A 57,671-nucleotide genomic window follows, 5' to 3' on the forward strand; every position below is an offset into this window, starting at 1 on the left:
AATGGCTTAATCAGGCAATATATTAAAAAAGGCAGTAATTTAAATGCCTATACAGATGAATATATTGCAGAAATCACTCAACGTTTGAATCATCGCCCAAGAAAAAGACTCGGCTTTAAAAGTCCGAGTCAGGTATTATGGCAACAACATGGTGTTGCACTTCAAATGCTAATCTAAGACATAAAAAAAGCGACCATTAAGGTCGCTTTTTTAAAGGATCAGATTAGTTATCGGTTGCAAAAGCAATATCGCTGAGCCCGGCTTCGCTCGCACGAGACATCACTTGAGCAACAGTATCATAACGTGATTCTTTATCTGCTTTCAGTACAATGGTTGGTTGGCGTTCTTCTTGACCAGCTTCGTTAAATTTCGTCTGTAACTCATCAAGCGTGAGCACCTTGCCATTCCAGGCAACCTCCCCACCTGCATTAATACTGATGGTGACGTTTTTAGGTGGCAAATCCATAATATCTGCCGTGGTTTTAGGTAAGGTTAATGGAATTGATGGATTAGCAACGGTTGCTGTCACCAGGAAGATGATCATCAATACCAACATAATATCGATCAGTGGAATGAGATTCATCTCATTCATACCTACATCGTTGTCTTCACCCAATTGAAAGCCCATTAAGCTTGACCTCCAACCAGATTGTTTGTTGTTGCTTGAGTCGCTACCTGAGCTGTACTGTCCTGTTGCAACATGGTGTCAATCAACAGACTGTGTGCCTGATCTTGTAACTCATGTGCCAAACCACGGTTCACACGGGTACAAATGTTATAAGCCAGTACTGCAGGAATCGCGACAGCTAAACCCAGACCGGTCATAATCAGGGCTTCACCCACTGGTGTTGCTACTTGTGCCAGACCTGCCTGACCACTTTTACCGACCGCAACCAGCGCGTGAAAAATACCCCAGACCGTACCAAACAAACCTACAAACGGTGCCAGTGAAGCAATGGTACCCAACACTGCAACACCTTTTTCAGCATTGGCTTTTTCAGCTGAGATTTGACGCAACAAAGCCTGTTCTGCAACAGCTTTACGCTGTTCAAAATTTAAAGGCGCAAATTTTGCCTTTAACTTGCTTAACGCTTGAGAGAGTTGAGCATAAGCTTGTTGCTTCAGTTGGCGAGTCCCCATTATACGTAAAACGAAGATGGTCCATGTCGCAATCGACATTGCCAATAACACGAAATACAGGGTTTTACTCACTGCATCTGCATGTTGCCAATAAACTGAAAAGTTCATACTCGAACTCCTAATAAATGTTAGCCGCGTGGATTCACTGTCAATTCCAATGGTAGGTTAGCCTTGATTGGATAAGCCACGCCATTTTCTTTGTACGGTTTGAATTTGGAACTACGCACTGAGCGTAAAATCTTTTCATCTAAAGCAGGAACACCGGTGGAACGGACCATACGTACTGAAGTAATTACCCCTTTTTCATTCGCTTCAATATACACCATGGCAGTACGCGTTTGGCCTTCCAAGTCGCTGTTGCTATAGGATGGCTTTGGCGAACGGCTCCATTGTACTCCTGAACCACCAATCGAAACATTTTTTGGTGATGGCGGCGCAGGAGGCGCTACCGGAGCTGGTGGTGCAGGGGGTGGAGTCACCGGTGCGGGTTTCACGACTTTGGTTTCAGAAATCGTGGTCGTTACTGTCGGTTTAGGTGGTGCTTCCACCGGTTTGATCACGGGTTTCGGTGTTTCTGCTTTTTTAACTTGTTGAACCTTTTCTACCTTTTTCGGTGGGGGTGGAAGCTGTTTTTTTACAATTTCAACCTGTTTCACTTCTTTCGGTTTTGGTGGTTCTTTTTTGGGTTCCGCTTTAGGCTTCGGTGGTAACGGTTTTGGTGGTTCTTGAATTTTTACAAAACGTACCTTTAACGGTTCTTTTTCAATCGGTTTGAGTTCTGGGGCTTTCATTTGCCCTACCGCCCACAACACACCCATGTGACCCACCACCACCGCAAGCAAGGCAGTGATCACTTTCTTTTTCATTGGATTGGGAGTTTGCATATTTAGAGCGGAAGATTGACTCATTAAAATCAGTTACCTAATTTAAGCGATTGTAGATCTATAAAGATTTTAGCAATCAGGCTCATCGGTTAGTACAATTAAAGCACGCCAATAATAAATGAGAAGTGTTTTCATTTGCAACTATTAAAATGCCCGTTTTGATGAGTTTTTTGAATCAAAAACGAAAAAGGCATGCCTGAAACATGCCTTTTTAATCGGTATAAATGGCAATACTTATTGAAAAACAACCGTTTTGTTACCATCCACAATAATACGGTCTTCCAGATGCCATTTCACTGCACGGGCCAAAACATTTCGTTCCACATCTTGTCCGAGTTCACGCAACTGCTCAACGGTGAAATCATGATTCACACGTTCCACATCCTGTTCAATAATCGGTCCCTGATCGAGGTCAGCAGTTACATAATGCGCTGTTGCACCAATCAGTTTCACCCCTTTGTCATACGCCTGTTGATACGGGTTTGCACCGACAAAGGCTGGCAGGAAGGAATGATGGATGTTGATGATTTTCATTTCCCACTTTTGCACGAATTCTTCGTCCAGAATCTGCATATAACGCGCGAGGATCAGTAAATCGTTGCCCTGCATGATTTCATCAATTTTGGCATAGGCTTCACGTTTATTTTCTTTATTCACCGGTACCACTTCAAATGGAATGCCGAAGTTTTCTACGGCTTCACGCAAAGTTTCATGGTTGGAAACCACTTTGGTAATTTCACACGGTAAGCCGCCACGCGCATGACGCCATAACAGCTCAAGCAATGCATGATCCACTTTAGAAACCAGAATCCCGACTTTTTTCACATCACTGACCAGTGCCAGACGCCAGTGCATGTCATAGCGTTCTGCCACATTGCTGGCAAACGTCTGGGTTAAACTTTCTTTACGGCTTTGCAAGTTGTCCAGTTCAAATTCAACACGCATGAAATAGCGCCCGCCCTGAGCTTCAGTCGCGTATTGATCAAGTGCGGTAATATTTGCTCCCTGATGATACAAAAAGCTCGAAACAGCCTGCACGATACCTGGTTTATCTGCACAAGTAATCAGTAAACGTGCTGTGTTAGCAGTGGACATATTCATGTTGGTTAATATCACTAATCAGTTAAATTGAAAAACAAGCCGAGTATTCTAACGCTTTTTTCAGGCTTTCTAAATAGGCTAGCCCGCATCGTGTTTTTTACTGGACGATAAACTTTCAAAAAGCTCTGAAGGGCCGAGCGTTTCAAGTAAATGTTCATAGGTTTGACGGCTTTCACCACGCAGGTAAGCCCCTTCCAGGAAAACCATCTGGCGCAATGCCTGCCAGACCCATTTTTCTTCCAGATGGTTCGAATCGGTAATATGACCCGACATATACAGGAAGTTAGTCCAGTTGGTCAAAACAATCCACAAGTTAATAATCAGGGCTTCAATTTCTGAATCTGTCATTTCCATTAAGCCTGCATTCACGAAAGCTTTATAGATTTTTTGCCCCTGCTGCATCACCTGTCCGGCAAAACGCGGATACATTTTTCGAAAATCTTCATTATTTTCAACAAGATGATAAACATCACGATGCAAAAAGCGATACGCCCAAAGCTGGCTGCTCAGCACCTGAAAATAACGAATTTTATCGTTAGCATCAAGCGGACGATCATCAGGCAATGCCAGCATCTCCAGAGTTTCGCCTTGATACTGCTCCATCAACTCTTTGATGATTTCGTTCTTATTGCGAAAGTGGTAATACAAATTACCTGGACTCATATTCAGTTCAGCTGCAATATGATTGGTTGTTACAGAACGCTCACCGCGCTCATTAAATAACTGTAAGCTGAGCTGTAAAATACGTTCTTTGGTTTTCACCGTTTTGGAGTGAGACATCCTAAAGTAACCATTCATTCAATAGGTTAGCGAGCTAACACATAAAGTAACTTGACTATTTAGAGCTTTTACTCTAAAAATTAAATTAATCGCTTTTTATTTAATGGTAGCAGGTCATGAACAGTCAAACAAAAACAACTTCAATGACACCACATTCGTTTAATATTCAGCACTTATACGACGTGCTAGAACAGCAAAAGCACGCTTATCTACGTCATTCTTTTCCATCGGCAAAAGAACGTATTGACCGTTTAGCGCGTCTCAAGCGTATCTTAGTTAAATATCAAGATCAATTTGCCGAGGCAATTAATCAAGACTATGGTAACCGTTCTGTGGGTGAAACCAAAATCGGCGAACTGCTCACCTGTCTTGAACAGATTAAATATTATAGCAAGCATTTGACCGGTTGGATGAAACCATCGAAACGCCATGTTGGAATTATCCATCAGCCGGCAAAAGCCTGGGTGCAATGTCAGCCCTTGGGCGTGATCGGGATTATTGCCCCGTGGAACTATCCTTTATTATTGTCGGTGGGTCCGCTGATCTGTGCAATTGCAGCCGGCAACCATGCCATGATCAAAATCTCCAGTGCCTCCAGCCATTTTGGCCGTGCCTTGGAAAAAGCCCTAGGCGAAGCGTTTCCGACCGAACTGGTGGCCGTGATTAATGGCGGTGGACCCGTTTCCGATGCTTTTAGCCATTTAGCCTTTGATAAAATTGTTTTTACAGGTTCAACCGAAATTGGTAAAACCGTGATGGCGGCAGCCGCAGAAAACCTGGTGCCGGTAATTTTGGAGCTGGGGGGAAAATCACCGGTACTGGTTCATCCTTCTATTGATTTGCAAGATGTGGCACAGCGTCTGGCTGCAGGTAAACTCTGGAATTCAGGTCAAACCTGTGTGGCACCGGACTATATGTTCCTGCCTAAAGGTAAAACGGCCGAATTTATTGAACATTTTAAAGCCTGTGTAGAAGAGATGTATCCGAGTATTGAGTACAATCAGGATTACACCTCGATTATTAATGACAAACAATACAACCGCCTGCAGGGCTATCTGGAAGATGCTCGTACCCAAGGTGCTAAAATTATTGAATTAAATCCGGCACATGAAGATTTAATCAAAGTTCGTAAAATTGCGCCAACCATCGTGACCGGTGTCACCACGGAAATGAGGATTATGAAAGAGGAAATTTTCGGTCCGATCCTTCCTATCCTGGAATATGATCAAATTGACGATGTAATTGACTTTATTAATAGCCGTCCTCGTCCACTTGCATTATACTATTTCGACTTTGATCAGGCGCGTGCCGACTATGTCGCACAGCATACTCATTCAGGGCATTTCGGGCAGAATATGGTATTGACCCATGTGGCACAGGATGACTTACCTTTTGGTGGAGTCGGTGCTTCAGGTATGGGCAAATATCATGGTCCAGAAGGTTTCTTCAGTTTGTCGCATGAACGGTCAGTGATGTCTAATCCAAAGCTGTATAGCTTAAAATTCATTCTCCCACCGTTTAACAAGCCGATTCACAAACTGATTTCCAAGACCCTTCTTCGATAACTGATCAAGGCATGATCTATTACACATGATCATGCCGCGTTTTTCTTAAATTCGCTTGTCTTTTAAGCGTATTTTTGGTATAAAACGCCCCTTGAATGATTTCATCCGTTTACTTTTAATGACTAGCCGCACAATCGGTGCTGTCTAGCAATGGAGTTCACCATGTCTAAGGTTTGCCAAGTTACCGGCAAGCGTCCAGTCGTTGGAAACAATGTCTCGCACGCCAATAACAAAACCAAACGCCGGTTCGAGCCGAACCTGCATCACCACCGTTTCTGGTTAGAAAGCGAAAAACGTTTCGTACGTCTTCGTTTAACCACTAAGGGTATGCGTATTATCGACAAATTGGGCATTGAAAAGGTTGTTGCTGATCTTCGTGCTCAAGGTCAAAAGATCTAAGGAGTCAGTACAATGCGTGATAAAATTCGCCTAGTTTCTTCAGCTGGTACAGGTTATTTCTATACTACGACTAAGAACAAACGTACTATGCCGGAAAAAATGGAAATCAAAAAATTTGATCCAAAAATCCGTCAACACGTAATCTTCAAAGAAGCTAAAATTAAATAATTTTGACTTCTTGAAAAAAGCGGCCCTCCGGGTCGTTTTTTTTTGCATTTTTTTTATTCGACTTGCTACACTTCTTGTTATTCTTTTTTTGGCATTTTTTGTGCTTATTCTTTTTTACCCTTAACTTTGGCTCAAGCTTAAGGAGTTTTTAGTGCCTCATGATGTAGATCTGATTATATTACTTGCCGTTGGCTTTGGACTGGCACTCATTTTTGGCTATATTGCTGCGCGTATTCGTCTCCCCCCTCTGATTGGCTACTTGGTTGCCGGTATTGTGATTAGCCCAAATACCCCCGGTATCGTAGGGGATATTCATCTTGCCAACCAGCTGGCTGAACTTGGGGTCATGTTCCTGATGTTTGGTGTCGGGATGCACTTTTCCCTAACCGACCTGATACAGGTCCGCCGCATTGCGTTACCGGGTGCAGTACTGCAAATCGCGGTAGCGACCTTACTGGGCATAGGGGTTTCCATGATCTGGGGCTGGAACTTTGGCTCGGCCCTGGTGTTTGGCCTGAGCCTGTCCTGTGCCAGTACTGTGGTGTTACTCAAAGCTTTGGGTGACCGAGGCTTGATCAACTCCGTAAATGGCAAGATTGCCGTGGGCTGGTTATTGGTTGAAGATCTGGTCATGGTGCTGGTTTTGGTCCTTCTTCCTGCCACTGCTGTTTTACTGGGTGGAACAGCAATTTCCGGCTCAGACCCGAATGCCAATATCTGGATGACCTTAGCCATTACCCTGCTGAAAGTAGCCGGCTTTATTGCCTTTATGCTCATTGTAGGTAAACGTCTGGTTCCCTGGATTATGCAGATCGTTGCCCGTCTGGGATCGCGTGAACTGTTTACCTTGACCGTAGTGGCCGCTGCGGTTTCGATTGCCTTTGGTGCTTATAAGGTTTTTGGCGTGTCGATGGCACTTGGCGCATTTTTCGCCGGAATGGTGGTTAAAGAATCTGATTTCAGCCACCGTGCAGAGGAAGAAACGCTCCCGCTACGCGAAATTTTTTCCATTTTATTCTTTGTCTCGGTGGGCATGCTGTTTGATCCCATGATCTTAGTGCAGCAGCCTTGGCATGTCCTGGCCGTGGTGGCGATTATTATGGTGGGGAAAACCATCGCAGCAATGGCACTGGTACTGTTCTTCCGTTATCCAATTAACACCGCTTTAACCGTGGGTGCCAGCCTTGCACAAATTGGCGAGTTTTCTTTTATTTTGGCGACCTTAGGCGTTTCACTACATCTCTTGTCTTTAGAAGGACAAAACCTGATTTTGGCCGGCGCACTTATCTCGATTACGCTAAATTCATTTGTGTTCTCTGCCATTGAACCGGTACAGAACTGGATTCGTGAACGCTCGCATTTGGCCCGCTTGCTTGAACGTAGCGGTGACCCGCTGTCCATGTTGCCAGATGAAGTTTCACAAGAATATTTGCGTGATCAGGTGGTGATTGTCGGCCATGGTGAAGTCGGTCGTCGCATTACCAAAGCCTTAATGAAGCAGGATATCAAGGTAGTGATTGCCGAAGAAAACCGCGAGATCGTTGAAAGTTTGCGTGACAAAGGCATTGCAGCGGTATCGGGACGTGCAACCGAAGCTGGGGTACTCATTCAGGCCCATATCCAGCATGCCCGCCTGCTGGTGCTGTCTCCGATGGATATTCTGGATATTCATAAAATTGTCGATATTGCCAAAACATTGAATCCACAGATCCAGGTTCTCGTCTGTGCCGAAAGCAAGGAAGAAGCTGAAGTGATTCGCCGTGAAAATATCGGTCAGGTTTATTTTGCCAAAGAAGAAATGGCCATCAACATGACCAATCATATTTTAAACCAGATCCAGATTGCGCATCATCAGGCACCGACACACTAATCTTTATTGCATAAAAAAAGCGCACTTCAGTGCGCTTTTTTAGGTTCAAATAAGCTTAGCTCATATACTTTGGCTGTTCATCCACGATTTCAGCCTGCCATTCATTGACCTGCTTTTCCATCATGGCAAACAGAGCCGCCTGCATCATGTGCTGGGCAATCACCGGCGTTTGATCACCAAGTAACGCTTTGACCTGATCATTAAACTGAATCTTGACCAGCGGTTCTTTTTCAGAGCCTGCATTTCGCAATGCCAACTCACCACCTTCAAGTTGAACAAGTTCTAAAATCGCTTCTTGACTACCAAATAATTCTTTCAAATGTTCTATAGACATATATCCTCCATGTTCAACATGGTGGCAAAGGGCTGTTGCACTTTGCATTACTTAGACTATTTATATAAGGTCAATGACAGAAACTTCAAGAGCACTGGTCGTAAAGTTTAAAATTCAACCATTTCATTGCGAAAACCGTCAATTAACTGGGTCAGGTCACGATGCCATTCACGCAGGATTTTGGTATCCGGCAACCAGGCTTGAGGGGTTTGAGTTACTTTAATAATCAGGTTGGAAGAGGTTTCATCTTCAGGTTCTGGCGCACTTGGTTCTGGTGCATATTGACACATACGGTAGGCACGTTTTAGCTCGGCAATAAAGCCCTGTTTCGCTAACTGCTGCATTACAGTCACTTCAGGCGAGATCTGCCCTTTTTCTGCCATATGTTCTTCAATGGATTTCAGGGTCGGAGCAAAGTCATTTAAACGGTAGTAACGCACCAACTCTTGCAAAAATGCCAATACTGCACCATGCAAATGAAATACAGCCGCTTCACGATGTGCCTGAGCCTGCTGAATGTGATCGGTCTGTTCCGCTTGTTGACATGCAAGACGTGCAAAATACAGTTTTTGATTGGTACGATCGGCATGAAAGCGAGCAACACGAGACATGGTGATTTCCTAAGTTTTGGCGTGATTACACTGTTAAGATTAAACGGTCTTTCAGAAAAATGACAATAAAAATTGTGGAAGATTAATTTCAATAAGTGAGAGATCTGCTGTCACTTCAATGATTGAGGAAGATTTCAACCAGAATAATTTACATCCTTCCAGATCAAGAGATGGGGATTCAATAGACCAATTCAACCTGATTAAAGCCTGGTTATTTTGTCCATAAAAAAAGGAGCCCTGCTCCTTTTAATCTTTAGTTTGCTGCTGGCTTGTCTTCTGCCTGTTTCACACGAATCCCTTGTCCATGCAAACGCAAAGTATTTAAGCCTTTAATCGCTTTCACCGCTTCACGGCCATGTGGCATTTCCACAAAAGCAAAGCCTTTTGATTTACCTGTTGCAGCATCTAAAACCAAAGTGCATGAATCTACCGTGCCATATTGCTTAAACAATTCCAGCAATTCAGCTTCTGTCACTGTACGTTCTAAATTACGAACTAAAATTTTCATCTGATGACCTTTAAATAGGCTAAAAAAACCAAAAAGCACTCGCCTACTTACTTTTTGCACTTCACTATTGAGATAGTTTAATCGAGATCGATACCAAAATCTAAATTAATCGCTTGCCGCTCAATCAAGGCACTTTTTACGGTTTGCTGACGCGGCTTGTAATGGGTCTCGGTCGTGCAGAGGTTACGAGTCAGATCATTCAGGAAATAACTTTCAATTTTTCGTCCCTGTTCATCGACCTGATCGCGCGCCCAGAGATTCAGATTTTGCTTGGTTAAAATCAGTTCATTTTTGGCCCGGGTTAAAGCCACATAGAGCACCCGACGCTCTTCTTCCACTTCGTCAAAATTACCCTGCGCACGTGCATGCGGATACTGTCCCGCAGACACATTCGCGACATAGCAAATTTTCTGTTCTGTCCCTTTGGCAGAATGGATGGTAATCAATGTCACCACATCATCTTCAGACTGGCGTTCAATTTCAGAAATCGAGACCGGATCGAGCACATATTCTTCCAGAAACTCACTCAGCTGATCATGCTTGGTGGCCAGCTGCTTGACCAGGTCAAAATCGCCCAGGCGTTTCGACCAGTCTTTCTTGGCGTAGTTTTCCTCAAGCTGCTCCAGCAGTGCTTCAATGCCCAAAGTCACACAAGCCTGCACCTGATCTTTTAATACCGACATCTGCTTCATGATCAGCAGCGTTTTTTCGGGAATTCGTCCGAATTTTTCCAGTTTCTCGAAAATCAGATCCTGATCTGGCTGTTGCAATAATTGCTGCGCCAGCTTGCTGGCCCCGACATCTCCCACGCCATTCCATAAGGTCAGGAAACGCATCCAGGCAATATCATCCAGCGGATTGGCAATCACCCGCAATAAACTGAGCAGGTCTTTGACATGCGCAGTTTCCAGCAATTTCATACCGCCGATAAAACGGTAAGGCACATTGGCCTGAATAAAGGCCGCTTCGATGTGGCGTGCCGCAAAACTGGAACGCACCAGCACCATATGGTCATGCCACGGTGTGCCTTCCAGAAAATGCCGCTCTTTGATATCAATGGCAATCCATTTGGCTTCATCAAACTCGTTCGGGAAGATATGCAGTTTGGGTTTAATCCCCTCGCCACGATGTGCATCCAGACGCTTGTCATATTTGATTGAGCTTTGACCCAGCAGCCAGTTAGACAAGTCTAGAATTTGCTGGGTAGAACGGTAATTCTGTTCCAGTTTAAAAATCTGTGCATCCGGTACGCGTTCTTTAAAATGATGAATATTTTCAAAGTCCGCACCACGAAAACCGTAAATGGACTGGGCATCATCCCCGACACAGAACAGGCTGACTTTATCCTTTAAAGGTTCCAGCAAAGCCCATTGCAGTGGATTGGTATCCTGCATTTCATCCACCAACATGTGCTGGCAAATCGAGGCCACATAATCAGTAAGCCCTTCCGACTGCGCCAGTGCGGAAGCCACTACCGCCAACATATCGTCATAATCCAGAAAGCTGCGGGCACGTTTTCGTGTTTCGTATTCTTTCATAATGTCCGCGATTTGATCTTTATATTCCAGAAATTCAGGCAGCTGTTTTTCCAGGGCAATACTCAGTTTTTGCCGGGTATTGCGGGCAAAGGAATACAGGTCACAGAGCTGCTGCGGCTTGGGCAGGGCATTGGGATTTTTTTTATCATCCTTGCCGCGAATTAAACGGAACATCATCAGCTGATCATCCCGGTCGATAATCGAAAACTGTTCCAGACCAAAAGCTTTGGGAATTCGGCGCAGCAGATACATGCAAAAGGTATGAAAGGTGGAAGCACGCAAGCCTTTGGCCTGTTCGCCCAGCGCCAATTCGACCCGCGCCACAATTTCACTTGCTGCACGGCGGGTAAAGGTCAGAATCTGGATTTGATTGGCCGGCACACCTTGATCAATCAAGTAAGCTGCACGAGCCACAATGGTTTTTGTTTTGCCACAGCCTGCCCCTGCAAGTACCAGACTATGCTTTGCCTCGGTGGTGGCAGCCTGTTTTTGTTGCGGGTTTAATTCATTAATCAGGGTGGCTAAACTCATGGTGTCTCATCGTGTTCAATAGACGAATAGTTTACCAGAGCTGACCATAAATCTGAGATTGATCTACTTAAAAATTGAATCTATCCCTATATTCTGCCATCCAGAAAGGCGACATGGATGTCGCCTGTTGAACTGTGAAACAGGGATGTTGAATCAGTTCAACACAGAATTTTTGTTACTTTTCATCCCTGAAAAGTAAAATTTGCCTACGCATTAGTATTTACCTATTCACATCCTTTCGGGGCTGTGATGCTCTCCGCTTTTAGAATTTAGCATGATCACTTTTCAAGTTTGTTTAACACTGTAACTACTGTATCTTCCAAATGCCTTTCAGCATTTTTCATCGCAGCTTCTAAATCAATATGAGGGGGATTAATCCCGATAATTTGACTAAAACCCAAGTCATATAATTCCTCAATACCCTCACCAACTACACCCGCAAAAGCAATCACAGGCTTATTCAGTCGCTTCGCGACCTGCGCCACCCCAAACGGTGTTTTGCCAAATTTGGTTTGAAAATCAATTTTGCCTTCACCCGTCAACACATAATCGGCTTGGGCAATTTTTTCAGCCAGATGAGTTTCTTCAATCACCAGTTCAACGCCGGATTGAATGGAAGCATGGGCAAAAGCCATCAGACCAAAACCCAGACCACCTGCCGCACCTGCTCCCGCAATATTTTGTTTACTGATGCTTAATTCTGCTTCAACCACATCGGCAAAATGTGCAAGGTTCTGATCCAATAACCTCACCATTTCAGGGGTAGCGCCTTTCTGCGGGCCAAAAATATATGATGCGCCATTTGCACCACATAAGGGATTATTCACATCAGAAGCAATCAGGACTTCAACCTGTGTTAATCTTGCATCCAAGCCTGAAAGATCAATCTTTTGGATCTGGTCAAGCTGACTACCGCCTACAGCAACATCGCAGCCTGCAGCATCGAGAAATTTCGCACCCAAGGCCTGTGCCATACCGGCACCGCCATCATTGGTCACGCTGCCGCCCAAACCGATCATGATTTTAGACACGCCTAAGTCCAGTGCAGTTTTAATCATCTCCCCAGTACCCAAAGTGCTGGTAAATAAAGGATTACGCTGTGATTTGTCTAATAGATGAATGCCATTGGCTTTGGCCATTTCAATGACCGCCGTTTTACCTTGGTTCACCAGACCGAAATAGGTTTTTATTTTGTGCTCTGCTAAAGGACCACTGACTTCACAATCAACCTTTTGTCCACCTTGTGCAGCAATCAGGGCATCCACGGTACCTTCACCCCCATCTGCCATGGGCACCGAGATACAGACTGCGTCTGGATATACTTTCCGAATGCCACGCTGCATGGCCTGACAGGCCTGCTCGGCAGTCACACTTTCTTTAAAGGAATCTGGGGAAAGAACAAAGGTTTTAGACATAATCTTGAAAAAGTAAAAGCAATAAATCTTTATACAATAAAAAAGAGCGCTCTATGCGCCCTTTTCTCCCAGTTCACTGTTAAACATCTGCCGAACTTTGCGGTACTTCATGTTTGATATAAGACGCCAAGGTCAGATAATTAATTCCCTGGAACAAAATATCTATAGCAAGAAACAGTCCCAATACCCAGAAGGATGCATCCGGTGAGATTAAAATAATGATGCCTGTAATCAGGGTCAGCAAGCCGGAAAATAAGATCCAGCCCCAGCCTTGATAGACTTTAAAAATAATGGCACTAAAAATACGGATGATACCTGCCACAATCAATACAAGGGCCAGCAGATTGGTCAGCACAACCGCGGTTTTTACCGGTGTGCTAAAAGCATAATAACCGGCGACCAGATACAGTACGCCAAACAATGCCCATAACCAGCGAGTGCCCCCTTCAAAAATTTTAAAAGCTGCAACAAAGTGCAGAATACCGCCAATCATCATCAGTATGCCGAACAGGAACACCACAGAAAGCGTGGCAAAAGGCAGCGAAGCAAGCAATACCAGACCAAACAGGGTCAGCACAATGCCCAGACCTAAATACCACTTTCGATTTTCATGCAGCTGATGTCGAACCAAATCATTTCCTACTGTTCTCATGTTTTTTCTCAAGTCTTTTGTTTAGGAATACCTGTAGTTTTAGCTGATTTTCGGTCAAAAGTCTGTTATTTCTCTGCATTTTAATCCACAGCCCCGCGTTCAGCTGTGGATAAAAGCATCGTTATCCCCAAGGATTATTTTTTCCAGCCCAATTCAATTGCGGTCATTTCATTAATTAAAGTCTGCTTCAATGAATCCGGCATTTTGCTTTTTTGTTCCGAAACCGGGATATATCCCGCCATCAGCTCGGCCTTGACTTGCGGAAATAAAGGCTGCTGCTTTGGATAGGCATAACCCAGTGGATAAATGGGCTGACCCGTCGTTAAATCATATTTGTCACTTGCACCAAAAGCATGGAGCAACTCATGCACCAGTACAATCTTGTTTTGTTCAGCCTGCTTTTTCGACGCAAATAAATTCACCGAAGCAATCCGGCCTTTTTGCAAGGCAGTGGAATGTTTCAACTCTTTAATTTTTTCGGGATCATAATAATTTAAATACAGGGTCACACTGGGTGAACCGTCAGCACGTTCATGCTGTTTCCATGCATAAAAACGGAATTTCAGACTCCATAAAATATTATCCAGCATGGTTGCCTGTGGGGGTACTTTCGGGGGCAATCGTTTCAGTTCACGACCCAACTGAAAGTAAATGGCAATTGGCTGTCCGCGATACTGTGCCGACATCTGCTGGAGATATGCTTGTGCTCCATTCAGTTCAGACAAATTCAGCGATTGAATGTAATGTTGAGTCGCAGCTCGCCCATCTGCATTGACAGGATGCAGCATGACAATAATGGGTTTGGACCAGTCCTGGTTCTGGTCACGGTAGGCATTAACTGCAACAATCAACAGAATGATGAGTAAACACAGTATGCGAATATTTTTCCACATTAATTTTTCTCGTTATTAAGCAATCAAATTTTAACAATCCATCCAAACATTGGATACACAAGAAATCATCCGTAACTGTCCAAGACAAACCTTTATAAAATATAGAATATTCCTGCTAAGAATGAAAAAGCTAACGGTAACTGGCGAGTTATGTGGATGACAATGCCTTTCTTGCGAAGCTTTACTTCTCATTTAGGCAAAGCCAAAGTCACAGATGAGCTTCTCCAATTTAATTTATTCACGATAAAGTTCCGTCGTGCTATTAGCATAAAAAATGCCGACTTCCGTCAGCATTTTTTGCATTTCTTAAAACTTAAGCTTCAACCCATTTTCCATCATTGAAAACCAATGACCATTTGGTTTGCTTGCCTTCAGGCGTTTCCGAACCAATATATTGCGCCTGATTCTTACGACTGAATTTCACCAAGGTTGGGTTGCCTTCAGGGTCGACATCCGGTGCTTGCAAAATAAACTGGTATTTTGGATCCAGCTGCTCGGCCACGGTACGGAGTTCAGCCACTTTCGGTGCGCGGGTTTCACGCACTTTCGGGAATTTGCTGGCCGCCAGGAATAAACCTGCCGCACCATCACGAAGGACAAAGAAATCATCATACTTGGTCGAACGCAGGTGTTCCATTTTAATTGGATCTACACGCGGAGGTGCAGGCTGACCATTCTTTAACACTTTACGGGTATTGTCACAGCTGGTGCAGGCAAAATAAGGACCAAAACGACCGGTCTTGAGCTGCATCTCGCCATGACATTTATCACATGGAATGGTTGGACCATCATACCCCTTGATCTTGAACTCGCCTTCTTCCAGTTCAAAACCGGCACAGTCCGGATTGTTCCCGCAGATATGCAGTTTACGGCCGCCATCAATTACATAGCTGTCCATGGCTGTACCACAAATCGGACAGCGTTTTTTCGACATCAAGTCAGCCGTTTCTGCTGCATCATCATCCGAGAGCGCAGCCAGAGATTCAACCGGGGTTAAATTCAGCGTGCCTTTACAACGCTCTTTAGGCGGCAGGTTATAGCCTGAACAGCCTAAAAATACGCCTGTGGTTCCAGTACGAATCTGCATTGGACGCGAACATTCAGGGCAATGTACCGCTTCCACTTCCACAGGCAGGTTACGGCGCATGCCATGTTCACCTTGAGCAGTAGTGAGACGTTTCTTAAAGTCGCCGTAGAAATTATCCAGCAACTCTTTCCAGTTCCGCTGACCATCGGCCACTTTATCCAGCTGACCTTCAAGATCTGCGGTAAAGTCATAGTTCATCAGGTTATTGAAACTTTCATCCAGACGATCGGTCACAATTTCGCCCATCTTTTCGGCAAAAAGACGACGATTATCCAGCTTCACATAGCCACGATCCTGAATGGTAGAAATAATGGCTGCATAAGTCGAAGGACGGCCAATACCTTTTTTCTCTAATTCTTTTACCAGTGAGGCTTCAGTGAAACGAGCAGGTGGTTTGGTAAAGTGCTGTGATGGATCCAGTTTTTCTAGTTTCAGTATTTCACCGACTTTCACGGCAGGCAATAACACATCATCATCCGACTTGTTTTGTCCGCGCACTTTGGTGAAACCATCAAAGACCAGAGTACGGCCTTTGGCTTTCAGTTCCACACCGTTGGCATCGACTAAAATGGTCGAAGACAGATATTCTGCCGGAGTCATCTGACAGGCAACAAACTGGCGCCAGATCAGGTCATATAAACGCTGTGCATCACGTTCTACGCCTGCAAGGCTGTCGCCTTTCAACGCCACATTTGAAGGGCGAATGGCTTCATGGGCTTCTTGTGCACCCGCCTTGTTGCCATAACGGTTTGGCTTGGCAGGCAGATATTTTGCACCAAACTCAGATTCAATATGACCACGCACCATATTGACCGCATCATCGCTCAGGAAAGTGGAGTCGGTACGCATGTAGGTGATAAAACCTGCTTCATACAGACGCTGCGCCAGCATCATGGTTTTCTTTACAGAAAAACCTAAACGTGTGCTTGCAGCCTGTTGCAGGGTTGAGGTGATATATGGTGCGCTTGGGTTGACCTTGGTCGGTTTATCTTCACGACTGGCAACTTTATATTCAGCATCTTTAATCAGATTCAATAAGGCATCGGTTTCAGCCTTATTGTGCAGCTTGAGGGTTTTACCGCCCTGCTTCACCGCTTCAAGACGGATATCATCTTTTTGGGATTTGGTGTCTGCAAAAACCTGCCAGTATTCTTCAGGAATGAAGGCACGAATTTCACGTTCACGTTCCACCACCAGTTTGACCGCAACCGACTGTACACGACCCGCCGACAAACCGCGGGCAATTTTTTCCCAAAGTAATGGCGAAATCATGAAGCCCACAACACGGTCGAGGAATCGACGCGCTTGCTGCGCATTGACCTTATCGATATCCAGGCGTGCCGGCTGTTTAAAAGCTTCCTGAATGGCATTTTTAGTAATTTCGTTAAACACCACGCGCTGATAGCGTGAATCATCTCCGCCAATGACTTCTTTTAAATGCCAGGCAATGGCTTCCCCTTCACGGTCCAAATCCGTTGCGAGGTAGACTTCATCGACTTGCGATGCCAGTTTTTTCAGTTCCGCCACGACATTTTCTTTGCCTGGAAGCACTTCATAGTGCGCTTTCCAGCCATGCTCAGGATCAACCCCCATACGGTTGACCAAAGCCTGTTGTGCTTTTTCCGCTTTTTGTTCATCGGTTAATTTGGTACGGGTTGCCGGTTTTTTTTCTGCCGTTTTAGAACCGCCGGTCGGCAAGTCACGAACATGACCCACCGATGATTTTACGATGTAATTTGGACCCAGATATTTGTTGATTGTTTTCGCTTTTGCAGGCGACTCCACAATCACTAACGCACGTTTGTTCGCAGCACTCGGTGATTTTGCTGGGGTGCTTTTGGATGTGGACCGAGGAGCGTTCGCCATAGTTAACCGTTAATCCTGTTTGATGGAGTTATAAATTAAAGTTCAGCCAAAGACGTTAAATAAGCTTTGATGTCATCTAACTGTGTTGCTCGAAGGTCTGATTCTTCATCCCAATAGAGTCCTACACAGTTTGCCTGCATATCAATAGCATAAATGCCCTTTAATGCAATGGGAAAATCGTTAAACTTTTCATCGCCCTGCACAACTTTGAGCTTCTGATCTTCCACACGTGCACGCATCAATGGCAGTCGGGCATCTGGAATTAAAACACTGTAATAGGCCACCATGCTGGCGCGTTTTTCTGTTGCCATGGGCACTTTAGTCCAATCGGGAGCAGCCACTAAACGCGGATGTAAAGCCATCTTGCGCGCCTTTTCACGCATCAGGCCTAATGCTTTCTCCCTTGGGCTGACACGTAGCCCAAAAATTGAGCCGAGCACAAACAGCACGATGAAGACTGTAATCCAAATTCCAGTATTTTCCATAGTACAACCTTTTTATTCCTTTATTAGAGTTGCATAAGCTGAATATAAAACGCAAGTTACAGCGATGAAATTAATTCAGGAACAGCTCATGACTATACAGGACTTCACTGCCATTCCAGTAAATATATCCCTTTTCAATCAATTCTTTAAGCAATAACCGTACATCCGATTTCGGGAAAAGCTGCTCCAGCAAATCGCGCAAGGCATAAATGTCTTTGGGTTTATCGGATTTTAATTCGCGTAGTTTTTGCGCCACAATCACCTGCACCGGATCAATCTTGGAAAAGTTTTTAAATAACTCTTTTTGCGCCTGATGCAATGTTTTGGCCTGGCCGTCCTGCACTTCTTCTACGTCTTGTCGTGAAGATTCAGTAGATAACTCCGCAAAAGCAGCGGAAATATTTTGAGCTTTTTCTACCGATATTTTCTGCTCAAAGTCCAGTTGCATCCATTGCTTAATGACTTTTTTACGGAAACTGATTTGCTGGTCAAAACGTTTTACAATTTTCAGATTAATCAATAAGCCAGTGAGATGCTGAAGCTGATCATTTTCGACTTGCAAAATATTTGCCAGCGAGTTCTTCAGTTTCTCCAGCGTATTCGGTTTGCCCTTCATTTTCCCCAAAGCATCACAATACTTTTTGACTAAGAGCAAATCAGGTTTTTGCAGAATGGTCTCGACACTGGGAATTTTGTATTTTGAATTTAAAGCCGGTTCTTCAGCCTGAACCTGAATCAGGCTACAGTTCAGGTTGGAAGACTGCAGCATTTCTAGCAGCGTTTCACTGCTTGGCATGGCAGATATGAGTTCAATAGAGGTATCGGCATCTAGCAGCGCAAGCAGTTGTCCAACCACAACTGCGTATTCAAACTCTTTATGCTCGACTTCTGCCGTTTCCAGAATGACCACTTGCCCGCTGCTGACCCAACTTGAAAATTCTGTTAAATCTTCCAGAGAATATTCAAATTTTCCCTGGCAATTAAACAGGTAAATTGCCGCGTAATGCGGAATGATGTTACGTAACAATTGCGCAGTCGGCATATTATTTTCAAGATCAAGAAGAACGACTTTATGACTCATATCTTCGAATAGACAGTTCGGCTAGGCAGATGCGGTGCATTAGAACGGGAACCATGGCAAAGGTCAAATATTTTATGCTTGAGGTTTTCTATTCTGCGCCATGACTTAACCGGAATGCCCTGCGTTTAGAAGGTTATTCAATGGCGCAGGAAAGGATAAGTTAAGTTCTTTTTCAAATAAAAAAGCCCTGATTAATACCAAGGCTTTAATACACGGAGGGGTCCGGCTCAATAATGCGGTGGGCGGTTGGACATCGGATCAAAGGCAGCAATGCCTTCCGATAAATCGGCCGATTCCACACGCTGATAAAGCAGCTGCATTTGCTTCTTTAAATCCATAATTTCAATATGTTGACGTGTCACCTGTTCATTGAGTTGTTCAACTAAATCATCTAAAAATGTAATTCGGACTTGCAAATCTTCCAAGTGTGCGGAAAATGACGCCTGATCATTAAGATTTTTTTGTTTAGTCATTTTAAGTCCTCATTGGGGATTTCAGGAAACAGTATGGCCTATATTACTTTAAGGGATGTCCAACTTGCGTTTGGCGGACCGTCCCTGCTCGACGGCGCGAACTTTAATCTGGAACGCGGTGAACGGGTCTGTTTGATTGGCCGTAATGGTGAAGGTAAGTCTACCTTACTTAAACTCATCGAAGGAAGTTTACTGCCTGATAGCGGTGAAGTTTCGTTGCAAAATGGCATTACCATCTCCATGCTGGCTCAGGATGTCCCGATGGATTCCGGCAAAGTCGCTGATATTGTTGCCGAGGGTGCAGGTGAAGCTGCCGAAGTATTAAAAGCATATCATGAAGCCAGTGATGCCTGTGTACTGGGAGATATGGAAGCCTGCGACCGTATGGGTCATTTGCAACATAAAATGGATCAACTGGATGGCTGGGCTTTAGAGACCAAAGTCAATTCCATTTTAAGCAAGATGGGGCTAGATCCTGAGGCAGATCTGGCTGATTTATCCGGTGGTCGTAAACGTCGTGTACTGCTCGCCCGTGCTTTGTTGATGCAACCCGATGTGTTGCTGCTGGACGAACCGACCAACCATCTGGACGTTGAAAGTATTGAATGGCTGGAAAAATTCCTGCTCGATCAAAATAACCTGACCTTGTTATTTATTTCGCATGACCGTTCATTTGTCGACAACATTGCCACTCGTATTGTAGAGCTGGATCGCGGCATTTTACGCAGCTATGAAGGTAACTATTCACGTTATCTCGACTTAAAAGCGCAGCAAATGGAAGCCGAAGAAAAGCAGAATGCGCTGTTTGATAAAAAACTGGCCGAAGAAGAAGCCTGGATTCGCCAAGGCATTAAAGCACGCCGTACCCGTAACGAAGGCCGTGTCCGTGCCTTAAAAGCCTTACGTGAAGAATCCAAGGCACGTCGCTTCCAGCAAGGCAAAGTCAGCATGGCGACTCAGGAAGCCAACCGTTCAGGCAAAATGGTGTTCGAGATTGAGCATTTACGTGTGGCATTTGGCAATCAGGAACCGATTATCAAGGATTTCTCAGCGCTGGTCTTACGTGGTGACCGCATTGGTTTAGTCGGTGATAACGGGGTCGGCAAAACCACCCTGATTAAAGCCATTTTAGGTGAAATTGAACATGGCGGTTCGGTGAAAACCGGTACCCAGCTTGAGGTTGCCTACTTTGACCAGCTGCGTAATGCACTGGATCTGGAAAAATCCGTGGCGGCAAACGTCTCTGAAGGTTCGGACTTTGTTGATGTCAACGGTGGGCGTCGTCATATCTATAGCTATTTACAGGACTTCCTGTTCTCGCCTGAACGTGCGCGTACCCCGGTCAAAGCGCTTTCCGGTGGTGAACGCAACCGTATTCTGCTCGCCAAACTGTTGCTCAAACCATCCAACCTGATTGTGATGGACGAACCCACCAACGACCTGGATATGGTGACGCTTGAACTGCTGGAAGAAATGCTCGGCGATTATAAAGGTACCCTGTTGCTGATTTCGCATGACCGTGCCTTTATGGACAATGTGGTTACGTCGACCTGGGTATTTGACGGTAAAGGCAATATCGATGAATACATCGGCGGCTATCAGGATTACTTGCAACAACGCCCTGATCAGACTGTGGTGGATCAGAAAAGTGATGTCAAAAAAGCCGTGGCCAAAGCAGAAGCCAAAGCGGCAGAACCTGCTCCAGCAAAGAAAGTGAAACTCAGCTATAAAGATCAGCGTGCTTTAGAGCAACTGCCTGCTGAAATGGAAGCGCTGGAAAAAGAGCAAGCTGAAATTAACGCTCAACTTGCCGATGGTTCCCTGTTTGTGAGCGATGCAGACAAAGCCATGAAACTTTCCAACCGCCTGACTGAAATTGATGACCTGTTACTGGAAAAATTAGAGCGTTGGGAAGAATTGGAAAATCTTGTTAACGGCAATTGATCTGGTTCATCATGCGGGCACCTGTAATTGACTTTACAGGTGCTTTTTTATTTAAAAAATAACTTCATGTTACACTTGCAAAAAACTTTTGTTCAAAATGGTCACTATGAGTAAAAAGCCAGATTACACTCCCGGAGAATTCCAATGGTCTTTCCTGCTGCCTCAATACTGGGGCATCTGGATTGGGATTGTATTTCTGATGATTTTGGCGATTTTACCCTGGGCGATTCAGTACCGTCTGGCCACTTTTCTGGGCAATTTGGCGTTCAACAAGCTGAAATCTCGGCGTAAAACCACAGTCCGTAATCTGGAAGTCTGTTTTCCTGAATGGACGCCTGAACAGGTACAGGAACATGCGCGTCAGGTTTTTATAGACCAGATGACTGGGATCTTTGAAACCTTGAATGCCTGGTACTGTCCGCAATGGTTTAAAGGCCGCGTCACGATTGAAGGTCTGGAACATATTCAAAATGCCCAAGCCGCAGGAAAAGGGGTTTTATTGCTCGGAACGCATTCCACCTTGCTGGATGCCGGTGGCTACCTGTGCGCCCAGTATTTCGAACCGGATGTGGTCTATCGTCCGCAGAACAATCCCCTGCTCGACATGCTGATTTACCGCTGTCGTGCCACCATTTATGCCCATCAAATTGACCATGACGACATGCGTGGCCTGATCCGCAATCTGAAAGAGGGACACGCGATCTGGTATAGTCCGGATCAGGATTTTGGTTTAAAGCAGGGCGTGATGGCACCGTTTTTCGGTACGCCTGCTGCCACAGTCACGGCACATCGCCGTTTACTGAAAATCTCCAAAGCCGTACCCATTCCTTTATATTTTTATCGCACGGGTGATTTAAAGGATCCGCGTTATCACGTGCTGATTGAACCCGTTGTGGATAATCTGCCAAGTGATGATGAAGTGGATGATGCGACCCGGGTCAACCAGATTATTGAACGTCAGCTGCGTATTGCCCCGACCCAATACATGTGGTTCCATCGTCGCTTTAAGACCCGTCCGGAAGGCTTTGAGGAAATCTATTGATATAGATGCAATGATTTTAAATTGGCAGTGAACACAGCCTTGATTTAAGGTGATATACAAATACTTTCGAATAGGCATACCTTACTTTTCAGGGATGAAAAGTAAGCAACAATCCTGTGTTCCGCTGATGTTACATCCTTGCAACACAGCGAAACGGCGACATCCATGTCGCTATCACGATAGTAAATTTCGAATAAAAATTTATTGTTTAAGATGATGATGTACCTGTGAATTATTCATCTTTATGAACATATAAGGCAAAAAACCATGAAAGTGATGCAACTTCTTCCTGAACTGAATAGCGGTGGCGTAGAACGCGGTACTTTAGAAATCGCCCGCGCCCTGGTTGCAGAGGGTCATGAATCTTTAGTGGTGTCGAATGGTGGGCGGCTGGTGGCCCAGCTTGAAGCCGAAGGCTCAAAGCATCTGACCTTGGCCATTCATAAAAAAGCCCTGTCGAGCTTATGGCAAATTCGTCCACTGCGTCAGCTGATCGAGCAGCACCAGCCCGACATCGTGCATGTGCGTTCCCGCGTGCCTGCATGGCTGACCCATTTTGCTTTAAAAGGCATTCCTGCTACGCGTCGTCCACATTTAATCAGTACCGTGCATGGCTTCTATTCGATTAACCGTTATAGCCAAATTATGACCCGGGCTGAAAAAGTCATTGCCGTATCTGACAGTGTGGTCAAATACATCACTGACAATTACAAAAACTGCCCAGCGCAGGATATTGTGCGGATTTACCGTGGCATAGACCCTGCTGCTTTTCCGCATGGTTATCAGCCGTCTGTACAATGGCTGAATCAAACCTTTAAAGATTTTCCCGAGCTGGAAAACAAGTTTCTGCTTTGCCTTCCAGGACGGATTACCCGTTTAAAAGGCCATGAAACCCTGATTGAATTGGTCGAAAAATTACAGCAACACTACCCGAATTTGCATGCAGTGGTGGTGGGCGGCGCTGACCCGAAAAAAGCCGCTTATTTGAAAGAAATGCAGGACACCATTCAAAGCAAGGGCTTAACTGACAAAATCACTTTCGTGGGTCATCGCTCAGATATTCGTGAATGGCTGGCATTTAGCGATGTGGTGCTCTCCCTTTCCAATCAGGCGGAAACCTTTGGTCGTACAGCTTTAGAAGCCCTGTCTGTCGGTACACCGGTGATTGGCTGGAACCGTGGTGGCGTGGCAGAAATTTTATCGCAGGTCTATCCACAAGGTTTAATTGCCGTGGATGATCACACTGCACTGTTCAATGCGGTCAAGCAGCATCTGGATGAACCGCAACAAGTGAAGCCGGTCACAATGTTTAGCCTGAAAGAGATGTGTGATCAGACGCTTAACTTATATAAGCAAGTCTTGAAATAGACTGCATTGATAGGGCATTTTTCAAGGGCGACACGCGGTGAGCAATACCGAAACTAAAAACAAATTTTAGTAACTATTGGATATAGGAGGATGGCAGGCATTGGGATTGCAAAGGTCATCATAGAATTAACCCCTCGATACGCTTAACCCTTCCACAGCCGAAATCGTGCCATGAGCCAAATGAGCAGCGGCCAGAAAATGGTGTTGATGATATCGTGCAGACTGGCACCAATGCGCCACAGCCCATGATTGATTAAATCATCACGGGCATCAAACAGCTCTGCAGCAATTGCAACAATGAGTACAGTCCAAATCGCCCACTTCGACTTCAACTGACGATGGTGGAAAAACGCCACGATAAAGAATAGCGTCAGCCCGGCATAAATATGTAAAGCATCACGTGATAGTTCCGTAAAATTTACGATATAAATTTTAAGTTCTTGAAATTTTGATAAATACATGACTGAAATTTTATTTTTAGGATGTTCTATAAAACCATAAACCCGAGTTCTGCGTCCTGCAAAACTCGGGTACATGAGGTTGTGCTTCCAAGTGTTATTTTTATTTTGTTATTGCTGTCCATTGCTGCATCATATCCATGATGACTTTCTCTCAGCCGCAAATTTCATCTTCCATAATGGGATGTTCCTTTCCCGGCTCCTTGGCTGATGAGTTTAGATTAAATGAGTTTAGAAAAAAGAACTATTCGCAATTGACCTAAATCGGTGTAAGCCATTTCGTACACTTTTCTATTATTTATTCAGTCTGCTTTATCCCATTTTTATAGGCCTGGGCAATTTCATCGGTGACTGGTTTTTCTTCTTTTTCAGCTTTTTCAATACCTTCTTTTATTGTTTCGTGTGCCTCCCGCTCATCGGCATCCGTTTGCTCCAACTCCTCTTGCACCTGTTCAAAAATCCGTCCTGTCTGTAAAACCACATATACCGGAAAATGGTCTGAACCGATATGGGGCAACCTTTTCATGCGCACCAAGGCAAAATCGGTACTGTGAAAAATATGATCCAGTGACCAACGCAATAAGGGATAATCGGCATGGAAGGTGTTCACAAAGTGCCGCCCCACCCGTGGATCGAGCAGGCCACTTATCCGCTGAAACAGTCGGGTTGTTCTCGACCAGGCCACGTCATTCAAATCTCCCATCACAATGCAGCTTTCATCCAGATCCTTGATCTGGTCACCCACAATTAATAGTTCCGCATCCCGTAAGGTTGAATCTTTCGCTTCAGTGGGGCTGGGCGGTTTGGGATGCAGGCAATAAAGCTGTACCGGCTGGCCTGAACGTAAAATGACTGTGGTATGAATGGAAGGGATCTCATCACTTAAGATGAACTTGACTTCGGTATCTTTCAGCTCTAAACAGCTATACAGATGCATACCGTATAAATTATCCAGAGGTACAGGCACCCGGTAGGGATAATCTTTTTCAATCACGGAAAGCGCTTTTTGCCAGACCCGGTCTGATTCCAAAGTTAATACCAAATCAGGTTGGTATTTTTGAATCTGCTCAAGCAGCAACTGGTATTTATTGTTTGTCGTCAGGACATTGGAAATAATCAGGGAAATTTGTCTGTCCGGATTCAGCTGATGTTTGCGAACATGCTTGACCTGCTTTTTCCAGATAAAGGTATAAGGCAGCACCATTTTGAGCTGGTACGCCAGTGCCGCCATCAGACCGATAAAAATAATTTTCCGTGTTAAATTCCAGGGCTGATCCCAGACCAGCAGTAGAATAAAAGCAATCACTCCTAGAAACAGAATTTGCAAACGTGGAAAATCAGCACCTCGAATCCACCATTCATTCCGTGGAATCAGTGACCAGAATGTCAGCCATATCACCAGAACTGCAATTATTTCCACCCAAATCATCAGCTTTACTCTTTTTATCTTGGTAATTTGATCTGCAGTTGAAAAACTTTATCAATTTTGTATGTAACATAAACAAGATATTTCGCTCAATAATATTGATGTTTTCATTATGTAGTACTTGCAGTCACGTCCCTTTTTGATACACTCGAATCCCTTTTGATTTTTTTTTAACGCACCGAGGCGAAGTGGCATGAAAGTAGGTCTGGTCGGTTGGCGCGGGATGGTGGGTTCCGTCCTTATGCAACGTATGGTTGAAGAGAATGATTTCGCTCATTTTGAGCCATTCTATTTTTCTACCAGTAATGCAGGTGGTGAAGCGCCTGCGTTTGGCGGTAAGACTGCCCCAGCACTTATGGATGCATCAGACATTAACAGTCTGAAGCAAATGGATGTCATTATTACCTGCCAGGGTGGTGACTACACCACTGAGGTTTTCCCGAAACTGAAAGCTGAAGGCTGGAATGGTTACTGGATTGATGCGGCATCTACCTTGCGTATGGCGGATGAAGCCATTATCGTGCTTGACCCAGTCAACATGAACGTAATTAAAGATGGTTTGGTGAACGGGACTAAAACTTTCGTTGGCGGTAACTGCACCGTTTCCTTGATGCTGATGGGCTTAGGCGGTCTGTTCCAGAATAATCTGGTGGAATGGGCAACCTCAATGACTTATCAGGCCGCTTCGGGTGCGGGCGCGCAAAACATGCGTGAACTCATCAACGGTATGGGCTATCTGTATAACAACACCAAAGACTTGTTAGACGACCCACGCTCTCCAATTTTGGATATCGATTCTAAAATTGCAGCATTACAACGCGGTGAAGGTTTCCCATCAGCAAACTTTGGCGTGCCTTTAGCAGGTTCCTTGATTCCGTATATCGACAAACAGCTTGAAAGCGGTCAGTCGAAAGAAGAATGGAAAGGCCAGGTTGAAACCAACAAAATCCTGGGTAACTCGCAGATTGTTCCTATTGATGGCCATTGTGTACGTATTGGTGCAATGCGTTGCCATTCTCAAGCACTGACATTGAAACTGAAAAAAGATGTACCGCTTGATGAAATCGAAGATATCATCGCAAGTGCAAACGACTGGTCTAAAGTTGTGCCGAACACCCGTGAAGCATCGATGACTGATCTGACTCCGGTAGCAGTCACAGGTACCCTGTCTGTTCCAGTGGGCCGTTTACGCAAGCTGAACATGGGTAAAGAATACCTGGGTGCATTTACTGTAGGTGACCAATTGCTCTGGGGTGCTGCAGAACCTTTACGCCGTATGTTACGTATCCTGATCGATTACAAAAATGCTTAATAGCTAAATGAAAGAAAAGCCGGTCACAATTGATCGGCTTTTTTTATGTATCCTTTATGTTAAATGTTTTACAATTCTTCAACACCTCGTTAATCTATAACTTTCGCAGTGCGATAAAAAAACCGAGCTAAAGATTAAGATGACCGTATATAACAAATTAAAGATAGCCATTTTAGCCATTATTGCTTCGCAGAATATTCATGCGATTACTATTGATCCTATTCAAGTTCAATCTGCAGCAGGTGAATTACTGTATGCAGAAATGAATTTCCGCAATGCTGATCCGCAGGCACAAATTCAGGCCAGCCTGGCCGATGCGGAAGATATCGCAACTTTAGGTGTTGCCTATCATGCTCCCGGACATCTCAATTTCTTTACCCGTCGCGATAGCTCGGGCAATGGTGTCATTACCATTACCTCGTCACGCCCATTAACGGATGCTGAACTGAACATTATTATAAAAATTCAGGAAGGCAATGCGACACGTTTACAGCATATCAAGACCCCGCTGAAACGCAGCCAGGCAAATGTTCAGGCCCGACTCTCAGACAATGAAAAACCGTTAACCCCAATCACCATTGTTAGTGAAAAGGATATTGCATTACAACTGCCTGAAAGCACGCAATATCGGATTGAAAAACCAAAAACGGCACTCCAGCAATCATTTGAAGCGCCATTAAAGCTCAATAAAGCGGCTCCACCGAGTTTAAATAATACCTCTACTGCACCTGTCGTCATTGCAGCAATGGCGACACCAGCTGCACAGCCGGCAGTACTTTCTAAAAATGCTCCAGCTGAAACCAAGAATGCAATCCCGGCACAAATTGCGACAAAAAAAGAAATAAAAATTCCAAAAAGTTCAAATAGCCCTATCTCGTCAGACCCTTTAGTCAGACAATATGCAGCATCGGCACAACAAACAGTGGCCAAACCGAAGGTGGTAGCAGAACCTGTAGCAGCTGCTGCACCAAAAACCAGACCAGAAACGGCGCCTGCCCCGTCGCCTCAGCCTGCAGTTACAGCACAGGCCAGCAAGCATGTGGTGCAGTCAAATGAGTCACTCTGGGCAATTGCATCACGTGTGGCTACTGAGCAAAATCGTCCGATTGGCGAAGTCATGAAACAAATCAAGGCCAATAATGAGCATGCGTTTATTCAAGGTGATGTGAACCGTTTGCGTCGCGGCGCCGCTTTGAATTTAAATACTGGGACCATCCCAAAAGAAGAGCCAAAAGCAAAAGTTGCCCATTTAGCCAAAGCACCTTCCAAACCGTCCAATCAGTCAGCTAAGGCCAAATATCGCTTGAATCAGGCAGAAATGAGCCTGGTTGCAGAGAAAGAACAAGATTCAGCCAGCGGTTCTGCCAAAAAGAACACAGAAAAAAAGCAAACTTCTAATGAGTTATCATTAAAAGTTATGACATCTCGCGAAAAAACCGTTAGATTACAGAGAAACGTAACTCAATTAGAATTGGCACTAAATCAGAAGGATCACAGAATTCAATTATTAAATGCCCGTCTAGCCCAATTGCAGCAACAATTGAAAGCTCAACAGGCAGATAAGAAGCCAATACACTAACTCAATGTTACATACGATGATTTTTTGAGTAGGCACATCTCTAAAGTCCTACTCTCTAGGGGTTAAAACATGCTGATTTATGTGATTCCATTAGTAATATTAATTATTGTTTTGGTCGTTTTCAAAAAACGTCAAGACAGCCAAGAATCAGGTAAAACAACAACAACAGCTAAGGGCAAAACTCAAAAAGTAAGCTCAACTAAAAAAACAGTGACAAAAACAAAAGAAGTTGCTGATACTGTTGTTGCAAAGAAAAAAATCACCCCTTTAGCTGCCGATGTCCGCAGTAAAATTGAAGCCCTGATTCGCGAAAACAATTTTTTCTCTGCCGAAGCACAAATTAACCAGGCTTTAAATAAAGACAATTCACAGCACGAGTTGTATTTGCTGTTACTGGACATTCACATCCTGCAAAAAGATGAATTTGCCATCAGCCAGCTGATTAATCACCTGCGCTCATTAGAACTGGATGATTTTCTGGAGCAGGCGCTTGCTAAAAAAGCAGCCTATGATCAAGAAAGTGTCGCCCCTACCCCAAATCATGAAAGTGTAAACGCTAAAGATACGATTGATTTTAAGCCATCATCAACTGTTACTAAAGCAGCTGAACCAGCGGTTGCAGAAACAAAAACTACGGCTGCTTTTGATGCTTTAATGAGTGATGCTGCACCCGCTGCAACAAATGATCTTGCCTTTGATCAGTTACAGCAGGAATCACTTTCAGCTCAGCCGGAAGTCGTTAAGGAAATCAAACCTCTTGATTTCAATTCTGCATCTTTAAATACAGCACCAAAAGCAGAAATAGCAGCTACTCCGGTTGAAGAAATCAAACCCCTTGATTTTAATACCCTATCCTTAGATACAGCAACCAAAGTTGAAGCTACCCCTGCTCCTGCTGAAGAAATCAAGCCGCTAGATTTTAACAATCTCAATCTTGATCCTGCACCTGTAGCTGAAAGCCAGCCAGAAGCTGCCCCGGCTCAAGAAATCCAGCCTTTGGATTTCTCATTTAGTTTAGACACTGCAACAACCGAACAACCGGCAACTGAGAAAGCTGCCAGTATTGAACCTGCTGTAGAAGAAAAACCTGAATTTAATTTTGATTTTTCCATTGCAGAAGCGCCAGCAGCTGAAACAAAAGTTGCAGCTGAAGAGACCACGCCAAGCCTGGATCTGGACTTTAATTTAGAGCCTGCAAGCACGATTAAAGAGCCAATTGCAGAAGTAGCGCCAGCAAAAGCTGCAGGCCTAAACTTTGATATTAGCAATATCAGCTCATCTGCAGCCAAAGCAGATAAAAATGATCCATTGGTTCAATCCTTCCCTGAGCTGACTGAAGTGGATGAAATCAACCTGAATCTGGAACTGGCACAGCAATACATCCAGCTGGGTGCGGTGGAATCGGCACGCGAATTACTGTCAGAGCAAGAGGCTGGCTATACGCCTGAACAACGCCAGCAGGCAGATCATTTACGCAATCAAATAGCATCTTAAGCGATTTCGATCTACTATAAAGCAGTCATCCTTGGCTGCTTTTTTTATGATGAAAAAAATAGCATTAATCTATATGGGCGGTACATTTGGCTGTATTGGTGATCCACTCAGCCCGATGCCGGCCGGGCAATTTATTCCGAAACTGCAACATGTTCTCCCTCTCGATCAGCAGATCGAATGTTTTGTTGCACCGGCCATTCAGGACAGTAGTGCCTGTACAGCCCCAGACTGGCTGAAACTGGTTCAATCTATTCAACAGCTTCAGCTACAGCATTTTGAACATTTTGTGATTATTCATGGAACGGATACCCTCAGTTATGCCAGCGCCGTCCTGTCACGCTTTTTGGGCCAATCTGCACATGTGGTCATGACCGGTAGCCAGTATCCCCTGTTAAATACGGCGGGAGACAATACCCGCGAATTTACCGATGCGATTGACAATTTGAACTTTGCATTGGACTGTGTAGTTAAATATCCGGTAGGGGTTTATTTGGCTTTTCATCATCATTTGGTTCATGCCCAGACCGCATTAAAAATTCATACCACAGAACTGGATGCCTTTAGCGGAATCAATGCAGCCGAACCTATTGCCCATAGCCCCAGCTATATCGTCCATGAGGATGATATCAGCAAGGCTGCGACCTTTAACTGTTTAAGCCTGATGATGCAGCCCCTGGATTTGGTCCAGCAGATTGCCAATCTGCAAACCATTTGTCAGGCCCCACCAAACTTCCTGATTCTGCAAGGCTTTGGTACAGGAAATCTGGCAGTGAATGATCAACTGATTACTTGCATTCAAAAACTGCAACAAGCTGGCTGTGCGGTGATTTTAACCACTCAAGTGCCTTTTGGGGGAATTGACCAGCGTTATGCCATTAGCCAATGGACACTGCAAGCTAATATCATCCTGAGTGATTGTCTGGGACATGCAGATCTTTATGCAAAAGCACTAAAAATGTATTTACAATACGACGCTGTAGACCAATGGCAGGCTCATTGGCATGATCACGTGTAATTTGAGGTAAATATGCAACGTTTTGCGGTCGGTATTGAGTTTTGTGGCGTTCGATATAGAGGCTGGCAAACTCAGCAGCCTGGCGTTCCAAGCGTGCAGGAAACCATTGAAAAAGTGCTGAGCAAAATTGCCGATGAACCGATCATTTTGCACGGTGCGGGTCGTACCGATGCCGGAGTGCATGCCACCAATATGGTGGCCCATTTCGATACCCATGCCATCCGCCCGATTCGTGGCTGGCTGATGGGGGCAAACAGCCAGCTGCCTAAAGATATCGCCTTTCAGTGGATCAAGCAGATGGACAACGATTTTCATGCCCGCTTCAAGGCTCAGGCACGCCGTTATCGCTATGTGGTGTACAACAATCCGCAGCGCCCTGCGCTTCTGCATAAACAGGTCACGCACGCCTACTATCCGCTGGACGTCGAGAAGATGATTGCAGCGGCAAAAAAATTTGAAGGCACCCACAACTTTGAAAGTTTCCGTGCCGCAGCCTGCCAGTCCAACCAGCCGGTGCGTCATGTCAAGCATTGTCGCCTGATTCGGCATGGTTGCTATCTGGTGCTGGATATTCAGGCAGATGGCTTCTTGCACCATATGGTACGCAACATCATGGGCTGTTTACTGGAAATTGGTCAGGGCATGTATGATATTGATCATATTGATAGCATTTTTGCCGCTGAAGACCGCAAAGCAGCAGGAATCACAGCTCCACCGGATGGCTTGTATTTCATCCATGCCGATTATCCCGAGCAATTCGATCTGCCGAAAATGCCTTTAGGCCCGCACTGGCTCAATATGCCGGAATAAAAAATATCTTCTAAATTTGAAATGTTCATTTAAAAATAAATACCTCCCCTAAACCCTCCTAACAGGAGGGGAAAATTCCTCGCGTTATAAACGCGTTTAGAAGAATCCCCCTTTGACAAAGGGGGATTTAGGGGAATTTTTTAATCAAAGAACTTAACGCTGCTTGCGCTTACGATACTCCACCGGTGTTTCATTGGTCCAGCGCTTAAAGGCACGATAAAAAGTGCTCGGCTCGGAAAATCCAGTGAGATAAACAATCCGTTCTACACTTTCCGCTGTATTGGCCAATAATTTCTTTGCCAAACGACAGCGATAATCAGACAGAATTTGTTGAAAACTGGTATTGGCTTCACTCAGCTGGGTACGTAAACGGCGCGGCGTAATATTTAAATGCGTGGCTACGGTTTCCAAAGTGGTTTCACCACTTTCTAAAGTCGAACCAATCGCGCGGCGCACTTCACCAACCAGATCATAACGCGCTAGCTCTTGCAGCTTTTCAATTGCCAGTTGCTCATGTAACTGCAACAGTTCCGGCTCTGCTTGCCATAACTGGTAATCTAAAATCGCAGGATCAAAATATAAACGGGTTTCTTTTTGCCCCAAGCTGACTGGACATTCATAGACCCGGAAATACTCATCATCGGGTGCGCCCTGACTGAAGTTAAAATCGATATAGATCGGCTGAAAACGACCTTCAGTAATAAATTTGAAAAAACGCAATACACCTGAAAGCGCACATTCCGAAAAATGACGGTTGACGATATTTTCGCCCCAAGGTTGCTCGCCATTGGTTAAATAGCAGCGGTCATCTTCAATTACCAGTGTGGCATGAAAGGCATCACTGATCAGACGCTGATAGGCCAGTGCGCGCTTCAGCCCTTCACCAAAGTTTTCACTGGAAATAAACAGGTGTTCGATCACCTGACCACGATATAAAGGCAGGTGTTCACCCAAATGCAAACCTATATCAGGATCTTTACTGACCTCTTCCGCAGCCACCCAAAACGCATATTGGGCACTGAGCGGGGTACGATCATTGGTTTCGACCTGATTTAAGGCTACACCAGCTTTCATTAAAATTTCTTCAGTTGGCAAACCTGCACGACGAATGGCTTGATAACCCAATCGTAAAACAACTGATGCATCCGTTAGCTGACCCACGCAAAGACCTTCCTTGTATGTTCTTCATTTATACTTAAAAAGATTGATTTTAGATTAACTGTGATTGACCAAACTGACAACAGAACAATGCGCTTTTTACAGAAAATCTTTATACAGAGAGTTCGCTTATTTAACTGACAGATGAACGAGCAAAGCCGCATTCCGCCTTGTTTTATGCAAAAAAATTGACTATAATTTGCGCCTTTCCAATTTATTCATTCAGGTAGGCTATGGCCAATAAAGAGGAACTCATCGAGTTCGAAGGCGTTGTCACCGAGACGCTTCCTAATACTATGTTCCGTGTACGTTTAGAAAACGGTCACGAAGTGATTGCCCACATCTCTGGTAAAATGCGTAAACATTATATTCGTATTTTGACCGGTGACAGTGTGAAAGTAGAAATGACGCCTTACGATTTAACGAAGGGTCGTATTACTTATCGTGCACGCTAAGTTTTAGCGTAAGCAAAAGCCACTTAAACAGTGGCTTTTTTTATTGCGATGACCATTTACTGACCGTGTATCAAATCACAACGTTCATGCAAATTTCTCTGTGTAAAATAAAGTTTTATTTCAATGGAGAAAAGGCGATGTCATTTCTTCACACCTTCGGTCTTTTTGCAATTTTGGGCTTAATGATGAGCTTGCTGTATGGCTGCTCAACATCACCGACAACCAGTGCACAACAACGTGATACCTATTTACAGCAATTTATCGGGCAGACCAGTCAAAGCATTCAGGCCAGGCTGGATTTAAACAGCATCGGTTACCAGCAGGTGTTAGCGCCTATTGCAAATGATCAGACGCTCACTTATACCGTCATTCGTCCTGTCAGCATTCCGCTACCGATGGCGCAAAATCCTGCCGATATTGATGCTGGCAATATTCCTGTACCCGTGACGCCCCGAGCACAAAGCTATGATGTCAACTTGCAATGTAAAATTATCTATCGCTTAGAACACAACATTGCCACATCGGTTCATTACACTGGCCATACCTGTTAAAAACCTCTGAAAAGGCCATAAAAAAACGCAGCTCATGGCTGCGTTTTTTCTGTCAGGCGAACTTAGTTCAATGCAGTAACCACTGCCTGACCCATTTCAACCGTACCTACCTGAGTATTGCCTTCTGACATGATGTCACCAGTACGTAAACCTTGATCCAGTACATTGCCTACCGCATCTTCAATGGCTTGCGCTGCGGCTTCTTCACGGAAGGTATAACGCAGCATCATCGCCACAGAAAGAATGGTCGCTAACGGGTTGGCAATGTTTTGGCTTGCGATGTCTGGTGCTGAACCATGACATGGCTCATACATGCCTTTACCGTTTTCATCCAGTGATGCAGATGGCAACATGCCGATAGAGCCGGTCAGCATCGCCGCTTCATCAGACAGGATGTCACCGAACAGGTTGCCGGTTACAATCACGTCAAACTGCTTAGGCGCACGCACCAGCTGCATTGCAGCATTGTCGACATACATGTGCGACAGGTTAATTTCTGGATATTGTTCAGCATGTAACTGGGTTACGGTTTGCTTCCACAATTCAGTCACTTCAAGGACGTTGGCCTTATCGACTGAGCAGACTTTAGCACCACGAAGTTTCGCCATTTCAAACGCCACTTTCGCAATACGTTTGATTTCTGACTCTGCATATACATCAGTGTTGAAACCCTGTTTTTCACCATTTTCTAGTTCACGGATACCACGTGGCTGACCGAAGTAGATCCCCCCGGTGAGTTCACGAACAATCAGGATATCCAGGCCTGATACGATTTCAGGTTTCAAGCTTGAAGCACCGGCAAGTTGCGGGTAAAGAATTGCTGGACGCAAGTTTGCGAATAAATTGAGTTCGCTACGTAATTTTAATAAGCCACGCTCTGGACGGATTGAACGTTCAATCGTATCCCATTTTGGACCTCCGACAGCACCCAATAAAATGGCATCGGCTTTTTTCGCCTGTTCAGAAGTTACTGCTGGGTACGGTTCGCCATGCGCATCAATCGCTGCACCACCCAATAAACCCTGTTCCCAAGTCAAACCCAGATTAAATTTTTCATTCACGCGTGCAAGCACCTGTTCAGCTGCTTTTACGATTTCAGGACCAATACCATCACCTGGTAAAATCAAAATATGTTTTGACATGAGTGTTTCCATTTATGAAGTCGATGCATTCCATCGACGGGATTTTAAATTTTCTTTTCCACAAACTCACCCAGACCGGTCAAGGCATTGTAGGGTCTGCAGAAACGTCGGATTGTCTTGTGTTCTTGCAGGAGATCTACACACAGGGGTTCAGGTGCAGATACATTCAGCAAGCTGCCCTGCTGTTTGTTGCGTTCACGGTACATTTTAAAAATGTAACGCTGCTTCGGCTTAAACTGGTGAAAAACATGAAGGATTTCGGCACGATCCCTGGAAATCGGATAAAAGCGGATCACCACTTCATGTTGCCCCGGAGGGATTGAAAGATATAACGCATTCGGCTGACTTAAGGAGTTTGCCTGTAAACGTAAAATACCCGATTCAACCGCAGCACTATTTACACGGCGCTGGGCTGCATCAATAATTTGAATTTTATTTAAACGTTCAAATTCACAGTTTGCAGTACCCGCACAGTAAATCAAGGCATTCGTTTTACTACTTTCAGTTTCTTTTACATGTTTAATCCGTACTGTATCAATGCTTTGGCATGCACTTAAAAATGCGGCCACAAGACCCAGTACAGCAAGCTGACCATAAACTTTTGTCATTGTTCGAGCCCAACCCTCACCAATTAAAGCCAACTAAATATTTTTATGGATCCGATATTAGCAAGAGTTAGGCCTGGATACTACTAGCGCTGAAAATTCAAGTAATTAACCATGAATTTCCTGAAATACCCAAGGACGTGACTGTTTGGTCTTTTCTTCATAGGCACGAATATCATCCGCAGCCTGTAAAGTTAAGCCAATATCATCCAGACCATTCAACAGGCAGTGTTTGCGGAACGGATCGACTTCAAATTTAAAGCTCTCACCCGATGGCGTACGTACTTCCTGCGCTTCCAGGTCGATGGTTAACTGGTAGCCTTCAGTTGCCACACATTCTTTAAATAACTGATCGACGATTTCTTCAGACAAGATCACCGGCAACATGCCATTTTTAAAGCTGTTATTAAAGAAAATGTCGGCATAGCTTGGTGCAATCACGGTACGGAAACCGTATTCGTTCAACGCCCATGGCGCATGCTCACGGCTTGAACCGCAACCAAAGTTGGCACGTGAAATTAAAACTGTCGCACCTTGATAACGCGGCTGGTTCAAGACGAAATCTGGATTCTTAGGACGTTTTGAGTTGTCCTGACCTGGATAGCCTTCATCCAGATAACGCAATTCATCAAATAAGTTTTCACCAAAACCGGTACGTTTGATCGATTTCAAAAACTGTTTTGGAATAATTAAATCTGTATCGACATTGGCACGGTCTAATGGTGCAACGATACCTTGTTCAACGGTATATTTTTTCATGTTTATTTCCCAATAAATCCGTAACCTCTCCCTAACCCTCTCCTACAATGAGAGGGAACTCCTTCTCTTGCGCCATGATATGGCTCAGGAAGAAGGTTGGGATGAGGGCTTAAACTAGAACGTACGTACGTCAACAAAATGACCGGCAATCGCTGCAGCAGCTGCCATCGCAGGACTCACCAAGTGCGTACGACCGCCATTGCCCTGACGACCTTCGAAGTTACGGTTAGAAGTTGAGGCACAGTGCTCGCCCGGTTGCAATTTGTCAGCATTCATGGCCAAGCACATTGAACAGCCCGGTTCACGCCATTCAAAACCTGCATCCAAGAATACTTTATCCAAGCCTTCAGCTTCAGCCTGCTGTTTCACCAAACCAGAACCCGGAACCACCATGGCCTGTTTAATTGAAGCAGCCACTTTACGGCCTTTAATCACTTCAGCAGCAGCACGAATATCTTCAATACGCGAGTTGGTGCAAGAACCGATAAATACGCGGTCTAACTGAATGTCTGCCAATGCCTGACCGGCATTTAAACCCATATATTGATAAGCACGGGTCCAGTCATTGCGTTGCACGTCATCTTTGGCCTGTTCCAAGGTTGGAACTGCTTGGGACACCGGAATCACCATTTCAGGAGAAGTCCCCCAAGACACTTGCGGTTCAATCTCTTCACCCTGTAACACCACCACAGTATCGAAATGCGCGCCTTCATCAGAGTGCAAGGTATTCCAGTAGGCAACAGCGGCATCCCACTGCTCACCTTTCGGTGCATAGTTGCGGCCTTTCACGTATTCAATGGTTTTGTCATCCACAGCGACCATACCGACACGGGCACCGGCTTCAATCGCCATGTTGCACACGGTCATACGACCTTCAATCGACATGTCACGGAACACCTGACCGCCAAATTCAATCGCGTGACCAGTACCGCCTGCAGTGCCAATTTTACCGATAATCGCCAATACCACATCTTTTGGTGTAACGCCTTGGCCCAATTTGCCATCAACACGCACCAACATGTTCTTCATTTTCTTTTGAACCAGGCACTGGGTTGCCAATACATGTTCAACTTCTGAAGTCCCGATACCGTGCGCCAAACAGCCAAATGCACCGTGAGTTGCCGTATGCGAGTCACCACACACCACTGTCATGCCCGGCAAAGTCAAACCTTGCTCAGGTCCAACCACGTGCGCGATCCCTTGGCGAATATCGTTAATATCAAATTCAACAATATTGAAGGTTTTACAGTTGTCATCCAGGGTTTGTACCTGGATACGCGAAGTGTCATCTTCAATACCGGCAATACCCTGCTCACGCTCGGTTTTTGAGGTGGGTACGTTATGGTCTGGCGTGGCCACATTGGCACTTAAACGCCAAGGTTTACGACCTGCCAGCTGCAAACCTTCAAAAGCTTGGGGCGAAGTTACTTCATGTAATAAATGACGGTCGATATAAAGTAAGGCTGAGCCATCATCGCGTTGTTTTACTAAATGGTCATCCCACAATTTATCGTATAAAGTCTTTGCTTTTGGGGTATTGCCTGCCATGTCGACGCGCTCCATAGAACTGGGTAATGCTTTCATTAACTTCGATTATAACCACGTATTTACATAAATCTAATTTATCATTTTTATTAGTTTAAAAACTTTTTGGAATTAATTTTGACCGTATTTAAACCCTGCATTTTGGCAAAATTTCATCCCTTCAGTTTTTAAACCAGACGGCAATCTCCTTATGCTCATGCTCAACAAATGAAAGGCTTTAACGCTGCCTGCAGGGAGTACCCATGCTGAATTTAACCCGACGGTTTTTGTTTCGCATCTACCAGCTGTTCAATCGCCCGGATGAGTTCTGCTTTCGCTGCACCGCATTGGGCAGCCGCCTGATTTTCATCATCTTCATCATCGGCAATTTCATAGACCTGACTGCGTTTTTCTACCGCTTCTTCAAAAATATCAAGAAGGTATTTGATGTGTTTAATATCCATGATGTTCACCCTTCCAGAAAAGTATCTCTAGACATATCTCTCTAGGCGATACCGTTCCCCTGTTGTTGTATTGATTGTTCAGTTGAACCAGCCAAATAATTTATAAAACCGATTAAAAACATAAAAATGTTCGTTTTTACAAATTAAATAAGACTGATTATCATTTAGCTATATCCCGAGGCAAAGATTGAGGAACACCCCATGGCTCATATCCAAAAATTTGTGAATAACAACCAGCGTATGTTCAAGAAAACCTTTAGCTATTACATTATGCACATCACCATTGCCATGTTGGTCGGTTATTTCGTCACAGGAAGTATCTGGATGGCAGTGACCTTGAGCTTGCTTGAGCCGACCATTCAGGCAATCGCGTTCTTCTTCCATGAAAAAATCTGGGAAGCCAAACCGGTGAAAATGCAGAACAGGAACAACGCGGCCATCTAAATATTTCCGGGCTATAGAAATATCATGGGTTCCTGTTTTCCGCTTTCCAAGCATCACTTCATTGGCATGAGGTGATGTTTTATTTTTAGCTGTTAAGTTCACATCTGCATACATTTTTTCCGGTCTTTTTTAAGATGAAATGCCCCTTTGATATAAAAATATTTTATAATTATTTAATTTTCATATAACCAGATATCTCCTTATGAATCTTGCTGCCTTTGAAGCGTTCATTAAAGTCATGGAAACCGGTTCTATTTCTATGGCTGCCGATTTATTGTTTATTACCCAGCCTGCTGTGACCAAACGCATTCATAGCCTGGAAGAATATTTTGGCGTAAAACTGTTTGAGTCTGCCGGCCGCGGTGTTCAGGCGACTCATGCCGCACATTCTTTATTGCCTAAAGTGAAAAACTGGCTCAATGAACTGGGCGATATTCATCATACCCTCAGTCACGAACAGGAACAGGTGCAAGGCAAGCTGAAAATTGGTACCAGTCACCATATTGGTTTGCATCACCTGCCACAGCACTTGCGCAATTATGTGCAAAAATTTCCGGATGTGACCTTAGATGTGCATTTTGTTGACTCGGAACAGGCACATGAACAGGTACTGGCAGGTGATCTGGAGCTGGCATTTTTGACCCTTCCGCCGCAAGGTGATGAACGCCTGAGTTACGTGACCATCTGGAATGATCCGCTGGTTTTCGTAGCAGCACCTTTTCATCCACTGGCACAAAAAAAACATTTGAGCCTGGAAGATCTGGTTCAGTACCCGAGCTTACTGCCAGCATCGCAAACCTATACCACGCAAATCACCTTGGCCGAGTTTGAAAAGCAGAGGGTAAAACCGAAAATCACCATGAGCAATAACCCGCTTGAGTCTATCCGCATGCTGGTTTCTATTGGTCTGGGCTGGTCGGTATTACCAAAAACTTTGCTGAATCAGGAACTGCAACTGCTGGATATTAATGTGCAAATGCAACGTCAACTGGGCATGGTCTGGCATCCGGGTCGTACCCAGTCACGTGCCGTACAGGAACTGGTGGCCATGATGCAAAACACCCATCCCAGCTAAAATCTGCTTTAACGCTGCATCTGCCTGGATGCAGCATTTTGTTACCTAAATCCTCAGTACAGTGGCACAGCTTTCGAGTACTTTTAAATAAAACCAATAAAACATGATGTTTTAAAGGTATAAAAGAAATCGATGGAGTGTGGCCGTATGTTAAGGGATTCATTATCTGTACTATCTCAAAAAGACCAATCTTTGGCCTCTTCTCATGATTCCGGCATGTGGCAAAATGCGAAAGTTACGCTGCTGCCTACTCCCAATTTAAATTTTGCTGATGAAGCGACTGCGCGACATACTTTGCGTGAATATTTCCTGAATACTTTTGACAGTTATGAATTGCTGTTTGACTGCCTGAAAAATGATGAAGCCTATTACCTTCGACCCATTTCTTTACGCCATCCGCTGATTTTTTATTTTGGTCATACGGCGACCTTTTTTATTAATAAACTGCTTTTGAGCAAACTGATTCACGCACGTTTGAACCCAGAGCTGGAAAGCATTTTTGCTGTCGGGGTCGATGAAATGAGCTGGGACGACCTGAATGAGCAGCATTATGACTGGCCGAGTGTAGAAGAAGTCCGGGCTTATCGTGGCCAGGTACGGACACTGGTCCTGAATCTGATTGAGCATGCCCCCCTGACGTTACCTTTGAACTGGAACCATCCGTGGTGGTCGATCCTCATGGGCATTGAACATGAACGGATTCATCTTGAAACCTCCTCGGTCCTGATTCGCCAGCAGCAGCTGGACTATGTATACAACCATCCGCAGTGGCGTGCCGAGCTTATGACTGGAGTTGCGCCGGGAAATGCCCTGATTGCTGTTCCTACAGGACAGGTCAACCTGAACAAGACTTTCGACAGCAACTTTTATGGCTGGGACAATGAATATGGCCGGCATCAGGCGGATGTGGCTGCTTTTGAGGCTTCACAATATCTGGTTTCCAATCAGGAATTCTTGAGTTTTGTGGAAGATGGCGGTTATGCCTCTGACCGTTACTGGACAGCAGAAGGACAGGCCTGGCTGAAATTTTCTCAAGCCCAGCATCCCAGCTTTTGGCGAAAAACATCTTCAGGCTGGTCACTGCGTTTGATGCTGGAAGAAATTTCCATGCCTTGGGACTGGCCGGTAGAAGTGAATTATCTTGAAGCCAAAGCTTTCTGTCACTGGAAAGCCGAGAAAACCGGCCAAAGCATTCGCTTGCCCACAGAAGATGAGTGGTACCGGCTGTATGATGTGGCCGGGTTGCATCCTGATCTGCCCAGTCCTGAACAGGCCAATCTCGAACTGAAATATGGAACCAGTCCCTGCCCGGTCAATCATTTTCAGCAGGGTGATTTTTTTGATATTCAGGGCAATGTCTGGCAATGGACTGAAACTCCAATTTACCCTTTTGACGGTTTTCAGGTACATCCTATCTATGATGATTTCAGCACCCCAACCTTTGACGGGCAACATAATTTAATCAAAGGCGGTTCCTGGATTTCTGCCGGCAATGAGGCTTTACACAGCTCACGTTATGCTTTCCGCCGGCATTTTTTCCAGCATGCCGGATTCCGTTATGTCGCTGCTTCTCAAGAGCCTCAGCAGTTTCAGTCGCAGTATGAAACGGACCAGATGATCTCGCAATATCTGGAATTTCAGTACGGCGCAGACTATTTTAACGTGCCCAATTTTGCCCAAAGCCTGATCAATATTGCACACCCCTATTTTAAGAATATTACTACCGAGAAGGCATTGGATATCGGTTGTGCTACGGGTCGGGCCAGCTTTGAACTGACAGCTTATTTTGATCAGGTCACAGGCCTGGACTTTTCCGCACGCTTTATTCAGCAGGCGGTACAGCTGGCGCAAGGAGAAACGCTACGCTACACCCTGCCGATTGAAGGGGAACTGGTGGAATATAAAGCCTGCAACTTAAAAGAGTTAGGCTTAGATCAGCTTTCGCATAAAGTCGATTTTTTCCAGGCCGATGCCTGCAATTTAAAGCCTCATTTTAGCAATTATGATTTTATTCTGGCTGCAAATTTAATTGACCGCCTGCATCATCCCAAAGATTTCTTAGCCGAAATCCATCAGCGTTTAAAACTGGGCGGGATTTTAATGCTGGCCTCCCCCTATACCTGGCTAGAAGAACATACTGCACGTGCTAAATGGCTCGGGGGCTTTAAGAAAAATGCGGAAAACTTTAGTACGCTGCAAGGTATTACGGAACTGTTGCAAGCGCATTTCGAAATGCTGGATGAACCTCAGGATGTGGCATTTGTGATTCGTGAAACCGCGCGTAAATATCAACATACCCTATCCCAAGTCACCTTATGGAAACGGGTCAGGTAAATTCTTAGTAAAAAGACAAATCTGTTGATTAACTCCGGTCATTTAAGAGATTAGACTTCTTTCATAAATCATCTTTGAAATTCAAAGTCGGTATTAGATTCATGAGTGTGGCATGGATGCCACACATTTCCCATCACGACAAGGATGTCGTGTATGGGAAACAAAAGGTTTTTGTTTACTTTTGACCTTTCAAAAGTAAAAAGATTGCCTACGCGAAGGCAAAAAAACTAAATCAATCAAATGAGGCCGTGCTGATTTAAGAAAATCTAATATTAAACATTTTTTGATTGTAGCTTTATTTCGCTTTGCTCTTTATCGGATCACTGAATCTTCATGCAGCGATTCATTCAACTGGTCAACAATAATCGCCCATGAACCATCGGACTTGATTTTTTCTGCCAAAAACTGGCGCTGCGCTTCGGTCCAATATTCGGCTTCGGTAATCTGGGTCTGGGCATTGAGTTGATGCGTAGCAATAAACAGGGCAATCGCCTCTTCACTGGAATCTAATCCTAACTGCTCAAAAAGATTGGTCATTCTTGGACGTGTTTGGCTCATTTTGATCTCCTGTTCTTATTCAATTTCAAACAATAAATTTTGTTTTTTACCCTTGTGCTTTCATTCTAATATACGGCAAAGGCATACTCATGGTAAGGCTTATTTTATCGTCCCTTAGTCGATATATAACCCCGTCAACCCGGTTCAGCAGATCGGTAGCAACCCTCTTCCAACATGCAAGGATTTCGGTGCAATCCATTTTTTATTTTTCACGATTAAAGTGGAGAGAACCGCCCTATTCCGTAGGCTCTCCCCTCCGTCAAAACAAATTGCCTAAATTGACCAGTCCTGAATTTCCCAGTTTTGTGCTTTGGCCAAAGCCTCTAAACGCTCATCCGGATTGACCACAATGGCATGGTCGGCATATTCCAGCAAGAAACGGTCATTGAATGAATCTGAATACGCCCATGACTCATCAATATCGCGCCCTTGCAGCCATTGTTCCAGACGGATCAATTTACCTTTTTGATAACACGCAGTATTGATGACTTTACCGGTATATTTGCCATCCACCACTTCTGCATTGGTGGCAATAATTTCAGTAATACCAAACTCGTGAAAAATCGGTGCCGTAATAAAATCGGAGGTTGCGGTAATCCCGACCAGCTCGTGTCCTGCATCACGGTGTTTTTGAATGGCAGCAAAACCTTCTGGGCGCATTTGTGGACGAATAACCTTTTTCATGAATAATTCATGTAATTCAGTCAAATAATCATTATCATGCTGGGTTAAAAATTCAAAGACGAATTCGTTATAGGCAATCGGGTCAAGTTGCCCTGCTTTATAGTCCTCATAAAATTTGTCATTCATTTGACGGTGTCGGATTGGATCGACTAAACCCTCGTTTACTAAAAACTCACCCCATGAATAATCTGAATCGGTATTTAATAAGGTGTGGTCGAGGTCAAATAAAGCCAATTTCATGAAAATACTCGTAAAAACTGAAATTTAAGAAAAAAATTGTAAATCTATCTCCGCTAGTCGATAGAAATTCGTTAAGATCATAGCAATTTTTAACATTTAAGCTGTGCTTTTTTTCGAGATGGATATAGAAATAACAATCCCCGAACAAAAAGCCATACATTACAGAAAATTTAGGTAGCCAAATGATCGACTCAGAAGGTTTCCGACCGAATGTCGGGATCATTTTGGCAAACGACATTGGACAAGTTTTATGGGCAAAACGCATTGGACACAATGCTTGGCAATTTCCGCAAGGAGGGATCCAGTTTGGAGAATCCCCCGAACAGGCACTTTATCGTGAGCTGAGAGAAGAAGTTGGCTTATTGCCCGAACATGTTCAAATTGTAGCGCAAACAAAAGGTTGGCTGCGTTATCGTTTGCCGCAAAGATATATACGTCCGGATTCGGACCCGGTGTGTATTGGTCAAAAACAGAAGTGGTTTTTACTCCGGCTGACAGCGCCAGCAAAGCATATTCAGCTGGACCTGTCAGACCCACCCGAGTTTGACCAGTGGCAATGGGTAAGTTATTGGTACCCATTGGGTCAGGTCGTGAATTTTAAACGCGATGTATACCGGAGGGCGATGGTGGAACTGTGTCAGCAGTTACCCTCGCTCTAGCTCGAAAAAATTGCATGAAAATGCAGATTTTTTAGTAGCATGTTGTTATAAATAAAAACAGTTTTAAACTTATTTTGGAGCAGATTTTATGTCGAATATGCAACTGGACACCTTAAGACGCATTGTGCAAGAAATCAATGCGTCCACCAGTTTGCATGAGTCACTCGACATCATGGTCAATCAGGTTGCTGAAGCCATGCACGTGGATGTCTGCTCCATTTATCTGCTGGATGAACGAAACCAGCGTTATCTGCTTATGGCTTCTAAAGGGTTAAATCCTGAAGCTGTGGGACATGTCTCCTTACATACCAGCGAAGGTCTGGTGGGACTGGTGGGACAACGCGAAGAAATCGTCAATCTGGATAATGCACCAAAGCATGAACGCTTTATGTACCTGCCGGAAACCGGAGAAGAAATTTATAATTCCTTCCTCGGTGTTCCGGTGATGTACCGCCGCAAGGTGATGGGCGTATTGGTGGTGCAAAATAAGGAACCGCAAGATTTTAGCGAAGCAGCGGAATCATTCCTGGTCACCCTGTGTGCCCAGCTGTCCGGTGTGATTGCCCATGCTCATGCCGTGGGTAATATCGATGTGTTCCGCAAGCCAAGCAATTTGCCTGCTTATAAAACTTTTCAGGGCGTTTCCGGTTCAGGCGGGATTGCTTTAGGGCGTGCCGTAATTCTCTATCCGCCTGCCGATCTGGCTGCTGTGCCTGATCGCGAAGCAGATGACATCAGTGAAGAACTGGCTCTTCTGGATGCCGCATTAAATGCCGTGCGTCAGGAAATTCAGGCACTGGATGAAAAAATGCAGGATGCCTTAATGGCTGAGGAACGGGCTTTATTCAGCGTGTTTTTGCGCATGCTGGATGAAAACTCCCTGCCTGCTGAAATTAAGGCTGAAATCCGCGATGGGAACTGGGCACAGGGTGCTGTACGTATTGTCATTGATAATCACATTGCCCTGTTTGCACAAATGGAAGATGACTATTTACGCGAACGTGTGTCCGACCTGAAAGATCTAGGGCGTCGTATTCTGGCCTTTTTGCAGGAAGCCGATGCCAGCCATCGGGAACTGACCGATGAAAGCATTCTGATCGGGGAAGACATTTCAACCGCGGCACTGGTTGAATTACCGGTGGATAAAATTGCCGCAATTGTCACTACCGAAGGTGCCATGAATTCACATATGGTGATTGTGGCACGTGCCCTGGGCATTCCAACTGTGGTCGGTGTGACTGAACTGCCAATCAATACCCTGGATGATGTCGAGATGATTGTCGATGCCCATCAGGGACGTGTGTTTATCAATCCACCGCGCCGTTTGCGTACCCGCTATAAAGAAATCCAGAAAGAAGAAGAACAGCTGGCGAAAGACTTAAAGCAATACGAAACCAAAGATGCCATCACCCCAGATGGCGTTGCAGTCAAACTGTTTGTCAATACGGGTTTAATGATTGATGTCGTTCGCGGCGTACAGCGTGGTGCCAAAGGCGTCGGTTTATACCGCTCTGAAATTCCGTTTATGCTGCGTGACCGCTTCCCTGGCGAAGAAGAACAGCGTGCCATTTACCGCCAGCAACTCAGCCACTTTGCCAATAAACCTGTGGTGATGCGTACCCTCGACATTGGTGCAGATAAAGATTTACCGTATTTCTCGATTGAAGAAGAAAACTCGGCGCTGGGCTGGCGCGGTATCCGTTTTACCCTGGATCATCCAGAAATTTTTTCTGCCCAGATTCGTGCCATGCTCAAAGCCAGTATTGGATTGAATAACCTGCACATTTTACTGCCCATGATCACCAGTGTCAGTGAAGTGGAAGAAGCCCTCTATCTGCTGGACCGTGACTGGACCGCAGTGCAGGAGGAAGAACAGGTCAAAATTACCAAGCCCAAAATTGGCATTATGGTTGAAGTTCCGAGTGTGCTGTTACAGATTGAAGAGTTTTCCGAACTGGTAGATTTTTTCTCGGTCGGTTCAAATGACTTGACCCAGTATTTACTGGCGGTTGACCGCAATAACCCTCGGGTTGCCAATGTCTACTCGCACTTCCATCCGGCTATTTTACGCGCTTTAACCCGCTTGGTTCAGGAATGTCATAAATATGATAAACCGGTGAGCATTTGTGGAGAAATGGCTGGCGACCCATTGGCAGCGGTACTATTGATGGCGATGGGCTTTAATACCCTGTCGATGAGTTCAAGCAATATTTTGCGGGTGCGTAAAGCCATTTGCCATGTCCCTATGACCGATGCCCAGGAACAGCTGGAACGTGTATTAAAAATGAGTAACCCACTAATGGTGAAAAGCTGGATGGAATATTACTTCAAGACCCATGGTCTGGGGGATATGGTGAAATCTGCAACCCGTATTTTGGGTGCTTAAAATGGGGTTATAGCACAGCAAATACCGTGCAAGAAAAAGGGAGATAATCATTTGAGTATCTCCCTTTTTTGTGCTTGTCATAGCCACGTTTTGCATTTTTCTTGCGGTCTACAAACACCTGGCTTTTGTTGACCTCATGCATGTGTTTTGCCACAAAGTTGTGAATCACCACTTCTGGCAGTGCTTTTTTCTTTGCCATTTTACTCACCTGTTTTCATGTACCATCCGGATTGGACAGCAAGCTGATATTACGCTTTTTTGTACAGAATTCAAGCGGTTTTTGCAGCGAGATACATTTTATATAAAAATTAACTATTTCAAATACTTAATCTTATATTTTCAGTCTTTATCTACCCAGCTATTACAATTTCTGCATATTTAAAAAATGCATGGTCAAATAGGCCAAAAAAAGCAGCCAGATTAAAATAATCACCCCTGCCGCCCAACGGTTGACCGGCCATTCTGCCAATAGCGAGGCACGAATTCTGCAATCGTCTAGAATTTCTTGTGGTGTCAGCTTGATCACCAATAACAGTCCCAAGGGCACAATAATAATATCATCCAGATAGCCCAGCACCGGAATAAAATCGGGAATCAGGTCAATCGGCGATAGCACATATGCCGCAACAATCAGCGCCAGTATTTTGATCCAGACAGGTGTGCACTGGTCTTTAGCCACCAGCCAAACCACCAGAACATCTTTTTTGATGGTTTTGGCCCATTGTTTAATTTTTTGGTACATACAGGTAATGAAAATCAAAATTTCATAATGACATGTTAAATAGGTTTTCTTAAATGAATATAAATTTTGCAGTTTCAACCTTATGCTTGTGCAAGCCTTAGCAAAGTAGAATTCAGGGAAGCGAATAGAGATCTGGCTAATGTATAAATGAATCGTCAATTCAAAATGAAAATCCCCTCTCCTTTTAGGCATAGGTATCTACACATCTTTAGGCACCTAATGCAATGGTTGCAATTTCATTCAGTTCATCTATTGAATATTCTGAGAGCAGTTGAAGGGTATTCAGTAAAATCGAAAGTCCTGCCAAGATGGCAGGCGCACTTTCTATCTTGCCTCTTTTCTGCTGTCTGCCTGATAGACGAGTCAGAAATGCACGGACTTGCTTATTTTTTTCATCCGTACAGCGTTGTACTCTCCACGTCAGCACACATGCCATACAGCTAATCAGCAATCGCCTTAAAATCGCTTCAGGGGTAGTCTGAAGCCATGCTTCAATATCATGGCCTGCATGCTTGAGCAGCTTGAAATAGCACTCAATCGTCCAGCGCCAGTAATACCAGATCGTCAGCTCTACCGCATCAATCTCTGAAAGAACGTTGCTGATCAGTGACCATCTTGCGACGGTTTTATCCTGAGCATCTTTAACCACTGCAACAATTAATCTTGCTGCAATCGCTTCACCTGGCTGGGGAGCAACCCGTTGGCCTGAATCATCTTTTTTCTTTGGTTTTGCTGCACGGGTGAGCCGAACATCGGTTTCTCCAACATGAAGCATGTGTTGATTACCCTTATAAGAAATCGGCTGAACCTGCTGCGTTTCTACCCGTTCTGCGACTTCTGCAACTTTGCATATTTTACCGTGATGCTCAATCCGATTTCCTTCCTTTGCTCGAATGAGCCATTGAAAACCATGACCGCTTAACTCCCTCAGGTGAGCAATCGAGTCACCTTCACGGTCAATGATATGTACGCAGGTTTTCTCAAGAGGAAAGTGTTCAACTTTTTGAATTTGTTCAGCAAGGGAATCTAAATGCGGTTTACGCCCAGTATGGTGTTCATTGAATGTGGAATAGCAGCCGGAGGCATCTGATAGCGTCTGGGCCAGCGGAGCAATGGGCAGTCCCGAGGCTGCATCAACCAGTAGACTGGTTTGCAACTCATAGCCTGAATCATACTGATGGGTTCTTTGAAGCCTTTGGGTTTTATGATTGTGTTTTACATATTGCAGCTGAGACCAGTCATGAACGATCAATGCATAGCGATGCTGTGACGAGTTGATCTGCTCACATGCAAGCTGTTCAATCGGCTGGTTTAACTGGCTAAAAGAAATCTTGTCATTATTCAGGAATCGCCAGACTGCTTGTGTCGTTGCGAAACTCGACTTTTGGGCAGAAGCCAGGTCTTTGATTGCGGGAGCAAGTGAAGCGAGAGGATTCATATTGAGCTTTACAAGGCTGTTATAGCGTTTAACCAGACGCTGATCTAAGCCAGAGATGTTAAATTGAAGAGCATGCTCTTCAATTTAACGCAAAGCTCGGGATTTGTGTAGATACCTATGCCTTTTAGGAGAGGGTAAGGGAGAGGTATAAAAATTATTTTTCTTTAGCCAACGCCCTTTCCAGTACCCGTTCCACATCAACCTGCTGCGCAGCAAGCATACCTACCACTCGGCCATGAAATTCGCTATAGCGCGTTTGAATAAAAGCATCCGCCACATAGTCCGGTGCATAACGTTTCAATAAAACAGCTTGAGCCAAAATGACCAGACGGCTGACCAGACTACGCCCCATAAACTGCAAGTCATCAGCAGATTGCTGCAACAGTTTGAACAGGCTTTGTAATTCATTTTTCAAGGTTTCATCTTCTAATGCAGTTGATGCCAGATCTTTAAACAATAGCTCAATCGATTCAGGTTCACGACTGATTGCACGCAATACATCGAGGCACATGACATTGCCCGACCCTTCCCAAATGGTATTCACCGGGGCTTCTTTAAAAATACGCGCCATGATGCCGTTATCGACATAGCCATTGCCGCCAAACACCTCCATCATCTCGCCAGTCAATTCAACAGCACGCTTGCAGATCCAGAACTTGGAAGCCGGGGTCATGATTCTTTTCCATGTCAAAGACAGGGCATCGTCAGTTTCATAACAATGCGCCAGATGAAAACTTAAATGCATCGCGGCTTCGGTTTCCAGGGCTAAATCCGCGAGTACTGCTTGCATCAACGGCTGTTCGGCTAAATGTTTGCCAAAGGCTTTGCGTTGACGGGTATAGGCAATACATTGCACTAAAGCCTGACGCAGCATGGCGGTACTGCCCACAGAACAGGTCAGGCGGGTGTAATTGGCCATTTCAATAATGGTCGGAATACCACGCCCTGCCTCACCCATCATGATGCCCCAGGCCTCTTTAAATTCGACTTCGGAACTGGAATTACTGCGGTTGCCGACTTTTTCTTTTAGTCGCTGCACATGAATATTATTTTTTGTGCCATCTTCCAGCCAGCGCGGCACAAAGAAACAGGCCAAGCCATCCTGCTCGGTTTTCGCGACGACCAGATGAGCATCACACATCGGCGCGGAGAAAAACCATTTATGCCCGGTCAGTAAATAGGCCTTACCCCGGCCTGATTCAGCGACAGGAACAGCTAGGGTTTCATTGGCCCGCACATCGGAACCGCCCTGCTTTTCGGTCATGCCCATGCCCAGCCAGATCGATTTTTTCTGGGCAATCGGCAGGTCACGTTCATCATATTCGGTGGATAATAATTTTTCGCCAATTTTGGCCCACAGTTCAGGTTCACGCTGCATTAAGGGAATGCTGCCAAGCGTCATCGATGTTGGACACAGACTGCCGCATTCGACCTGTCCGCTTAAGTAAAAACGCGCTGCCCACTCCACCCATTTGGAGGAAGATGCAGCATGGTTAAATGGATGTGCATGGCTGTCAAATTTGCGGTTTAGCTCCATCCATTTGTGCCAGGCAGGATGAAACTGAATGTAATCTTTACGGCGACCGCGTGTATCGAAGGCATGCAGAATGGGCGTGTGCTTATTGGCTAAATCGGCATATTGATAATATTCGGCGGAGCCGACCACTTTGCCCATATCACACAAGGTTGCTTGATCATGGCTGCCATAACGCTTCAATATTTCATGTAAAACCGTATCGGATGAAAATAAATTGTAATCTTGCAGTTCATCAAACTGGTTGCTGATTTGATGGGTCATCCATGTCTGATTCGATGTATTCATCGTCTATATTTCCTGCTTGTTGTTCTGGGCTTTTCATTCCAGTATAGAGAAAAATTCGCCACAGCATGTTCGGCTTTATTGAGTCTAATTTTTTATGAAAAATCCACAGATACAGGTACGGCGTAAGCCACGCCAGTCACGGGCCAAGCTGACTCAGGAAGCCTTGCAGGACAGTTTTGTTCGGCTTTTGCATGAGCGTGCTGCACATGACATTACCATTCGGGAGATTACCGATTTGGCCGGTGTGGGTTTGGGTACGTTTTATGAATATTTTTCCAAAAAGGAAGATTTGATTGCGCTGACCATTCACAGACATGTGAAAAACAATGCCGAGGACTTAAAAACTTATGCACAAAGCCTGATCAAGTTATCCACAGATATGGCTCTGGATGATTATTTAAAACAGGTGATTCATTACCAGCTTGAGCAGATTCAGGCACAGCAGTTCTTATGGGCGCAGACTTTTTTGCTGGAACGGCAGATTTCCAATATTGAAAGTTATCGTAAAAGTTATGAGATGATGGTGCAGATGTGGCAAAGCATTCTTTCACCTTTTATGGAAGATACTGAACAACTGAAACGGATGAGTTTAAATGTACAACGGGTATGTTATGGCTTTGTGTCGCAGACGTTATTGATAGAGCCTGAGTTTGGAGCGTGGCGACAACTTGAAAATAGTATTTGGCAATCTATTTGATATAAATTACTTTAGATATGATTTTTATCATATTTTTATCAAAAAGATAGGTTTACTGATTAGGAAAAAAATTATTTAATACTGAAAATACTCATTAGAACATACTTGAGATGGCTAGACCTAAATTGATTAAAAATACTTACCGCTCTACTTATCGAGGGAAAATATCTATTGAGGATGCCCAAAAGCATCAACAATTTATTGATGATATGAAAAAAGATGCTTCATTTTACTATTTAGATCACATTGAGAGCTCAATGATTCCACATAGTATGCTTCATAAAATCATTCAAAAATTAAAAATGAAACAAAATGATAGTCTCTCTTTACCCGAAAAAAACTATCTAATTCGCCAAAACCTTAATGCTTTACATAATTTTATTGAAGGCAAAATATCTTTTAATCAATATAAGAAGGAGGCGAATAATCATGCACGAAAGGAGTATCTTAAAAACCAAGAAACAGACAAGATCCAGCAAGAACAATTTAAAAAAGAAGTGATTGAAAGACAAATACAGCAAGAAAAACTCACTCAAGAGAAGAAAGATAAAAAACGTATTGAAGCTGAAAAACGAAAAATCATCGAACTCGATGATTTAAAGAAAATACAGGAATTAAAAACTGACCTAGTAACGGAAAAGGCTTTACTTGTAAAAAATAAAACTCATCAAAATGATGTACACACTTTTGAAAATAAACTTTTAGCCTTATGCCAAGAGTACTTTTTAGATATGTCAAAGTCAGAACTAGCTATAACGAATCGTTCACAGGATATTTTAAAAAAATATAGAGAAAAACTGAACTTAAGCAAATTCGAAAAAGCTTATATTAATGAATATATTCTCAGATCGTTAAATAGTTTTCTGCCCGAATTTCAGAAAAAAATTATAAGTAAAGTTGAAGCAGAAAGACTAGCTGAAGAAAAGATTTTTCAAGAAACGTTAAAAAAAGAAGCTATTGAAAAACAAAAACGATTTGAATCAGATCCCATTTATATTGCAAAACAAAAATTAAAATCTTTACTTAAAAAATATGATATTGATGAATATTTGCTCAACAAATTACCAAAAGAACTTTCAGAAATTTTAAATAAACTAGATAACCAAATAAGGCTTTCTGAAGTCGAAGCAGTTTGGCTGAATACAGCAGACAAACAATTCTTTACTAGTAAAGTTCGCCATACATTCCATCGCTTAGAAGCAAATTATTATTTACAAGAATATAAAAAGAATACTAAGAACATTTGGAATGCTATCAATGCGAGTAGCCACTTAAGGAAATGTCAGGCAAGTTTTGAATCTGAAGAACTTTTAGAAAAAATTGAGTATAAGCAGCTTAAAGACAAAAATTTGTTATCGGCTTTCTTTACAACCTTTGGAGGAGTAAGACGTGACCTTCATAAATACAAAGTTGCTATTGAGCACGCTCTTAAGGCCCATCACATAACTCCCGAAAATTATCGCCCATGTACATTATTAGGCGCTATTTACATGGAAACACATCAATATACATTGGGGCATGAGTGGTATGAAAAAGCAAGTAAACGTGGAGCAACTGATCAATCCATTAATGCCGATCTAAAAAGTATTCTTTCTAAGATGGATAAAGTTAAACGTAATGAAATGATAGATCATTTGCTGAAATTAGATCCTCAGACATATTCATGGCTAAAGTCTCTTAAAAAATAGCCTTAGTTAGTAATCCTCAAACTGTACAAAACAATATTGAGAGGTCAGCTAGAACTGCAAAGAAAGTGTCCTAAATTTGGATTTCTTTACTCCATCAAAAAACCGCCGTAAGGCGGTTTTGTACATCTCAATGCAAATTATTTCTTCACATCAAAACGGTCTGCATTCATCACTTTGGTCCAGGCGGCAACAAAGTCTTTGACGAATTTTTCTTTGTTGTCATCTTGCGCATACACTTCTGCATAAGAACGCAGAATCGAGTTCGAACCGAACACCAGGTCCACACGTGTTGCAGTCCATTTCGCTGTACCCGTTGCACGGTCTACAATCTCATAACGGTTTTTGTCAACCGGTTTCCAGTTATATGCCATGTCAGTCAGGTTCACAAAGAAGTCATTGCTTAACACGCCTTCACGGTCTGTGAACACGCCTTCTTTCGCACCCGCATAATTGGTTCCCAGTACACGCATACCACCGACCAGTACCGTCATTTCAGGTGCAGTTAAACCCAGTAACTGAGCACGGTCTAACAGCAATTCTTCAGGTTGCGCAGTGTAGTCTTCTTTTAGCCAGTTACGGAAACCGTCGTGTTTCGGCAACAAGTCTTCAAATGAATAGACATCGGTTTGCTCTTGAGTGGCATCCCCTCGTCCCGGCGTGAATGGAACTTGAATGTCCACACCCGCAGCCTGCGCCGCTTTTTCCACCGCAGCCGTACCGCCCAGTACAATCAGGTCGGCAATGCTGACTTTCTTCTCAAGACCAGCCTGAATTTCTTCAAGTTTCGCCAATACTTTCGCCAGACGTTCAGGTTCATTGCCCACCCAGTCTTTTTGCGGAGCGAGACGGATACGTGCACCGTTCGCACCGCCACGGTAGTCCGAACCACGGAAAGTACGCGCGCTGTCCCATGCGGTGTTGATTAACTCGGCAGTGCTTAAACCGCTGTTTAACAGTTTCGCTTTAAGTTCTTCAACTTCTGCTTCAGACAACACGTAGTTCACCGATGGAATCGGGTCTTGCCAGATCAGCTCTTCATTCGGCACATCGGCACCTAAATAACGCGATTTTGGTCCCATGTCACGGTGCGTCAGCTTGAACCAGGCACGAGCAAACACTTCCGAGAAGTACGCAGGGTCTTTGTAGAAACGCTCTGCAATTTTACGGTATTCCGGATCGACTTTCAGCGCCATATCGGCATCGGTCATCATCGGGTTACGGCGCACATTTGGGTTGTGAGCATCAACAGGTTTGTCTTCCTCTTTGATGTTGATCGGTTCCCATTGTTTCGCACCTGCCGGGCTGATGGTTTTTTCCCACTCATAGGTGAACAATAAATAGAAGAATTCATTGTCCCATTTGGTTGGATGCGTGGTCCATGCCCCTTCCAGGCCACTGACCATGGTATTGGCGCCATTGCCCGTACCTTCAGGGTTATGCCAGCCTAGGCCCTGGAATTCGACATCCGCACCTTCAACATCTTTACCCAGCAATTCAGCCTTGCCGTTACCGTGCGCTTTACCAATGGTGTGACCACCTGCCGTCAATGCCACCGTTTCTTCGTCATTCATGCCCATGCGGTCGAAGGTCACGCGCATATCCTGTGCAGTACGCAGCGGATCCTGTACACCATCCACACCTTCAGGGTTGACGTAAATCAGGCCCATCTGCACCGCAGCAAGCGCATTGTCCAATGACTTACGGTCCTGGTCATTTTCATAACGGTTTTTGGTGGCATCCAGCCATTTCTCTTCAGCACCCCAATTGATATCTTTTTCAGGATGCCAGATATCTTCACGGCCACCGCCAAAACCAAAGGTTTTCAGGCCGGCTTCTTCATACGCCACTGTACCGGCCAGGATGATCAGATCGCCCCAGGAAATTTTATTGCCGTATTTACGTTTAATCGGCCACAGCAGACGGCGGCCTTTATCGGTGTTGACGTTATCTGGCCAGCTGTTGAGTGGCGCAAAACGCTGGTTACCGGTATTGGCACCACCGCGACCGTCCTGCTTACGGTAAGAACCGGCCAGGTGCCAGGCCGTGCGCACGAACATGCCAATATAGCTGCCGTAGTCCGATGGCCACCAGTCCTGACTGCTGTTAATCAGTTCGCGTAAATCCTGTTTCACTGCTTCCAGGTCCAGTGAATTGAATGCCTTGGCATAATCGAAATCGGGATCTAGCGGATTGGTTTTTTTGTCGTGTTGAGAAAGAATGTCGAGATTGAGCGCATTCGGCCACCAATCCCGGTTTGAGCGGGCAGCGCGGTGATCCGTACCGGATTGGTGAAAAGGACATTTTCCTGCAGCTTGTGTGTCATTATTCATATCTAAGCTCCAAATCTAATCACAAAACCATCATTGTGATGAACCGTTAAAAATTTCTAACTCATCTTCAAAATAGCTGTTTTTTATGACAATAGAAAGCAAGTTATATGAATGAAAACAATCGAAAAAGCCTATTCTAAAACGGGAATAAAAACAGGATTAATCAACCTTCACAACCAGAAGTGGAATTTTTAGAACTGCATTATCAATTCGCGATAAAGATCATCAGGATTTGAGATTTTGGACCATATTTCTGATTAAAAATAATATGCTATATTGAGGCCATAACAAGCAAGAATCCTCCAGCATGTTGATCAAGCAGGATCGCTACTGCTGAGAACAGACCGCATATTCTGGAACCTGCCATTCGTGAATCATAAGCCCGTCTTGGAAAAGCCTCTTCGACTGATTCAAATCACCCTTGCTGTTCTTTGGATTTATCAGGGTTTGATACCCAAAATACTGTTTCAATCTCATGCAGAAATCGCCATTTGGCAGAACCTGGGCTTAGAACTCCCTCTGGCAAAAATGGCGGTTAGCCTGTCGGGCGTGATTGAAATGGCATTTGGATGTAGTTTTCTGCTTTGGCAAAGAGCCGTCATTTTGCATCAGCTGAATATTCTGGGTTTAGCCGGATTATTAGGGCTGATTGCCCTCACCGATCCTATGCAACTCAGCACGGCGTTTAACCCGGTCGTGATGAATATCGCCATGCTCGTTCTTTCAATGCTTGCCATTCAACTTTTAAATGTGAGCAAACAGCAAGCTTAAAAAAATCAAACCACCAGACGCCGTCCTTCCCGTACACAGATAAACGGTGTCATCAGTTTGGAAGTATTTTTCATGGCAATCTTTAAATCAATTTCCGGTTGTTCCCGACGTTCATCGGTCAGTTGAAAGGTTCGGTAATGAATGGCCAGCGAACATTTGGAATGCAAATCCTGATGCGCCTGGAAAGCCTCCTGCGGGTTCATGTGTGTATAGCCCATCAACTCGCGCGGTTCATACGCCCCTATCGGCAACAGCGCGACACGCGGTGCCCCCAAACGGTTTTGAATCTCTTTAAAATGCGGTGAGTAGCCGGTATCTCCGGCAAAGAAACAGTGATCTTTGCCATGCAGCACTGAAAAACCGCCCCAGAGTGCCCGGTTTTGATCACGTAAGCCGCGACCTGAAAAATGCTGTGCCGGCGTATAAATAATTTTTAACTCATGCAATAAAGACGATTGCCACCAGTCCATTTCCAGCACATAAAAACTTTTCGGCAAATACCACGCGTTGCCCAGCCCGGTATAAATCGGCATGGCAAATTTCTCATGCAGCCACTGCAAGCTGGCCAGGTCCATATGGTCATAATGGTTATGGCTGAGCAATACCGCATGAATGGTCGGCAATTCTTCCAGAGCAATGCCTGCCGGAATCACCCGCTTGGCACCTTTGCCCGGTGCAGGGCCGGCATATTCGCACCAGACCGGATCGGTTAATAAATTATAAGGCCCGATCTGCAACAGTACCGTTGCATGGCCCACAAACCACACTTGCCAGTCATCCATACTGGCGTTGGGACGGTTCTGGGGAATGGCGCGTTTGCTGGCATGGAATTCGGCATGTTCTTTGTTGATATCGACATTCCAGGTCGATGACTTGCGGGTGAGCAGCCATTTGATCAGCTCGGCCCGTCCACGTCCTGCTGGACTGGGCAAGGCATTGAAGAATCGATCACCGTTATGATGATTCGAATACATAAACTTGAATGAAGGCTGACGCCAGGTATGTGACCAGCATGATTTGGTCGGGAGTTGAAAGTGTAATTGCTCAGGCTTCTGCTTCATGTCCATTCAATTTCTTAGTGTGACCTCAACCTTCAGAATCCGATATTCTGAATGCTGCGCCATATATATCACGTTTTATTCCAAACGTCCTTGCATACGTTCCAACCACACCTGTTTAGTTTGCGGTTTGATAAACAATGCCACAATTTCCGGATGAATCTGTTTGATTTTCGCTTCAATTCTGTTGACGCAGGCTTCGATGTCATCCGAACTCAAATTGTCTTCAAATTCCAGACTTAAGGAAGCAAGCACCTG

At 44.5% G+C, this 57,671-nt stretch carries 55 protein-coding genes and 1 pseudogene (1 of these 56 running past the window's edge); 23 read left to right on the forward strand and 33 right to left on the reverse strand.

Annotation, left to right across the window (positions count from 1 at the left end):
* Positions 1-177 (forward strand): annotated as a pseudogene (locus tag E0H88_RS16300) (IS30 family transposase); the annotation flags it as partial.
* Positions 178-223: 46 nt separating this feature from the next.
* Here the strand turns inward: E0H88_RS16300 and E0H88_RS01505 are convergent.
* The 5 genes from E0H88_RS01505 to E0H88_RS01525 form a co-directional block, all read right to left on the reverse strand.
* Positions 224-628: an ExbD/TolR family protein gene (locus E0H88_RS01505; RefSeq protein WP_092819045.1), complete on the reverse strand. Its 405-nt coding sequence runs from the start codon at positions 626-628 to the stop codon at positions 224-226.
* Entirely contained in the window at positions 628-1,248 is a 621-nt protein-coding gene (locus E0H88_RS01510; protein ID WP_131272847.1) for a MotA/TolQ/ExbB proton channel family protein, read from the reverse strand. The genes E0H88_RS01505 and E0H88_RS01510 overlap by 1 nt, the downstream gene beginning before the upstream one ends.
* Positions 1,249-1,268: 20 nt before the next feature.
* Positions 1,269-2,048: an energy transducer TonB gene (locus E0H88_RS01515; RefSeq protein WP_131272848.1), complete on the reverse strand. Its 780-nt coding sequence runs from the start codon at positions 2,046-2,048 to the stop codon at positions 1,269-1,271.
* Between the two features lie 210 nt (positions 2,049-2,258).
* On the reverse strand, positions 2,259-3,125 hold the full coding sequence (gene purU, locus E0H88_RS01520; protein WP_131272849.1) for a formyltetrahydrofolate deformylase: 867 nt from the start codon (positions 3,123-3,125) through the stop codon (positions 2,259-2,261).
* 78 nt (positions 3,126-3,203) lie between these two features.
* On the reverse strand, positions 3,204-3,905 hold the full coding sequence (locus E0H88_RS01525; protein ID WP_086195336.1) for a TetR/AcrR family transcriptional regulator: 702 nt from the start codon (positions 3,903-3,905) through the stop codon (positions 3,204-3,206).
* A gap of 116 nt (positions 3,906-4,021) precedes the next feature.
* Between E0H88_RS01525 and E0H88_RS01530 the strand changes: the two genes are divergently transcribed.
* The 4 genes from E0H88_RS01530 (at position 4,022) to E0H88_RS01545 (ending at position 7,907) form a co-directional block, all read left to right on the forward strand.
* Entirely contained in the window at positions 4,022-5,470 is a 1,449-nt protein-coding gene (locus E0H88_RS01530) for a coniferyl aldehyde dehydrogenase (protein WP_131272850.1), read from the forward strand.
* Between the two features lie 162 nt (positions 5,471-5,632).
* Complete coding sequence (gene rpmB, locus E0H88_RS01535; protein WP_000048256.1) at positions 5,633-5,869, forward strand: 50S ribosomal protein L28; 237 nt, start codon at positions 5,633-5,635, stop codon at positions 5,867-5,869.
* A 12-nt stretch (positions 5,870-5,881) separates the two neighbouring features.
* Positions 5,882-6,037, forward strand: coding sequence for a 50S ribosomal protein L33 (gene rpmG / locus E0H88_RS01540; RefSeq protein ID WP_001205031.1), 156 nt, complete (start codon positions 5,882-5,884; stop codon positions 6,035-6,037).
* 151 nt (positions 6,038-6,188) lie between these two features.
* Positions 6,189-7,907 carry a cation:proton antiporter gene (locus E0H88_RS01545; protein ID WP_131272851.1) on the forward strand — a complete coding sequence of 573 codons (1,719 nt, stop codon included), beginning with the start codon at positions 6,189-6,191 and terminating at the stop codon, positions 7,905-7,907.
* A gap of 55 nt (positions 7,908-7,962) precedes the next feature.
* Here the strand turns inward: E0H88_RS01545 and E0H88_RS01550 are convergent, their stop codons facing one another.
* The 11 genes from E0H88_RS01550 to E0H88_RS01600 all read right to left on the reverse strand — a co-directional run bounded on the left by E0H88_RS01550 (position 7,963) and on the right by E0H88_RS01600 (position 19,381).
* Positions 7,963-8,241 (reverse strand): hypothetical protein, encoded by a 279-nt coding sequence (locus tag E0H88_RS01550; RefSeq protein ID WP_092819051.1) that lies wholly within the window; start codon positions 8,239-8,241, stop codon positions 7,963-7,965.
* Positions 8,242-8,348: 107 nt separating this feature from the next.
* Positions 8,349-8,852: a DUF6586 family protein gene (locus tag E0H88_RS01555; protein WP_086195331.1), complete on the reverse strand. Its 504-nt coding sequence runs from the start codon at positions 8,850-8,852 to the stop codon at positions 8,349-8,351.
* A 253-nt stretch (positions 8,853-9,105) separates the two neighbouring features.
* Positions 9,106-9,360: an RNA recognition motif domain-containing protein gene (locus E0H88_RS01560; protein WP_092819240.1), complete on the reverse strand. Its 255-nt coding sequence runs from the start codon at positions 9,358-9,360 to the stop codon at positions 9,106-9,108.
* Between the two features lie 77 nt (positions 9,361-9,437).
* Complete coding sequence (locus tag E0H88_RS01565; protein ID WP_131272852.1) at positions 9,438-11,429, reverse strand: ATP-dependent helicase; 1,992 nt, start codon at positions 11,427-11,429, stop codon at positions 9,438-9,440.
* A gap of 278 nt (positions 11,430-11,707) precedes the next feature.
* Complete coding sequence (locus tag E0H88_RS01570) at positions 11,708-12,844, reverse strand: glycerate kinase family protein (RefSeq protein ID WP_131272853.1); 1,137 nt, start codon at positions 12,842-12,844, stop codon at positions 11,708-11,710.
* Positions 12,845-12,923: 79 nt separating this feature from the next.
* On the reverse strand, positions 12,924-13,496 hold the full coding sequence (locus E0H88_RS01575) for an HdeD family acid-resistance protein (protein WP_131272854.1): 573 nt from the start codon (positions 13,494-13,496) through the stop codon (positions 12,924-12,926).
* Positions 13,497-13,630: 134 nt separating this feature from the next.
* Positions 13,631-14,389, reverse strand: a complete 759-nt coding sequence (locus E0H88_RS01580; protein WP_131272855.1) for a hypothetical protein — start codon at positions 14,387-14,389, stop codon at positions 13,631-13,633.
* 313 nt (positions 14,390-14,702) lie between these two features.
* Positions 14,703-17,342 carry a type I DNA topoisomerase gene (gene topA / locus E0H88_RS01585; RefSeq protein ID WP_092819058.1) on the reverse strand — a complete coding sequence of 880 codons (2,640 nt, stop codon included), beginning with the start codon at positions 17,340-17,342 and terminating at the stop codon, positions 14,703-14,705.
* Positions 17,343-17,377: 35 nt separating this feature from the next.
* Positions 17,378-17,827 (reverse strand): ammonium transporter, encoded by a 450-nt coding sequence (locus tag E0H88_RS01590; protein WP_131272856.1) that lies wholly within the window; start codon positions 17,825-17,827, stop codon positions 17,378-17,380.
* Positions 17,828-17,897: 70 nt separating this feature from the next.
* Entirely contained in the window at positions 17,898-18,908 is a 1,011-nt protein-coding gene (locus E0H88_RS01595; protein WP_131272857.1) for a hypothetical protein, read from the reverse strand.
* A gap of 227 nt (positions 18,909-19,135) precedes the next feature.
* The gene (locus E0H88_RS01600) at positions 19,136-19,381 is read right to left on the reverse strand and encodes a SlyX family protein (protein WP_086195322.1); all 246 of its coding nucleotides are present in this window, start codon (positions 19,379-19,381) and stop codon (positions 19,136-19,138) included.
* A 33-nt stretch (positions 19,382-19,414) separates the two neighbouring features.
* On the opposite strand from E0H88_RS01600, the gene E0H88_RS01605 reads away from it, so the two are divergent.
* The 3 genes from E0H88_RS01605 to E0H88_RS01615 all read left to right on the forward strand — a co-directional run bounded on the left by E0H88_RS01605 (position 19,415) and on the right by E0H88_RS01615 (position 23,735).
* Positions 19,415-21,325, forward strand: coding sequence for an ATP-binding cassette domain-containing protein (locus E0H88_RS01605; protein ID WP_131272858.1), 1,911 nt, complete (start codon positions 19,415-19,417; stop codon positions 21,323-21,325).
* 106 nt (positions 21,326-21,431) lie between these two features.
* A complete protein-coding gene (locus tag E0H88_RS01610) occupies positions 21,432-22,367 on the forward strand; it encodes an LpxL/LpxP family acyltransferase (protein WP_131272859.1) in 936 nt (311 codons plus the stop codon).
* A gap of 267 nt (positions 22,368-22,634) precedes the next feature.
* The gene (locus E0H88_RS01615) at positions 22,635-23,735 is read left to right on the forward strand and encodes a glycosyltransferase family 4 protein (protein WP_092819065.1); all 1,101 of its coding nucleotides are present in this window, start codon (positions 22,635-22,637) and stop codon (positions 23,733-23,735) included.
* Between the two features lie 143 nt (positions 23,736-23,878).
* On the opposite strand, the gene E0H88_RS01620 is transcribed toward E0H88_RS01615, so the two are convergent.
* Both E0H88_RS01620 and E0H88_RS01625 read right to left on the reverse strand, forming a co-directional pair.
* Positions 23,879-24,271: a hypothetical protein gene (locus E0H88_RS01620; protein ID WP_252151962.1), complete on the reverse strand. Its 393-nt coding sequence runs from the start codon at positions 24,269-24,271 to the stop codon at positions 23,879-23,881.
* A 220-nt stretch (positions 24,272-24,491) separates the two neighbouring features.
* A complete protein-coding gene (locus E0H88_RS01625; protein ID WP_131272860.1) occupies positions 24,492-25,622 on the reverse strand; it encodes an endonuclease/exonuclease/phosphatase family protein in 1,131 nt (376 codons plus the stop codon).
* Positions 25,623-25,812: 190 nt separating this feature from the next.
* Here E0H88_RS01625 and asd point away from each other — a divergent pair, with 190 nt between their 5' ends.
* The 5 genes from asd to truA all read left to right on the forward strand — a co-directional run bounded on the left by asd (position 25,813) and on the right by truA (position 31,829).
* Positions 25,813-26,931 (forward strand): aspartate-semialdehyde dehydrogenase, encoded by a 1,119-nt coding sequence (gene asd / locus E0H88_RS01630; RefSeq protein WP_131272861.1) that lies wholly within the window; start codon positions 25,813-25,815, stop codon positions 26,929-26,931.
* A gap of 139 nt (positions 26,932-27,070) precedes the next feature.
* Positions 27,071-28,510: a type IV pilus assembly protein FimV gene (locus E0H88_RS01635; RefSeq protein WP_131272862.1), complete on the forward strand. Its 1,440-nt coding sequence runs from the start codon at positions 27,071-27,073 to the stop codon at positions 28,508-28,510.
* Between the two features lie 69 nt (positions 28,511-28,579).
* On the forward strand, positions 28,580-30,004 hold the full coding sequence (fimV, locus tag E0H88_RS01640) for a T4P machinery localization factor FimV (protein ID WP_131272863.1): 1,425 nt from the start codon (positions 28,580-28,582) through the stop codon (positions 30,002-30,004).
* A gap of 46 nt (positions 30,005-30,050) precedes the next feature.
* Entirely contained in the window at positions 30,051-31,019 is a 969-nt protein-coding gene (locus E0H88_RS01645) for an asparaginase (RefSeq protein WP_131272864.1), read from the forward strand.
* 12 nt (positions 31,020-31,031) lie between these two features.
* Positions 31,032-31,829 carry a tRNA pseudouridine(38-40) synthase TruA gene (truA, locus tag E0H88_RS01650; protein ID WP_131272865.1) on the forward strand — a complete coding sequence of 266 codons (798 nt, stop codon included), beginning with the start codon at positions 31,032-31,034 and terminating at the stop codon, positions 31,827-31,829.
* A gap of 153 nt (positions 31,830-31,982) precedes the next feature.
* On the opposite strand, the gene E0H88_RS01655 is transcribed toward truA, so the two are convergent.
* Positions 31,983-32,990, reverse strand: coding sequence for an AraC family transcriptional regulator (locus E0H88_RS01655; RefSeq protein WP_086198426.1), 1,008 nt, complete (start codon positions 32,988-32,990; stop codon positions 31,983-31,985).
* Between the two features lie 230 nt (positions 32,991-33,220).
* On the opposite strand from E0H88_RS01655, the gene infA reads away from it, so the two are divergent.
* Both infA and E0H88_RS01665 read left to right on the forward strand, forming a co-directional pair.
* A complete protein-coding gene (gene infA / locus E0H88_RS01660) occupies positions 33,221-33,442 on the forward strand; it encodes a translation initiation factor IF-1 (RefSeq protein ID WP_001284370.1) in 222 nt (73 codons plus the stop codon).
* A gap of 137 nt (positions 33,443-33,579) precedes the next feature.
* The gene (locus E0H88_RS01665; RefSeq protein WP_252151963.1) at positions 33,580-33,993 is read left to right on the forward strand and encodes a hypothetical protein; all 414 of its coding nucleotides are present in this window, start codon (positions 33,580-33,582) and stop codon (positions 33,991-33,993) included.
* A gap of 62 nt (positions 33,994-34,055) precedes the next feature.
* Here E0H88_RS01665 and leuB read toward each other — a convergent pair whose 3' ends face one another.
* The 5 genes from leuB to E0H88_RS01690 form a co-directional block, all read right to left on the reverse strand.
* The gene (gene leuB, locus E0H88_RS01670) at positions 34,056-35,135 is read right to left on the reverse strand and encodes a 3-isopropylmalate dehydrogenase (protein ID WP_131272866.1); all 1,080 of its coding nucleotides are present in this window, start codon (positions 35,133-35,135) and stop codon (positions 34,056-34,058) included.
* Between the two features lie 44 nt (positions 35,136-35,179).
* A complete protein-coding gene (locus E0H88_RS01675; protein WP_131272867.1) occupies positions 35,180-35,743 on the reverse strand; it encodes a hypothetical protein in 564 nt (187 codons plus the stop codon).
* 105 nt (positions 35,744-35,848) lie between these two features.
* Positions 35,849-36,499 carry a 3-isopropylmalate dehydratase small subunit gene (gene leuD, locus E0H88_RS01680; RefSeq protein ID WP_131272868.1) on the reverse strand — a complete coding sequence of 217 codons (651 nt, stop codon included), beginning with the start codon at positions 36,497-36,499 and terminating at the stop codon, positions 35,849-35,851.
* Between the two features lie 114 nt (positions 36,500-36,613).
* On the reverse strand, positions 36,614-38,047 hold the full coding sequence (gene leuC / locus E0H88_RS01685) for a 3-isopropylmalate dehydratase large subunit (RefSeq protein WP_092819076.1): 1,434 nt from the start codon (positions 38,045-38,047) through the stop codon (positions 36,614-36,616).
* Positions 38,048-38,295: 248 nt separating this feature from the next.
* Complete coding sequence (locus tag E0H88_RS01690; RefSeq protein WP_131272869.1) at positions 38,296-38,487, reverse strand: hypothetical protein; 192 nt, start codon at positions 38,485-38,487, stop codon at positions 38,296-38,298.
* A 201-nt stretch (positions 38,488-38,688) separates the two neighbouring features.
* Here E0H88_RS01690 and E0H88_RS01695 point away from each other — a divergent pair, with 201 nt between their 5' ends.
* The 3 genes from E0H88_RS01695 to ovoA all read left to right on the forward strand — a co-directional run bounded on the left by E0H88_RS01695 (position 38,689) and on the right by ovoA (position 42,340).
* Entirely contained in the window at positions 38,689-38,931 is a 243-nt protein-coding gene (locus E0H88_RS01695; RefSeq protein ID WP_092819078.1) for a DUF2061 domain-containing protein, read from the forward strand.
* 202 nt (positions 38,932-39,133) lie between these two features.
* The gene (locus E0H88_RS01700; RefSeq protein ID WP_131272870.1) at positions 39,134-40,006 is read left to right on the forward strand and encodes a LysR family transcriptional regulator; all 873 of its coding nucleotides are present in this window, start codon (positions 39,134-39,136) and stop codon (positions 40,004-40,006) included.
* Positions 40,007-40,153: 147 nt separating this feature from the next.
* On the forward strand, positions 40,154-42,340 hold the full coding sequence (gene ovoA / locus E0H88_RS01705) for a 5-histidylcysteine sulfoxide synthase (protein ID WP_252151964.1): 2,187 nt from the start codon (positions 40,154-40,156) through the stop codon (positions 42,338-42,340).
* Positions 42,341-42,652: 312 nt separating this feature from the next.
* Here ovoA and E0H88_RS01710 read toward each other — a convergent pair whose 3' ends face one another.
* Both E0H88_RS01710 and E0H88_RS01715 read right to left on the reverse strand, forming a co-directional pair.
* Entirely contained in the window at positions 42,653-42,898 is a 246-nt protein-coding gene (locus E0H88_RS01710; RefSeq protein ID WP_092819081.1) for a DUF2789 family protein, read from the reverse strand.
* Between the two features lie 273 nt (positions 42,899-43,171).
* Positions 43,172-43,822 carry an HAD family hydrolase gene (locus tag E0H88_RS01715; protein WP_086195301.1) on the reverse strand — a complete coding sequence of 217 codons (651 nt, stop codon included), beginning with the start codon at positions 43,820-43,822 and terminating at the stop codon, positions 43,172-43,174.
* A 182-nt stretch (positions 43,823-44,004) separates the two neighbouring features.
* On the opposite strand from E0H88_RS01715, the gene E0H88_RS01720 reads away from it, so the two are divergent.
* Positions 44,005-44,481, forward strand: coding sequence for an RNA pyrophosphohydrolase (locus tag E0H88_RS01720; RefSeq protein WP_086195300.1), 477 nt, complete (start codon positions 44,005-44,007; stop codon positions 44,479-44,481).
* 88 nt (positions 44,482-44,569) lie between these two features.
* Complete coding sequence (gene ptsP, locus E0H88_RS01725) at positions 44,570-46,867, forward strand: phosphoenolpyruvate--protein phosphotransferase (protein ID WP_131272871.1); 2,298 nt, start codon at positions 44,570-44,572, stop codon at positions 46,865-46,867.
* A 7-nt stretch (positions 46,868-46,874) separates the two neighbouring features.
* Here the strand turns inward: ptsP and E0H88_RS01730 are convergent, their stop codons facing one another.
* The 4 genes from E0H88_RS01730 to E0H88_RS01745 form a co-directional block, all read right to left on the reverse strand.
* Positions 46,875-47,066 (reverse strand): DUF7230 family protein, encoded by a 192-nt coding sequence (locus E0H88_RS01730; RefSeq protein ID WP_092819084.1) that lies wholly within the window; start codon positions 47,064-47,066, stop codon positions 46,875-46,877.
* Positions 47,067-47,228: 162 nt separating this feature from the next.
* A complete protein-coding gene (locus E0H88_RS01735; RefSeq protein WP_131272872.1) occupies positions 47,229-47,609 on the reverse strand; it encodes a YkvA family protein in 381 nt (126 codons plus the stop codon).
* Positions 47,610-47,817: 208 nt separating this feature from the next.
* Positions 47,818-49,047: a transposase gene (locus E0H88_RS01740; protein ID WP_131272873.1), complete on the reverse strand. Its 1,230-nt coding sequence runs from the start codon at positions 49,045-49,047 to the stop codon at positions 47,818-47,820.
* A 154-nt stretch (positions 49,048-49,201) separates the two neighbouring features.
* Complete coding sequence (locus E0H88_RS01745) at positions 49,202-50,869, reverse strand: acyl-CoA dehydrogenase family protein (RefSeq protein ID WP_131272874.1); 1,668 nt, start codon at positions 50,867-50,869, stop codon at positions 49,202-49,204.
* 94 nt (positions 50,870-50,963) lie between these two features.
* Between E0H88_RS01745 and E0H88_RS01750 the strand changes: the two genes are divergently transcribed.
* Positions 50,964-51,566, forward strand: a complete 603-nt coding sequence (locus E0H88_RS01750) for a TetR/AcrR family transcriptional regulator (protein WP_131272875.1) — start codon at positions 50,964-50,966, stop codon at positions 51,564-51,566.
* A 110-nt stretch (positions 51,567-51,676) separates the two neighbouring features.
* Positions 51,677-53,254, forward strand: coding sequence for a hypothetical protein (locus tag E0H88_RS01755; RefSeq protein WP_131272876.1), 1,578 nt, complete (start codon positions 51,677-51,679; stop codon positions 53,252-53,254).
* A gap of 137 nt (positions 53,255-53,391) precedes the next feature.
* Here the strand turns inward: E0H88_RS01755 and katG are convergent, their stop codons facing one another.
* Complete coding sequence (katG, locus tag E0H88_RS01760; protein WP_131272877.1) at positions 53,392-55,584, reverse strand: catalase/peroxidase HPI; 2,193 nt, start codon at positions 55,582-55,584, stop codon at positions 53,392-53,394.
* 369 nt (positions 55,585-55,953) lie between these two features.
* Here katG and E0H88_RS01765 point away from each other — a divergent pair, with 369 nt between their 5' ends.
* Complete coding sequence (locus tag E0H88_RS01765; protein WP_131272878.1) at positions 55,954-56,355, forward strand: DoxX-like family protein; 402 nt, start codon at positions 55,954-55,956, stop codon at positions 56,353-56,355.
* 5 nt (positions 56,356-56,360) lie between these two features.
* On the opposite strand, the gene E0H88_RS01770 is transcribed toward E0H88_RS01765, so the two are convergent.
* Together E0H88_RS01770 and E0H88_RS01775 are read right to left on the reverse strand one after the other, a co-directional pair.
* Complete coding sequence (locus E0H88_RS01770) at positions 56,361-57,416, reverse strand: MBL fold metallo-hydrolase (protein ID WP_131272879.1); 1,056 nt, start codon at positions 57,414-57,416, stop codon at positions 56,361-56,363.
* 75 nt (positions 57,417-57,491) lie between these two features.
* A protein-coding gene (locus tag E0H88_RS01775) for a cation diffusion facilitator family transporter (RefSeq protein WP_131272880.1) crosses the window boundary here: on the reverse strand, positions 57,492-57,671 show its 3' portion. Its footprint extends 759 nt past the window's final position; the window shows 180 of its 939 coding nt (coding positions 760-939); its start codon lies beyond the right edge, outside the window; it ends in the stop codon at positions 57,492-57,494.

It is taken from the genome of Acinetobacter sp. ANC 4216 (assembly GCF_004331195.1).
Taxonomy (GTDB): Bacteria; Pseudomonadota; Gammaproteobacteria; order Pseudomonadales; family Moraxellaceae; genus Acinetobacter; species Acinetobacter kookii.

Excerpts from the sequence above, each read along its gene's own strand:
- E0H88_RS01590 (WP_131272856.1), bottom strand. The coding sequence starts at position 17,827 with ATGGAAAATACTGGAATTTGGATTACAGTCTTCATCGTGCTGTTTGTG.
- E0H88_RS01745 (WP_131272874.1), bottom strand. The coding sequence starts at position 50,869 with ATGAATACATCGAATCAGACATGGATGACCCATCAAATCAGCAACCAG.
- E0H88_RS01515 (WP_131272848.1), bottom strand. The coding sequence starts at position 2,048 with ATGAGTCAATCTTCCGCTCTAAATATGCAAACTCCCAATCCAATGAAA.
- topA (WP_092819058.1), bottom strand. The coding sequence starts at position 17,342 with ATGGCGAACGCTCCTCGGTCCACATCCAAAAGCACCCCAGCAAAATCA.
- E0H88_RS01770 (WP_131272879.1), bottom strand. The coding sequence starts at position 57,416 with ATGAAGCAGAAGCCTGAGCAATTACACTTTCAACTCCCGACCAAATCA.
- E0H88_RS01600 (WP_086195322.1), bottom strand. The coding sequence starts at position 19,381 with ATGACTAAACAAAAAAATCTTAATGATCAGGCGTCATTTTCCGCACAC.
- E0H88_RS01610 (WP_131272859.1), top strand. The coding sequence starts at position 21,432 with ATGAGTAAAAAGCCAGATTACACTCCCGGAGAATTCCAATGGTCTTTC.
- infA (WP_001284370.1), top strand. The coding sequence starts at position 33,221 with ATGGCCAATAAAGAGGAACTCATCGAGTTCGAAGGCGTTGTCACCGAG.
- leuD (WP_131272868.1), bottom strand. The coding sequence starts at position 36,499 with ATGAAAAAATATACCGTTGAACAAGGTATCGTTGCACCATTAGACCGT.
- E0H88_RS01700 (WP_131272870.1), top strand. The coding sequence starts at position 39,134 with ATGAATCTTGCTGCCTTTGAAGCGTTCATTAAAGTCATGGAAACCGGT.
- E0H88_RS01525 (WP_086195336.1), bottom strand. The coding sequence starts at position 3,905 with ATGTCTCACTCCAAAACGGTGAAAACCAAAGAACGTATTTTACAGCTC.
- fimV (WP_131272863.1), top strand. The coding sequence starts at position 28,580 with ATGCTGATTTATGTGATTCCATTAGTAATATTAATTATTGTTTTGGTC.
- truA (WP_131272865.1), top strand. The coding sequence starts at position 31,032 with ATGCAACGTTTTGCGGTCGGTATTGAGTTTTGTGGCGTTCGATATAGA.
- leuB (WP_131272866.1), bottom strand. The coding sequence starts at position 35,135 with ATGTCAAAACATATTTTGATTTTACCAGGTGATGGTATTGGTCCTGAA.
- purU (WP_131272849.1), bottom strand. The coding sequence starts at position 3,125 with ATGAATATGTCCACTGCTAACACAGCACGTTTACTGATTACTTGTGCA.
- E0H88_RS01675 (WP_131272867.1), bottom strand. The coding sequence starts at position 35,743 with ATGACAAAAGTTTATGGTCAGCTTGCTGTACTGGGTCTTGTGGCCGCA.
- E0H88_RS01615 (WP_092819065.1), top strand. The coding sequence starts at position 22,635 with ATGAAAGTGATGCAACTTCTTCCTGAACTGAATAGCGGTGGCGTAGAA.
- E0H88_RS01565 (WP_131272852.1), bottom strand. The coding sequence starts at position 11,429 with ATGAGTTTAGCCACCCTGATTAATGAATTAAACCCGCAACAAAAACAG.
- E0H88_RS01550 (WP_092819051.1), bottom strand. The coding sequence starts at position 8,241 with ATGTCTATAGAACATTTGAAAGAATTATTTGGTAGTCAAGAAGCGATT.
- leuC (WP_092819076.1), bottom strand. The coding sequence starts at position 38,047 with ATGGCAGGCAATACCCCAAAAGCAAAGACTTTATACGATAAATTGTGG.
- E0H88_RS01620 (WP_252151962.1), bottom strand. The coding sequence starts at position 24,271 with ATGTACCCGAGTTTTGCAGGACGCAGAACTCGGGTTTATGGTTTTATA.
- E0H88_RS01645 (WP_131272864.1), top strand. The coding sequence starts at position 30,051 with ATGATGAAAAAAATAGCATTAATCTATATGGGCGGTACATTTGGCTGT.
- E0H88_RS01740 (WP_131272873.1), bottom strand. The coding sequence starts at position 49,047 with ATGAATCCTCTCGCTTCACTTGCTCCCGCAATCAAAGACCTGGCTTCT.
- E0H88_RS01605 (WP_131272858.1), top strand. The coding sequence starts at position 19,415 with ATGGCCTATATTACTTTAAGGGATGTCCAACTTGCGTTTGGCGGACCG.
- ovoA (WP_252151964.1), top strand. The coding sequence starts at position 40,154 with ATGTTAAGGGATTCATTATCTGTACTATCTCAAAAAGACCAATCTTTG.
- E0H88_RS01720 (WP_086195300.1), top strand. The coding sequence starts at position 44,005 with ATGATCGACTCAGAAGGTTTCCGACCGAATGTCGGGATCATTTTGGCA.
- E0H88_RS01730 (WP_092819084.1), bottom strand. The coding sequence starts at position 47,066 with ATGGCAAAGAAAAAAGCACTGCCAGAAGTGGTGATTCACAACTTTGTG.
- E0H88_RS01510 (WP_131272847.1), bottom strand. The coding sequence starts at position 1,248 with ATGAACTTTTCAGTTTATTGGCAACATGCAGATGCAGTGAGTAAAACC.
- E0H88_RS01570 (WP_131272853.1), bottom strand. The coding sequence starts at position 12,844 with ATGTCTAAAACCTTTGTTCTTTCCCCAGATTCCTTTAAAGAAAGTGTG.
- E0H88_RS01750 (WP_131272875.1), top strand. The coding sequence starts at position 50,964 with ATGAAAAATCCACAGATACAGGTACGGCGTAAGCCACGCCAGTCACGG.
- E0H88_RS01560 (WP_092819240.1), bottom strand. The coding sequence starts at position 9,360 with ATGAAAATTTTAGTTCGTAATTTAGAACGTACAGTGACAGAAGCTGAA.
- E0H88_RS01625 (WP_131272860.1), bottom strand. The coding sequence starts at position 25,622 with ATGATTTGGGTGGAAATAATTGCAGTTCTGGTGATATGGCTGACATTC.
- E0H88_RS01755 (WP_131272876.1), top strand. The coding sequence starts at position 51,677 with ATGGCTAGACCTAAATTGATTAAAAATACTTACCGCTCTACTTATCGA.
- asd (WP_131272861.1), top strand. The coding sequence starts at position 25,813 with ATGAAAGTAGGTCTGGTCGGTTGGCGCGGGATGGTGGGTTCCGTCCTT.
- E0H88_RS01555 (WP_086195331.1), bottom strand. The coding sequence starts at position 8,852 with ATGTCTCGTGTTGCTCGCTTTCATGCCGATCGTACCAATCAAAAACTG.
- E0H88_RS01715 (WP_086195301.1), bottom strand. The coding sequence starts at position 43,822 with ATGAAATTGGCTTTATTTGACCTCGACCACACCTTATTAAATACCGAT.
- E0H88_RS01665 (WP_252151963.1), top strand. The coding sequence starts at position 33,580 with ATGTCATTTCTTCACACCTTCGGTCTTTTTGCAATTTTGGGCTTAATG.
- E0H88_RS01735 (WP_131272872.1), bottom strand. The coding sequence starts at position 47,609 with ATGTACCAAAAAATTAAACAATGGGCCAAAACCATCAAAAAAGATGTT.
- E0H88_RS01695 (WP_092819078.1), top strand. The coding sequence starts at position 38,689 with ATGGCTCATATCCAAAAATTTGTGAATAACAACCAGCGTATGTTCAAG.
- E0H88_RS01690 (WP_131272869.1), bottom strand. The coding sequence starts at position 38,487 with ATGGATATTAAACACATCAAATACCTTCTTGATATTTTTGAAGAAGCG.
- ptsP (WP_131272871.1), top strand. The coding sequence starts at position 44,570 with ATGTCGAATATGCAACTGGACACCTTAAGACGCATTGTGCAAGAAATC.
- E0H88_RS01575 (WP_131272854.1), bottom strand. The coding sequence starts at position 13,496 with ATGAGAACAGTAGGAAATGATTTGGTTCGACATCAGCTGCATGAAAAT.
- E0H88_RS01710 (WP_092819081.1), bottom strand. The coding sequence starts at position 42,898 with ATGAGCCAAACACGTCCAAGAATGACCAATCTTTTTGAGCAGTTAGGA.
- E0H88_RS01530 (WP_131272850.1), top strand. The coding sequence starts at position 4,022 with ATGAACAGTCAAACAAAAACAACTTCAATGACACCACATTCGTTTAAT.
- rpmB (WP_000048256.1), top strand. The coding sequence starts at position 5,633 with ATGTCTAAGGTTTGCCAAGTTACCGGCAAGCGTCCAGTCGTTGGAAAC.
- katG (WP_131272877.1), bottom strand. The coding sequence starts at position 55,584 with ATGAATAATGACACACAAGCTGCAGGAAAATGTCCTTTTCACCAATCC.
- rpmG (WP_001205031.1), top strand. The coding sequence starts at position 5,882 with ATGCGTGATAAAATTCGCCTAGTTTCTTCAGCTGGTACAGGTTATTTC.
- E0H88_RS01595 (WP_131272857.1), bottom strand. The coding sequence starts at position 18,908 with ATGAGTCATAAAGTCGTTCTTCTTGATCTTGAAAATAATATGCCGACT.
- E0H88_RS01635 (WP_131272862.1), top strand. The coding sequence starts at position 27,071 with ATGACCGTATATAACAAATTAAAGATAGCCATTTTAGCCATTATTGCT.
- E0H88_RS01580 (WP_131272855.1), bottom strand. The coding sequence starts at position 14,389 with ATGTGGAAAAATATTCGCATACTGTGTTTACTCATCATTCTGTTGATT.
- E0H88_RS01505 (WP_092819045.1), bottom strand. The coding sequence starts at position 628 with ATGGGCTTTCAATTGGGTGAAGACAACGATGTAGGTATGAATGAGATG.